This window comes from Nocardia brasiliensis IFM 10847 (assembly GCF_000710915.1).
GTDB lineage: Bacteria > Actinomycetota > Actinomycetes > Mycobacteriales > Mycobacteriaceae > Nocardia > Nocardia brasiliensis_A.
The window spans coordinates 1-56,765 of the sequence record NZ_BAUA01000149.1 but is presented as its reverse complement, the minus strand read 5'-3'; the positions used below and the strand labels follow the sequence as shown (position 1 = coordinate 56,765).

General features: G+C 67.7%; 47 protein-coding genes. 15 read left to right on the top strand and 32 right to left on the bottom strand.

The annotated features are described in order from the left end of the window. The first annotated feature begins 218 nt into the window (after positions 1–218). Genes NBRGI_RS28475 through NBRGI_RS28465 form a run of 3 tightly spaced genes read left to right on the top strand, consistent with a single transcriptional unit; the run spans position 219 to position 2,583 of the window. A complete protein-coding gene (locus NBRGI_RS28475) occupies positions 219–755 on the top strand; it encodes a YbhB/YbcL family Raf kinase inhibitor-like protein (protein WP_029900286.1) in 537 nt (178 codons plus the stop codon). After that, positions 752–1,708: an MBL fold metallo-hydrolase gene (locus NBRGI_RS28470; protein ID WP_051728093.1), complete on the top strand. Its 957-nt coding sequence runs from the start codon at positions 752–754 to the stop codon at positions 1,706–1,708. Before NBRGI_RS28475 ends, NBRGI_RS28470 begins: the two co-directional genes overlap by 4 nt. Beyond that, a complete protein-coding gene (locus NBRGI_RS28465) occupies positions 1,705–2,583 on the top strand; it encodes a fumarylacetoacetate hydrolase family protein (protein WP_029900284.1) in 879 nt (292 codons plus the stop codon). Before NBRGI_RS28470 ends, NBRGI_RS28465 begins: the two co-directional genes overlap by 4 nt. Here the strand turns inward: NBRGI_RS28465 and NBRGI_RS44350 are convergent. Together NBRGI_RS44350 and NBRGI_RS49270 are read right to left on the bottom strand one after the other, a co-directional pair. Continuing rightward, the gene (locus NBRGI_RS44350; RefSeq protein ID WP_235211135.1) at positions 2,570–3,178 is read right to left on the bottom strand and encodes an LLM class flavin-dependent oxidoreductase; all 609 of its coding nucleotides are present in this window, start codon (positions 3,176–3,178) and stop codon (positions 2,570–2,572) included. The genes NBRGI_RS28465 and NBRGI_RS44350 overlap by 14 nt on opposite strands. After that, positions 3,145–3,372: a hypothetical protein gene (locus NBRGI_RS49270; protein ID WP_235211134.1), complete on the bottom strand. Its 228-nt coding sequence runs from the start codon at positions 3,370–3,372 to the stop codon at positions 3,145–3,147. Before NBRGI_RS49270 ends, NBRGI_RS44350 begins: the two co-directional genes overlap by 34 nt. A gap of 170 nt (positions 3,373–3,542) precedes the next feature. On the opposite strand from NBRGI_RS49270, the gene NBRGI_RS28455 reads away from it, so the two are divergent. Continuing rightward, the gene (locus NBRGI_RS28455; RefSeq protein ID WP_029900283.1) at positions 3,543–4,427 is read left to right on the top strand and encodes a hypothetical protein; all 885 of its coding nucleotides are present in this window, start codon (positions 3,543–3,545) and stop codon (positions 4,425–4,427) included. Positions 4,428–4,656: 229 nt separating this feature from the next. After that, complete coding sequence (locus NBRGI_RS46725; RefSeq protein ID WP_081878269.1) at positions 4,657–5,115, top strand: ATP-binding protein; 459 nt, start codon at positions 4,657–4,659, stop codon at positions 5,113–5,115. Here the strand turns inward: NBRGI_RS46725 and NBRGI_RS28445 are convergent. Together NBRGI_RS28445 and NBRGI_RS28440 are read right to left on the bottom strand one after the other, a co-directional pair. Further along, entirely contained in the window at positions 5,112–5,564 is a 453-nt protein-coding gene (locus tag NBRGI_RS28445; RefSeq protein ID WP_148310976.1) for an STAS domain-containing protein, read from the bottom strand. The two genes, NBRGI_RS46725 and NBRGI_RS28445, sit on opposite strands and share 4 nt — an antisense overlap. A gap of 42 nt (positions 5,565–5,606) precedes the next feature. Then, positions 5,607–6,305, bottom strand: a complete 699-nt coding sequence (locus NBRGI_RS28440; RefSeq protein WP_051728096.1) for a TetR/AcrR family transcriptional regulator — start codon at positions 6,303–6,305, stop codon at positions 5,607–5,609. Between the two features lie 208 nt (positions 6,306–6,513). Here NBRGI_RS28440 and NBRGI_RS28435 point away from each other — a divergent pair, with 208 nt between their 5' ends. Next, positions 6,514–7,026, top strand: a complete 513-nt coding sequence (locus NBRGI_RS28435) for a TetR/AcrR family transcriptional regulator C-terminal domain-containing protein (RefSeq protein ID WP_081878268.1) — start codon at positions 6,514–6,516, stop codon at positions 7,024–7,026. Between the two features lie 73 nt (positions 7,027–7,099). On the opposite strand, the gene NBRGI_RS28430 is transcribed toward NBRGI_RS28435, so the two are convergent. From NBRGI_RS28430 to NBRGI_RS28400, 7 genes are all read right to left on the bottom strand, one after another. After that, positions 7,100–8,035: a TIGR03619 family F420-dependent LLM class oxidoreductase gene (locus NBRGI_RS28430; protein ID WP_029900278.1), complete on the bottom strand. Its 936-nt coding sequence runs from the start codon at positions 8,033–8,035 to the stop codon at positions 7,100–7,102. A gap of 77 nt (positions 8,036–8,112) precedes the next feature. Further along, positions 8,113–8,442: a hypothetical protein gene (locus NBRGI_RS28425; RefSeq protein ID WP_235211133.1), complete on the bottom strand. Its 330-nt coding sequence runs from the start codon at positions 8,440–8,442 to the stop codon at positions 8,113–8,115. 237 nt (positions 8,443–8,679) lie between these two features. Further along, a complete protein-coding gene (locus NBRGI_RS28420) occupies positions 8,680–9,762 on the bottom strand; it encodes a cobalamin B12-binding domain-containing protein (RefSeq protein ID WP_029900276.1) in 1,083 nt (360 codons plus the stop codon). Then, complete coding sequence (locus NBRGI_RS28415; RefSeq protein ID WP_370627857.1) at positions 9,759–11,420, bottom strand: PP2C family protein-serine/threonine phosphatase; 1,662 nt, start codon at positions 11,418–11,420, stop codon at positions 9,759–9,761. Before NBRGI_RS28415 ends, NBRGI_RS28420 begins: the two co-directional genes overlap by 4 nt. Positions 11,421–11,465: 45 nt before the next feature. Further along, positions 11,466–11,921, bottom strand: a complete 456-nt coding sequence (locus NBRGI_RS28410) for an ATP-binding protein (protein WP_051728091.1) — start codon at positions 11,919–11,921, stop codon at positions 11,466–11,468. A 35-nt stretch (positions 11,922–11,956) separates the two neighbouring features. Next, complete coding sequence (locus NBRGI_RS28405) at positions 11,957–12,322, bottom strand: STAS domain-containing protein (RefSeq protein WP_051728090.1); 366 nt, start codon at positions 12,320–12,322, stop codon at positions 11,957–11,959. Positions 12,323–12,709: 387 nt separating this feature from the next. After that, entirely contained in the window at positions 12,710–13,411 is a 702-nt protein-coding gene (locus tag NBRGI_RS28400; RefSeq protein WP_148310975.1) for a class I SAM-dependent methyltransferase, read from the bottom strand. 191 nt (positions 13,412–13,602) lie between these two features. On the opposite strand from NBRGI_RS28400, the gene NBRGI_RS28395 reads away from it, so the two are divergent. Together NBRGI_RS28395 and NBRGI_RS28390 are read left to right on the top strand one after the other, a co-directional pair. After that, positions 13,603–14,217 (top strand): GNAT family N-acetyltransferase, encoded by a 615-nt coding sequence (locus NBRGI_RS28395; protein ID WP_029900271.1) that lies wholly within the window; start codon positions 13,603–13,605, stop codon positions 14,215–14,217. Positions 14,218–14,337: 120 nt separating this feature from the next. Beyond that, a complete protein-coding gene (locus NBRGI_RS28390; protein ID WP_051728089.1) occupies positions 14,338–15,585 on the top strand; it encodes a cytochrome P450 family protein in 1,248 nt (415 codons plus the stop codon). A gap of 455 nt (positions 15,586–16,040) precedes the next feature. Here NBRGI_RS28390 and NBRGI_RS28385 read toward each other — a convergent pair whose 3' ends face one another. From NBRGI_RS28385 to NBRGI_RS28325, 13 genes are all read right to left on the bottom strand, one after another. Continuing rightward, positions 16,041–17,717: a hypothetical protein gene (locus NBRGI_RS28385; protein ID WP_029900269.1), complete on the bottom strand. Its 1,677-nt coding sequence runs from the start codon at positions 17,715–17,717 to the stop codon at positions 16,041–16,043. A 303-nt stretch (positions 17,718–18,020) separates the two neighbouring features. Then, positions 18,021–18,200 (bottom strand): amidase family protein, encoded by a 180-nt coding sequence (locus tag NBRGI_RS28380; protein WP_029900268.1) that lies wholly within the window; start codon positions 18,198–18,200, stop codon positions 18,021–18,023. A gap of 142 nt (positions 18,201–18,342) precedes the next feature. Further along, positions 18,343–20,088, bottom strand: coding sequence for a CocE/NonD family hydrolase (locus tag NBRGI_RS28375; protein WP_029900267.1), 1,746 nt, complete (start codon positions 20,086–20,088; stop codon positions 18,343–18,345). Then, positions 20,085–21,377: an MFS transporter gene (locus tag NBRGI_RS28370; RefSeq protein ID WP_235211132.1), complete on the bottom strand. Its 1,293-nt coding sequence runs from the start codon at positions 21,375–21,377 to the stop codon at positions 20,085–20,087. The genes NBRGI_RS28375 and NBRGI_RS28370 overlap by 4 nt, the downstream gene beginning before the upstream one ends. A 6-nt stretch (positions 21,378–21,383) precedes the next feature. Further along, complete coding sequence (locus NBRGI_RS28365) at positions 21,384–22,373, bottom strand: biotin-dependent carboxyltransferase family protein (RefSeq protein WP_029900265.1); 990 nt, start codon at positions 22,371–22,373, stop codon at positions 21,384–21,386. Next, on the bottom strand, positions 22,367–23,272 hold the full coding sequence (locus NBRGI_RS28360; RefSeq protein WP_029900264.1) for a 5-oxoprolinase subunit B family protein: 906 nt from the start codon (positions 23,270–23,272) through the stop codon (positions 22,367–22,369). Before NBRGI_RS28360 ends, NBRGI_RS28365 begins: the two co-directional genes overlap by 7 nt. Further along, the gene (locus NBRGI_RS28355; protein ID WP_029900263.1) at positions 23,269–24,039 is read right to left on the bottom strand and encodes a 5-oxoprolinase subunit PxpA; all 771 of its coding nucleotides are present in this window, start codon (positions 24,037–24,039) and stop codon (positions 23,269–23,271) included. The genes NBRGI_RS28360 and NBRGI_RS28355 overlap by 4 nt, the downstream gene beginning before the upstream one ends. A 42-nt stretch (positions 24,040–24,081) precedes the next feature. Next, positions 24,082–25,401, bottom strand: coding sequence for an aspartate aminotransferase family protein (locus NBRGI_RS28350; protein WP_029900262.1), 1,320 nt, complete (start codon positions 25,399–25,401; stop codon positions 24,082–24,084). Positions 25,402–25,450: 49 nt separating this feature from the next. Next, on the bottom strand, positions 25,451–26,557 hold the full coding sequence (locus NBRGI_RS28345; RefSeq protein ID WP_148310974.1) for a phosphotransferase: 1,107 nt from the start codon (positions 26,555–26,557) through the stop codon (positions 25,451–25,453). Between the two features lie 52 nt (positions 26,558–26,609). After that, entirely contained in the window at positions 26,610–27,359 is a 750-nt protein-coding gene (locus NBRGI_RS28340; RefSeq protein ID WP_029900260.1) for an SDR family NAD(P)-dependent oxidoreductase, read from the bottom strand. A gap of 272 nt (positions 27,360–27,631) precedes the next feature. Then, positions 27,632–28,225, bottom strand: a complete 594-nt coding sequence (locus tag NBRGI_RS28335; protein WP_029900259.1) for a TetR-like C-terminal domain-containing protein — start codon at positions 28,223–28,225, stop codon at positions 27,632–27,634. A gap of 36 nt (positions 28,226–28,261) precedes the next feature. Beyond that, positions 28,262–37,294 (bottom strand): non-ribosomal peptide synthetase, encoded by a 9,033-nt coding sequence (locus tag NBRGI_RS28330; protein ID WP_029900258.1) that lies wholly within the window; start codon positions 37,292–37,294, stop codon positions 28,262–28,264. Further along, a complete protein-coding gene (locus tag NBRGI_RS28325) occupies positions 37,294–41,160 on the bottom strand; it encodes a non-ribosomal peptide synthetase (protein WP_029900257.1) in 3,867 nt (1,288 codons plus the stop codon). Before NBRGI_RS28325 ends, NBRGI_RS28330 begins: the two co-directional genes overlap by 1 nt. Positions 41,161–41,415: 255 nt before the next feature. On the opposite strand from NBRGI_RS28325, the gene NBRGI_RS28320 reads away from it, so the two are divergent. Genes NBRGI_RS28320 through NBRGI_RS28310 form a run of 3 tightly spaced genes read left to right on the top strand, consistent with a single transcriptional unit; the run spans position 41,416 to position 44,054 of the window. Next, complete coding sequence (locus NBRGI_RS28320) at positions 41,416–42,492, top strand: GSCFA domain-containing protein (protein ID WP_051728087.1); 1,077 nt, start codon at positions 41,416–41,418, stop codon at positions 42,490–42,492. Then, the gene (locus NBRGI_RS28315) at positions 42,455–43,150 is read left to right on the top strand and encodes an SGNH/GDSL hydrolase family protein (RefSeq protein ID WP_029900255.1); all 696 of its coding nucleotides are present in this window, start codon (positions 42,455–42,457) and stop codon (positions 43,148–43,150) included. The genes NBRGI_RS28320 and NBRGI_RS28315 overlap by 38 nt, the downstream gene beginning before the upstream one ends. 28 nt (positions 43,151–43,178) lie before the next feature. Beyond that, positions 43,179–44,054 carry a TauD/TfdA dioxygenase family protein gene (locus tag NBRGI_RS28310; RefSeq protein ID WP_029900254.1) on the top strand — a complete coding sequence of 292 codons (876 nt, stop codon included), beginning with the start codon at positions 43,179–43,181 and terminating at the stop codon, positions 44,052–44,054. Here the strand turns inward: NBRGI_RS28310 and NBRGI_RS45510 are convergent. Beyond that, a complete protein-coding gene (locus tag NBRGI_RS45510; protein ID WP_051728086.1) occupies positions 44,006–44,749 on the bottom strand; it encodes a hypothetical protein in 744 nt (247 codons plus the stop codon). The genes NBRGI_RS28310 and NBRGI_RS45510 overlap by 49 nt on opposite strands. 376 nt (positions 44,750–45,125) lie before the next feature. Here NBRGI_RS45510 and hppD point away from each other — a divergent pair, with 376 nt between their 5' ends. Genes hppD through NBRGI_RS28285 form a run of 4 tightly spaced genes read left to right on the top strand, consistent with a single transcriptional unit; the run spans position 45,126 to position 50,384 of the window. Further along, positions 45,126–46,226: a 4-hydroxyphenylpyruvate dioxygenase gene (hppD, locus tag NBRGI_RS28300; RefSeq protein ID WP_029900252.1), complete on the top strand. Its 1,101-nt coding sequence runs from the start codon at positions 45,126–45,128 to the stop codon at positions 46,224–46,226. After that, complete coding sequence (locus tag NBRGI_RS28295; protein WP_029900251.1) at positions 46,223–47,314, top strand: alpha-hydroxy acid oxidase; 1,092 nt, start codon at positions 46,223–46,225, stop codon at positions 47,312–47,314. Before hppD ends, NBRGI_RS28295 begins: the two co-directional genes overlap by 4 nt. Continuing rightward, positions 47,311–48,870, top strand: a complete 1,560-nt coding sequence (locus NBRGI_RS28290; RefSeq protein WP_063726322.1) for an aminotransferase class I/II-fold pyridoxal phosphate-dependent enzyme — start codon at positions 47,311–47,313, stop codon at positions 48,868–48,870. The genes NBRGI_RS28295 and NBRGI_RS28290 overlap by 4 nt, the downstream gene beginning before the upstream one ends. Further along, positions 48,867–50,384 carry an AMP-binding protein gene (locus tag NBRGI_RS28285; protein WP_036561265.1) on the top strand — a complete coding sequence of 506 codons (1,518 nt, stop codon included), beginning with the start codon at positions 48,867–48,869 and terminating at the stop codon, positions 50,382–50,384. Before NBRGI_RS28290 ends, NBRGI_RS28285 begins: the two co-directional genes overlap by 4 nt. Before the next feature lie 46 nt (positions 50,385–50,430). Here the strand turns inward: NBRGI_RS28285 and NBRGI_RS28280 are convergent, their stop codons facing one another. From NBRGI_RS28280 to NBRGI_RS28250, 7 genes are all read right to left on the bottom strand, one after another. Continuing rightward, positions 50,431–51,426 carry an ABC transporter substrate-binding protein gene (locus NBRGI_RS28280; protein ID WP_029900248.1) on the bottom strand — a complete coding sequence of 332 codons (996 nt, stop codon included), beginning with the start codon at positions 51,424–51,426 and terminating at the stop codon, positions 50,431–50,433. Then, positions 51,423–52,145, bottom strand: coding sequence for an ABC transporter permease (locus NBRGI_RS44340; RefSeq protein WP_200882234.1), 723 nt, complete (start codon positions 52,143–52,145; stop codon positions 51,423–51,425). The genes NBRGI_RS28280 and NBRGI_RS44340 overlap by 4 nt, the downstream gene beginning before the upstream one ends. 94 nt (positions 52,146–52,239) lie before the next feature. Continuing rightward, complete coding sequence (locus tag NBRGI_RS28270; protein WP_029900247.1) at positions 52,240–53,010, bottom strand: ABC transporter ATP-binding protein; 771 nt, start codon at positions 53,008–53,010, stop codon at positions 52,240–52,242. 3 nt (positions 53,011–53,013) lie between these two features. After that, the gene (locus tag NBRGI_RS28265) at positions 53,014–53,832 is read right to left on the bottom strand and encodes a polysaccharide deacetylase family protein (protein WP_029900246.1); all 819 of its coding nucleotides are present in this window, start codon (positions 53,830–53,832) and stop codon (positions 53,014–53,016) included. Then, positions 53,825–54,853, bottom strand: a complete 1,029-nt coding sequence (locus NBRGI_RS28260; protein WP_029900245.1) for an ABC transporter substrate-binding protein — start codon at positions 54,851–54,853, stop codon at positions 53,825–53,827. Before NBRGI_RS28260 ends, NBRGI_RS28265 begins: the two co-directional genes overlap by 8 nt. Next, positions 54,850–55,665, bottom strand: coding sequence for an ABC transporter permease (locus tag NBRGI_RS28255; protein ID WP_036561262.1), 816 nt, complete (start codon positions 55,663–55,665; stop codon positions 54,850–54,852). The genes NBRGI_RS28260 and NBRGI_RS28255 overlap by 4 nt, the downstream gene beginning before the upstream one ends. Next, positions 55,646–56,765, bottom strand: a 1,120-nt coding sequence (locus tag NBRGI_RS28250) for an ABC transporter ATP-binding protein (RefSeq protein ID WP_235211131.1), incomplete at its 5' end; no start/stop codon positions are given. The genes NBRGI_RS28250 and NBRGI_RS28255, both read right to left, overlap by 20 nt.

Below are 56,765 nucleotides of genomic sequence, written 5' to 3'. Positions count from 1 at the left end.
ACTCGCCACGCATGATCGCGTCCCGCAGATGTGCGTAGACCTGCTCGGAGAGCATCAACTTCCCCGGCGCGGCCGTGGACTCGTCCGTCTGCGTCATGTCACGAGCATAGACTATTCGACAGATAATCGATTATTAGTGCTATTGTCGATCATGGCTGAAGTTTCAGCCCGGGCGCGGATCGTGTTCCCACCCGTCGACGCTCTCCCAGGAAGACGCTATGAGCAGCAACAACCCCTTCGCCCGCCTCCCTGAGGCCGCGGCGTTCACCGTCACCAGCACCACCGTCGCCGACGGTGCCGCGTGGTCGCCCGAACAGTTCTCCGCCGGCGTGCCCGGCGGCAAGGACGTCTCCCCGCACCTGCGCTGGAGCGGTGCCCCGAGCGGCACGAAGAGCTACGCCGTGACGATGTACGACCCGGACGCACCGACCGGTTCCGGCTTCTGGCACTGGGCCGTGGCCGACATCCCCGCGACCGTCACCGAACTGCCGGCGGGCGCAGGCGACGACACCGGCTCGGGCCTGCCCGAAGGCGCGTTTCAATTGCCGAACGACGCCCGCGTCGCCCGTTTCCTCGGCGCCGCCCCGCCTGCGGGACACGGCGTGCACCGCTACTTCGTCGTGGTGCACGCCCTCGATATCGAGTCCATCGGCGTTCCCGCCGACGCCACGCCCGCGTACCTCGGCTTCACCATCGCGGGACATATCCTCGGTCGCGCGGTCCTGACCGCCACCGCCGAGACGGTCGCCGCATGACGGCCGAACAGTGGCAGGTCGGCGATATCTCGATCACGAAAATCGAAGAGCTGCAGGGCTGGACGCCGGTCGATTTCCTGCTGGAGGTGTTTCCCGCCGCGACGCGGGCAGAGATCGAACAGATCGATTGGTTACGCCCGACCTACTTCGACGGCGAACAGATGAACGGCATGGTCCATTCGCTGCTGGTACAGACGCCCACCCACAAGATCGTGGTCGACACCGGAATCGGCAACGGCAAGAAGCGCATCGCACCCGCCTTCGATGATCTCGACACGGACTTCCTGGCGAGATTCGAGCGGGTGTGGCGGCGCGACGAGGTCGATGGGGTTCTCACGACCCACTTGCACATCGACCATGTCGGCTGGAACACGATTCGTGCGAACGATGGTTGGCAGCCGACCTTTCCGAACGCCCGATACTTCTTCGTGCGTGCGGAATACGAGCACTGGGCGGCCTTCGCACACGACCCGCAGGCGCATGCGGCGTACTCAGAGTTCGGCCACAGCATGGTCGACGGCGCCGCCGTCTTCGCGGACTCTCTCGCCCCGATAGCGGACGCGGGACTGATCACCTGGGTCGAGCCCGGCGAGTCCGTCGTTCCCGGCATCTCGCTGCTCAGCACCGCGGGTCACACGCCGGGTCACGTGTCGGTCCTCATCGAGGACGGTGGCGAAAGCGCCGTCATCACCGGCGATTTGATGCACTGCCAGTTCCAGATCGCACGTCCGGACTGGTCGGTGGCGATGGACACCGACAGCGCGGCCGCTGCCCACAGCAGACGGAATTTCCTCGAGCGGTTCGCCGACTCGCCGACCCTCGTGCTCGGCACACATTTCGGCACACCCACCGGTGGTCACATCGTTCGCGACGGCAACACCTACCGGTTGATCCCGGTCCACGACCGAGAGTTGCAGTCCGCCAGACTATCTCACGAAGGAAGCCACTCATGAAGCTAATCGCCTTCGAATCGCCCACCGGCCCCCGGATCGGCGAGATCCGCGGCGCCACAGTGCGCGACCTCGGCCCGATCGACGACTACTACGCCGATCCGGAGGCGGCCGCGCGCACCACCGCGGAGCCCGATCTTCCACTCTCCGAACTGCGCACGGTGCCGCCTGTTCCGACGACGGCCCGAATCTTCTGCGCCGGCATCAATTACCGCTGTCATGCCGAGGAGGCCGAGCGGGCGGGCGTCGCCGAGCCGGAGCTGCCGTTGATCTTCGGTCGCTGGCCGAGCACCCTGGTGGTCGACGGCGACTCCGTTCCGGTCCCGCCGAACGAAGAGGGTCTCGACTGGGAGGGCGAACTGGCGGTCGTGATCGGCCGAACCACTTGGTGCGCAACCGAAGACAACGCTCTCGCAGCGGTTCTCGGGTACACCGCCTTCAACGATCTGACCGCCCGCAGGAAGCAAACCGACACGATCCAATGGACACTGGGCAAGAACGCCGACCGCAGCGGCCCGATCGGCCCGGTCCTGGTCACCGCCGACGAAATCGGCGACCCGCACCGGCTGGACATCAGCACCCGGGTGAACGGTGAACTCCGGCAGCACGCGAACACAGCCGAACTGCTGCACAGCATTCCGCGCTTGATCGCCTATATCAGCGACACCGCGACCCTGCTCCCCGGCGACGTGATCGCGACCGGAACGATGGCCGGCATCGGGATGGCCATGACCCCGCCGCAGTACCTGCGACCCGGGGACAGCGTAGAAGTGGAGATCGAATCGATCGGCGTGCTCCGCACGCCGATCGTCGGGCCGGACGCATACCGTCCAGTCGCTGTGCGTGAATGGTGCGCTGCCGGGTCTACCGTCCACTGAGTTCGGCGACGACCGGGGCGAAGCGTTCGGCGAAATCGGCACCGAAGATGAAGTAGGAGAAGCCGCATTCCTCGCGGCGGCGCTGGACTTCTTCGATGGCGGCGGCCGGATCGTCCGGAAGCACGGTCAGGGCGTCGGCGGCGCGCAGAGCGGCGGGGTCGGTGGTCGGTGGCGCCATGTGCGGCGCCACGGCGTCGCCGATGACCGGCACGGCCAGTGCGAGTTCTACGTCCCCTCGCGAGCGCACGTCGCGGGCGAGCCGTTCGACTTCGGCGCGCGGCTGCGGACCCAGCGCGAAGGTGACCGTGTCGGCGATCTCGGCGGCCAACGCCCGGGCCTTCGGACCGAGGACGGCCATCCCGACCGGGGTGTGCAGGCCGGGGCCGTCGAGGTCGCGCAGCGCCCGCACGGTCTCCCGGATCTGGTCCAGTCGGTCGGTGACCGGTACGACAGGCAGTCCCTTGTGGCGGAGTTCGTCCTCGATTCCGGGCCTGCCGGTGCCGATGCCCATCTCGAAACGCCCCTCGGTCAGCACCGACAGCGAATGCGCTTCCCAGGCGGTCAGCCACGACGGCCGAAACGGCGAGGCGTACACCCAGGCGCCACCCGCAGATCGGTCAGGGCCGCGGCGGTCGCGAGCATGGCGGCGGGCGCGGGTTGGGTCAACGGGAAGTCGGGCACCAGCAGCGTCGAGTAGCCGCTGTCGGCGATGCGACGCACCCGATCCCGCCACGTCGGCACCTCGGTCATCAGCGGTGCCACGACCCCGAATCGAAACGGCTTCGTCATGCCTGGATTCCTTCCGTCGATCATGTCTTCGGTACAGCCGTAACGACGACCTGGCCGTCCGGGATTCATCGGTGCCGCGTCGACCGGACTAGGTTCGGTGGCATGAGACCAGCCACCGAAACCGACTCGCCGCTACTCGTCCGAACGGCGGCATCCTGCGGTGGTGGCCGATGCATTTCTTGGTGATGGTCGTCGGCGGGGACGTCGAACGGCAGCTGGCGCTCTACGGCGAGCGCACGCGGCTCACCCCGTATCGCCGCTACGTGTCCGAAGCCGACCTCGAGGTCGACCGACGGGTCTTGCGCGAGCACCCGGTCGACGGCCTCGATCCGGACGACATACCGGCCGTATTGCGTTGGGGCGCAGGTGATGCGATGGCATCCGAGGGTGTCGGCCACGACGAGCGTGGGTGGTACTACTGGGACACCGAGAACTGGCAGGCACAGTGGGACTATTGGACGGTCGGCGGCCGCTGGTCGCAACACTTGATCATCCGCACGGGCGGCACGGCCGTACGCCCCGACACCTGGTGCTACACAGGGGAACCCGACCCCCACCGACCCGAATGCTGGGAACCTGCGCGCCCCGGCAAACAGCTGCACGCCGCGCAAGCGCTCAAACGCGACATCGACTTCGACGCGATGCGGCGCAGGGCACAAGGCCACGCGGATGAGCAGTGGGACGAGTGGCATGCCAATGTCCTGAATGGACACCGTGATCCGCTACTGGAGCGATATGTAGAAGGGTTCACCCGCGCACAGTATCGAGCCCGAAATACCTGGCACCCAGCCTATCTCGTCATCGAAGGCCGGTGGCACGAACGCGGCGATCGCGGCTTGCGCGCCTATCAGCGACGAACGAGCGGCGCAGTGGACAGCGTTCGTCACCGAGCAGTTCGCCCGGTTGCCCGACGACGCCCTGATCACCTGCGTCGATTGTCACACCTGAACCGGTTGCGCCGCAGCGGACCTCGCCGCGGCGCACACCGTCAGCGCAGCAGACCCAAGGGTAGAACCACTGCCACGCTCAAACCCGCAGCCGCAATGGCCGAATAACCCACCCAGTGGATGAACGTCGCTGCCACCACCGGCAGGTACCGCCCTGCCGGAGCATGAGGTGTCCTGTTGGTCGTCATAGCCACTGCCATACCCACTCGATGTGCTGCCATGCACCCTGACCGAAATTTTCGGTGTGCCGGAAAACGCGACAGCGCAGCGGGTTGCGCGCACATGAAGCGGGTATTGCGAGTGCTATCGCGAAAAGGACGGAGGTTGTACAGCCACGATGACTCGAGCCCGCCACTCCCCACGTCCCCAGGATCCGCAGTTCTCGCGCGGCAGCGCGAGCACCAGCGCTGCGCCTGACCCGCTCGACCTCGACTTCCGTGCCGAGCCGGCGCAACTACCCGTTGTCCGGAACGCACTGCGGGATTGGCTGAGCCGGTCGGCGATGACTGCCGACCAGCAGATGGACGTCGTGCTCGCGGTGGGTGAAGCGTGCACCAACGCCGTCGAACACGGACATCGCGGCGATGGCGGGACCATCCGGCTTCGGGCGCTGATCGAAGCGAACGTCTTACGGGTCACCGTCCGCGATACCGGCTGCTGGCGGCCGCCGAAGGACGATCCGGCATCGTTTCGCGGTCACGGCGTCGCCATGATGCGCGCGCTGATGGACTCGGTGCGGGTGTGTCCGGGCGACTCGGGCACGTTCGTGGAGATGGATGCGCGGGTTCGCCGCTAGCCGGACTGTTCGGCTTGGGTGTGCCGGTCTTCGGCCGGTTCGGCATGCGTGGGGCGCAGCGCCGCATGTGCCTCGGCGAGCGTCGGGTAGACGCTGAGCAGGTCGGTCAAGCCGGTCAGCTGCATCGGCCGCAGCGTCGCGGGGTGACTCGCTACCACGACCAATCGCGTGCCACGCGGGTTCGGTTGGGCGCCCGCCGCCAGCACGGTCAGGCCCGATGAGGCCATGAATGTCACTTCCGACAGGTCCACGATGACACCGTGCGGCGCATCGGTGGTCTGCGCATCGTCGATGGCGGTGGCCAACTTCGGCGCGGTCAGCACGTCGATCTCGCCGCCGACCCGCACGACGGCCACGCCGTCGCGCATTTCGCGTGCTGTCGTCAGCCAGGTCCCAGCGGGACGTGCAGCTCGTTCCGGCGTCGGTGTTCCTGGCTCGTTGTCGGTCACGGGGTGAGTTTACATTGTATCCTCGCCCGCATCGGGTCCGCGTCAGTCGGTGGTGAGCGTGTGTTCGAGCCGGTCCAGCAGCGCTTCGAGGGCCTCCTCGAACTCCGCGGCGCTGTGGTCCTGGGACAGCTTGGGCTGCAGCCGGAACAAATGCGGGAACTCTGCCAGCGAACCGGCCGGTGCGCGCCCCGGCTCGGGGCCGGGCATCGGCGCTCGCGCGGCGACCTCCAGCAGCAGCTGCCCGAGCAGGAACGTCGTGTACGAGCGATAGGCGCCGACAGCGGCGTCGTCATCGAACCCGTAGGACAGCAAGGTATCGAGAAAAGTCTCCATCCAGCGCAGGCTCCGCAGCGGCGGACGCACCCACGGCGCCTCGGGCGGGCGAGTCGCGGTCAGCGGGAACAGTTCCGGATGATCCGACGCGATCTGCCGTACCCCGTGGGCGAGGCGCACCAGGAAATCCTGCCAGCCGTCCTCCTGCCTGCGGGCGGCCAACTGGTCGGCGTGCAGATCGTCGATGAGCAGGTCGACCATCCCGCTGAGCAAGTCCTCACGACTGTGCACGTATCGATACAGCGCCATCGCTTCGACCCCGCACGCCGCACCGAGCCGGCGCATGGTCAGCTTGCGCAGCCCCTCCTGATCGACGAGGTCGATGGCCAGCTCGAGGATCAGGCGGCGACTCAACGGTGCCCGCGATTCATCGCGCTCGCTCGACTCCGAGTCGCGAGAGTCCGGCACCGTCGCCAAATCCTCTACGCGATCGTCGTGATGTTCGTCCACCGGGACTTCCCCTCACTGCACGCGTTGAAGCAAGACCAACGGTCAGACTATTTCACCCTCGACCCACTACCCAACTACGCAACGGCAACGACACCCGGACCTATCCGCATCCAGCCGCTGACCTGCACAGTTTACAAGGTAAACGCCGCCAGCTACATTGTGTCGAATGTGCGGTCATGGCTCCGTCGACGGGCGTGCCACCGAGACCGGCGATGTGATCGACAGGTGCCTGATCGACGCCTCATCGTCGGACAACTGGCAGGACTTTCTGGTGCGGTTGGCGCACGGGGTGCGTCAGGTCGCGTCGGACCATCCGGAACTGTTCCCGCTCGCGGCGACGGCTCCGGCACAGGCGCCGTGGGTGCGGCCCCCGCTGGGCAGCCTGCGGTGGATGGAGACGTTCCTGAACACGTTGCTGGCGTACGGCTTCGATGACGACGCCGCGGTCAACGCCTACCGCTCGTACACGACCTTCCTGCTCGGACAGTTGCTACTACAGGTCGCCGCGCAGGGCCCAGCCGCGACGGAACTGCACCGGTCACGCAGCGACGGATTGACCGGCTTCCCGAACCTGTTCCGCTTGCAGCCCAAGCTTTCCCAGGACCACAGCGCCGCCGAGTTCGACGACGCGCTCGAGGCCGTGCTCGACCGGATCGAACGGATGCGCGCCGCCCGCTGACGCAACCGTCACTCGATGCGGCCATAGCCGTCTCGTCGGGACGAGAATCGTTGCGATGGAGCGTGCGTGAAGGTCAGCGAAGGCTGTGCGCCTTGGTGTCGACGATCTCGGCGGCGAGCTGTTCGATCGCGTCCCAGGCACGGTTGTCCTCGGCGACCGTGCGCGATTCGGGCGCGTTCGGCATGAACGGGTGGTGCACCGGGTCGAAAACGACAGCGGTGATCGCACGGTCGGCCAGATCGCGCAGATCGGCGGCGATCTGATCGACCGAGCCCACGCCGAGCGGACGGTCCGGCTCGGGTACGGGCTCGGCGTGGATCGCGAGCCGGATCCGGGGAGCGATGCCGGGTGGACGCGTGCCGCGCTCAGCGGCAAGCGCATTCGCGGCCCGCATGCCGCTGTCCAAGCTCGCCAGGGTGGGAAAAGTGGGATGCCAAACGCCGTCGTGGTCCACCGCCCGACGCAGGGCGGGTGCGGCGCTGCCGCCCACCCAAATGGGCGGCCCACCACGCTGGGCGGGCGACGGCGTCGCCAAGACATCGTCGAAAGTGACGAATTCGCCTGCGAAGGAGGCGATTTCGCCGCGCCAGAGTTGGGTGATGACGCTCAGGTATTCGTCCGCGATGGCACCGCGGCGGCGAAAGTCGACACCCAGCGCGCGGTACTCGAGCTCGGCGCCGCCGACACCGATACCGAAAACGACTCTGCCACCGCTGAGTTGGTCGATCGTGGCGATGGCCCGAGCGGTGTGCAGCGGATGTCGCAACGGCAGCACCGCGACCGAGGTGCCCACCTTGATCGTTCGAGTGCGGGCGGCGAGAAAGGTCAGTGCGGCGAAGCTTTCATAGAAGTCCTCCGGGTACGCCCGCCGCACGTCGGCAGGTTGGGCCAGATGGTCGGTGACCATCGCGAGGTCGAAGCCGAGACGTTCACAACCTGAACCCCATTCGGCCAGTCGGGCACCCGAGACCGCGGCGCCGTAATTGGGGATCGAGACACCGAACTGCATTTGCGCCGCCTTCTGTCGATCGGCCACCGAGGTCGGACTCCGCGGCCGAGCAGCGAACTGCCCGGCCGCCGGGTCGGTCAGGACGGGTGGATCCAGGCGCCGATCGGGGTCGGCGGCAAGGCGCGCACGACGGACATCACCGGGTTGCACCAGAATTGCGAGGACATGCAGACGAACGCGCCGGTCTTGTCGTAATTCCAAGCGTCGCCGTGCCAGGCCCAGGTCAGGCCGTCTTCCGACGGGCTGAAGGGGCATTGGTCCGGGGCCTTGCCGTTACACCCGTCCACGCCCCAGGGACCGACCGGATAGGCGGCCGCGGTGGGCGTCAGGGTCGCTCCCCCGGCCATCGACACCACGGGAACGGAGATGCCCGCCACGGCGGCGAGCAGCATTGCGGCACGTTTCATCGGAAATCCTCCTCGATTCGTCAACCGTGATCGGCGATCACAACGCGATCATCGCCTACCCGTGGCACAATGTTAGCAACTCAGTGGCTATCCCCACAAAGCGCTCGGTGTTCCGAGCAAGCCCCAGATCGCCGACCTCCGCGGGGTCGTGTGCGGCACCTTCGCCCAGCCGAGAGCAGTGTCGGCACAGCGTCGACGGCCGCTGCCGCCCTGTCGCGTAAGCACCGCTCCCGCGGATCACACCCCAGCGGACGGCGCGACTGTGGTCATATCGTCGGTGCTCGACGCTTCGGCGCGCAGCGCAGCACCGGCCTCGGCGAGCAGGCGCCGTGCGCGGGGGAAGTCCTGCAGCGCACCGGCCAGCACTTCGAGACTCACCTGTAGGGACAGCGCGGGAACACCACGGGCAGTGAGGATTTCGGCGGTCCACACGACGAAGTTTCGGAACAGGTCACTGTCGTCGGTGTACAGCCCGGCGGCCAGGAAATCGACGATGTGCGCAATGTCTTCGACGGTGCGGTCCCGTTGCGGGCCGGTGTAGGACCGCATGGGCGGGAAACGGTTCTCCAGTTCGGCCACCGTGGCCCCGACCAATTGCGGTGCACTGCGGGCGACCATCGTGTACTCCTGGTCGGCCAAGTGCGCAAGCACGGCGGTCCCGCTGCCGGTACGCCGCAGCCCGCGACCGAGGCAATCGGCCGCGGCCGGTGCGTCCGGCGCCCAGGCGTCCGCGCCGAGCAACCGGGCGTAGCGCCCATCCGGCCCGAATGCGGCCCCGCCCACCAGCACCGGCACGCCGGTGGCCTGACAGGCGGTGATGGCGGCATGGGCGGCGGGCAGCCGAGTCGGCAGCGACGAGGACAGCGCCACCGCCACCGGATTGTGCTGATGCAGGTGGGCGACCAGGTGGTGCGTGGGCACCTGCGCGCCGAGGAAATCCACCTGCCAGCCGCGCAGCCGCAGCACCTCGGCGACCAGCCGGGCGGGCAGGGCGTGCCATTCCCCGTCGACGCAGGCGATCGTGACGCGACCTGCCGCCGTCGTCGGCCTACTGGCCGGGTGGTGGGCGAGCGCCGCGATGACGCGATCGTTGATCGCGGTGGCGGCGTGCTCCTGCGCGACGGTGATCCGGTTCGCCGCCCATTCCGTCCCGACGCGCAACTGCACCGGCGCGATCACCTCCAGCAGCACCTGCTCCGGGCTCAGGCCCGCGTCGACGGCCGCCAGCACGAGATCCGCGGCCGCGTACTCGTCTCGCCCGGAAACCGTGTCCCACAGGCGATCTCGCAGTTCAGCGACCGGCACGGGCTCCGGCGTCACGCGGCGCTCACCCGGTCGCCGTCGGCGGCGCGGGCGTGGCGCGGTGCGGTGATCGCGACCACCGCGATGTCGTCGTGCTGGCGTTGGCCGACCCAGTGAGCCACGCGCATGCGAATGTGCTCGACGACGGCATCGGCAGGCATCCCCGCGCAATCGGACAGGGCTGCCGCCAGCCGCTCCTCGCCGAACATGTCCGCGCCCAACGGGCCGCCACGCGCCTCGGTGACTCCGTCGGTATAAAGCAGGCAGGTCTCCTCCGGCGCCAGCACCGTCGTCACCGTGGTCGCGCTGACCCGAGGCAGTACGCCGACCAATTGTCCTTGTGTCGCAACCCTTTCCACCGTGCCATCGCGGCGCACGATCAGCGGGGGCAGGTGCCCGCCACAGGTCAACCGCAGGCGCACACCGCCGTCGGCCCGCCGCATCGACGCCAGCACCAACGTCGCGAAACGGGTCGGTCCGGACGACAACAGCGCGCTGTTGAGCAGATTCAGCACGCGCTCGTGGTCCTCGGCCATGGAGACCAACGCGTGCAGGGTGTTGCGGATCTTCCCGGTGAGAATCGCCGCCTCCAGACCCTTGCCGCATACGTCACCCAGCACGACGAGCGATTCCCCGCCGGGTGTCACGGCGGGGTGCACGTCGTAGAAGTCCCCGCCGATGATCTCGTGGTTCTCCGCGGCCCGATAACCGCCGGCCAGTTCGATACCGTCCATCCGATGCAGTCGCGGCGGGAGCAACTCGCGCATGAGCGCGCCGGTGATGCTCGCCTGCTCGGCATAGAGCCGGGCCGCGGACAACGCGCCGCCCGCCCGCGCGGCGAACAGTTGCGCGAACACCTCGTCGCGTTCACTGAACACCTGCTCGCCGGTGCGACGCAACAGCACCAGCGCGCCCGCGGGCACCCCGTGGCCGGGCAGCGGGGTGATCACGACGGATCCGACTGGACCCGGAAAGCCCTCGGGCACAAGCCATTTCGGCAATGTGGCCGAGTCGATCCAGCGGGACGGCACGGGCGGGAAGCCGCGCAGCGCCTCGCTGAGCCCCGCCACGGTGGCCGGATCTTCCTCGATGGTGTGGTGGCTCACCCGATCGCCGGAACAGCAGTAGGTGATCGGCAGTCGTGCGCCGACGGCCGGCGCTACCAGCACGGCGGCATCCGCGATATGGCGTGCCGCCATCCGCACCGTCGCTTCCATACAGCGTTCGACGTTCAACGATGCCAGCAGCATGTCCGATGTCTCGGCGAGGAACGCGGTTCGCTCCCGTTCCTCGCGCAGCGCCGCGTGGGCTCGGCGCAGCGATTGGGCGTCGTCTTCGACCAGCCACCAGACCACCGACCGATCGGCCAAGGGCGTGGCGTGCGCTTCGATCGGCTGGTCGCCCAACTGCCCCGACACCACTGCGCTCGACGTGGCCGTCCCCGCGGCCAGTGCACTGTGCGTCTCCGACAACCAGTGCAGTGCGGTGTCCTCGAGCCGCGCACCCGCGGCGAGGGCGACCGGCAGATCGTGCACGCCGGGACTGGTCGCCACGACGATCCCCGCAGGGTCGGCGATCAGCACCGGATACGGCACCGTCGACAATCGAGCGCGGTACTCGAGCGCGGGCAACGGATCCCCGACCGGATGCGCCACGTCGACCGACTCCTCCAGCAAATCTCCTCCAAAGAATGACGACGCGGCCGAGCCGTGCCCGTTGGCTTACTGCAGGCCGGCTCGATCGAAACCTTCCCGATCGGTATCACGCGCAACGGTCACGGCACCGCGCGGTGCGACGAATTCGACCGTGGTACCCGACTCGTCGGACGTGACGCGGGTATCGGGCACCAGCGCGCGCATCATCGCGAGACCGCGTCCGCGGTCGGTCATCCGGTCCGGCGGGCGATCCAGCCAGTGCCCGGTATCCGACACCACCACCCGAATCACCTCGTCCGCGCCGGCCCGAAGCGTGATCGGCCCGCCATCGCCGCCGTGGCCGTGCTCGATCGAGTTGGAACACGCCTCGTTCACGGCCAGCAGCACATCGTAGGCGAGGTGCTGCTCGATACCGGTCTGCGCCAGCCACGACCGCAACGCCTCGCGCACCCGGCCCAGCTCCTCGGCCACCGCGCTGAACTCGAGCTGGAGTGACGGAACTCCCTGGTGCAAACCGTCCAACGCTGACCTCGCTCGTTCGTTCGTGCCTCGTCCGCTCACCGATGATCGCTGATGCCACCGGTCGCGGTGATCGCGTCGTCGACGCGGTCGAATATCCGCAGCACTGTCGTCAACCCGGTGACTTCGACCAGCCGTCGCACGACCGGCGAGGCCACCACACGCAACTCCGCTTCCGCTTGCATGCCACGCAGCAGCACGTTCAATCCCGACGAGTCGAAAAATTTCACCGCGGACAGGTCGACGACCAGCGGTCGCGGTGCGTGGGTGACAGCCTGCTCCAGTGCCTCCGCCATCCGCGGCGCCGTATAGATATCGACTTCCCCGGCTACGACCACGACGATCGCCGCACCCTTGGAAACAACGTCGACCGCGAAACCGGGCAGTTGGTCTTCATGTCGCACTTGACGACCTTTCTGACAGTACCGAGCACCGCGCCCCACCCGCCGCACGCACGACTCATACTCGACCGGCGCAGATCCCCTCCGCGACCGTGGGCACAAGACGATGCGATGCACCGGACGCGACAGGGTGAATCCACCCGAGTCCGCCGTCAGGGCGCATGCGCGGCTGTGTTTTCAACCACGACGCAATATCGGATTCTAGTCACCCGGCGCCGCCCCATCCCTCCCGGTCCTGAATCCCTCGGCCCCGGGGGTGTTCCGTGTCGGTTGAACGGTCGATGGAACGCGCACCCGCAGCGCGGCCAACCGAGCCACAAACTCTTCCGGGCTGCTGCTCAGGTGACGACTTCCCGTGGGCCGGTCCTATCAGTGATGGCGCCAGGATACTCAGCGGCCTCCGGTGGCCGACGTGCTGGCGACATACACATGGAATGCGCGCTCGGACTCCCCAATTCGACGATCCTCGTGCAAGGTGAATCCCGCCCGCTGTATGAAGTCGATGACCTGTGCTGTCGGCCGGTTGATCAGACCGTTGCGCCACGGCGCCGCCTCGACGTAGGACGGGTCCGCGACCCCGACCACCAAACGGCCACCGGGCCGCAACACCCGCCCGAGCTCAGACAACGAGGTCACGAGTTCGTCGTCGGGGATGTAGTAGATGGTGTTGACCGTCGCGATGCCATCGAGAACACCGTGCTCGAACGGCATTTCACGCATCGGCGCCTGGAACAACTGCAATCGTTGCTGTTCGAGGGCTTTCTCGAACCGCTTCTGTGCCGTAGCGACCATCGTAGGCGACGGGTCGATGCCGTACACGCATCCTTGCTCGTGGACCCGATCGAGCAATATCCGCAGCCCGTGGCCGCCGCCGAACCCGATGTCGGCAATGTGCTCACCGGGGCGCACTGCCAACGCTTCGATCGAGCCATCGATGACCGCCCGGTTGAAAATGTTGAGCCCATTGGTGATCTGGCGCCCCCACCAACCAGTCGGGAAACCGAGCTGGCGAGCAAACGGACCCATGAGTGGAAGTCGAAGGCGCACGAGCCCCAGCATCGCATAGACGATCACCCCAGGTTCGACGCGCACCGAACTATCCCCTGGTACGCCGAGACCGTGCGCTCTACGCCAAGGCGAACCACGGCTATGGGGTTCGGTGTCCCCACACTTGCGCGGAGTCAGCACTACTTCGAGGACAACGCTCAACCAAGCGTATAGCGTTGATCTGCTTCGTATTTCATGCACTACTCGACATCGGTTAGCCGATCAGGAGGACCCCTGTGTCGATCACGACCCGAGCCGCCGCACCGGTCGACACCGGTGCCTGCGCGCGCGTGCTCGCGGAGGCTTTCGCCGAAGATCCGGTGATGTCCGCGATTTGGCCGGACCCGCGGAAACGACACCGCGCGCTCCCCCGCTACTTTGCTGCCTCCCTGCGCCACTTTCACATATCCGGCGGCGGCGTGCAGGTCGCCACCGACCCGGACGGGCATCTCGGTGGTGTGGCGGTGTGGGATCCGCCAGGCCAGTGGGATCAACCATTCTCACGTACTCTGCGCGCCGTACCCGAACTTCTGCCTGCGCTGGGCCGCAGGACCCGCGCCGCGATCGCAGTCCGCACCACTCTGGACGCGCACCATCCCGCGTCGACGATGCACTGGTACCTGGCCAATATCGGAACATCGGAAACCCACCGCGGTCAAGGCTATGCCGCCCGACTCCTCAGCGACCGCCTCGCCCAATCACCCGACACCGCCGCCTACCTCGTCTGCACCCGAGAGAAGAACATCACCTTCTACGAGCACTTCGGATTCGAGATCACCGACACCTTCTCGCTTCCCGTTGGCGACAGACCGCTGATGTGGGCTATGACTTATCCAGCCGAAACCGCCTAGCGCCCGGCCCGCTCAGACAGCCGAGCACCGCTGACAATACGGCCCCATCCTCACGACAAGCGCTGACAGCGCGTGTCGATTACGAACCAGACGTCGACCCGGCGCTGGTAGCGTCGGGAAATGGAGTCCGAAACCGGCACGGCCACAAATGAATTGGCCGCTGACCCGACCAGCCCGTTCGTGTTGTCCCCCGACTTCTACCGCGACCCACAGGGGGCCTACGGCGCATTGCGCGCGCGGGGGCCGGTAAACCGAGTGGTGTTTCCCGACGGCAGTACCGGATGGCTCATCACCGGCCATGCCGAGGCAAAAGCGGCCTTCGGTCATCCAGGAATCAGCAAGCGGCTGGGCTCGGCAGGCGCGCGGGCAGCGCTCGAAGCGAACAACGCCGGTCACCAGCTCCAGGCCGGCCCCTTCGAACACATGCTGGTCTTCTACGATCCACCTGAACACACACGCCTGCGCTCCTTGCTCACCAAAGCGTTCTCGACTCGCGCGGTGCGCGGCCTCGCTCCGCGCGTCACCGAACTCGCCGATCACCTTCTCGGGGAAATAGCCACCGTCGGCGAGGTCGTGGATCTGCTGGACAGTTACGCAGTGCCACTGTCGATGTCGGTGATCTGTGAGCTACTCGGAGTGCCCGACACGGACCGCGCGAGGTTCCAGAGCTGGTCGACTGTCATCGTGTCCAGCGAGCACGCAGCTCGCGATCGGATGACGGCCGCGACAGAGTTCGTCGCCTACATAGATCACCTCATAGCCGCACGTACCACTGAACCGGGTCCTGATCTGCTCTCCGAACTCATCGCAGCGGGCGCGGACGGCGAACGTCTCACGCCGCGTGAACTGCGCAGCATGGTGCTAGTTCTGCTGGTCGCCGGCTTCGAGACAACCGCGAACCTCATCGGCAACGCTGCGGTAACCCTGTTGTCCGACAACGATACTCGCCGACAAATTCATAGCGACGCCACACGCATTCCAGCGTTCATCGAGGAGGTCCTCAGATTCAGGTCGCCGACCAGCGAAACCACTTTCCGTTACACGACAACACCGATCACGCTGGGTGGCATCGAGATAGCCGCCGGGGAGCTGATCGTCGTATCGGTGGCAGGAGCGGGGCGCGATTCTCGCCGCTTCGCTGACCCACAGCAGTTCGACATCGATCGCCCTAACAACACCGAGCATCTCGCGTTCGGACACGGAATCCATTTCTGCGTCGGCGCGCCCCTGGCCCGCATGCAGGGCTGCATCGGCCTGACGCAACTGCTGACGCGCTACCCCGACCTGGCACTCGCCGCCGAACCCACTTGGCGCACAAGCTTCGCCATCCGGGGATTGACCGCCTTACCCGTACGTCTGCGTCCATGATGGCCGCCGGTGAGAGCATTCGCTCGCGACTATTCGGCGACATGCCCAGGAGAACCGGAATCCCGCACCCTCGGAAGAGATTCCGGTTCTCCTGCAATCCGGGGACGGACACCTCTGGGGAGGCGGCTACTTCTGGATTACGGAGAGGATGTTTCCGGCCGGATCGGTGAACCAGACGATCCCCTTCCGCCATTTCGGCACGATGCTGCGGGCTCAGCTGGATGAGCCGGATGTAGTTGTCGTCGGGGTCGATCGCGGTGGCGAACAGGCTGCCGTCGCGGTCTTCGAGCTCGGCCGGACACCGCCCGCCGAGGTCGGCGATGCGGCCGGCTATGGCGTGCGCGTTGTCCACGTCGACGTTCCGGATCGCCCGTCCCGGTTCGGGATTGGTGTCCCTGACGTTGTCGCGGCTGTCGATGAAGACGTAGAAGCCGCCGAAATCGAGCCGCAGGGAGTCACTCCGGCAAGGCCAACCGCGGCCGCGCCAGCACAGCTTCCGTCCGCACGGCGACGTAACCACCGCCGACCACGACGACGTGATCGGACTCCCGGCTCCAGTACAGGTGCGAGTAGCTGGACTTGTCGTCGAACATCTCCGGCGGCAGCGGGATATATGTGCGGTCGTCCGGGAAATAAAGCACACCGACGTCGCCCTCGTCGTTACCACCGAACTTCAGCAGCAGCCCGGCGTCTGGTCCCGGCCGCACCGCCATCACGTTCGTCCAGGCTTCGACATGCCGGACCGGAGTCCCGCCGCGATGGATCTCGTGCAGGCGGCGATCGGACAGATAGAAGAACCCGTCGTCCCCCGCGGGTACCGAGGTGAACTCGACGAACGAGCGCTGAGCAGCCATGTCGAACGCACGCACACAGCCGGTGCCTGCCTGGTTCAGTTCGTACCCGCTTCCGTCCCAGACCAATACGGTGCTGCCGTCGGCCAGCCGAGCGGCGCCGGTCATCGGACGCGCCGCGTCGCCGAGCGCACTCTTCACCACGGCAGCGTCGCGAATACCGGGAATCCGTTCCCACACACCGGATTCCGCGAGCCACAGCGGACCGGGCAACGGGTCACCCACATTCATCCCACCGAAGCGCAGCAGGTGCGTCTTCACCTCGTGCAGCACCACGGGACGCGCACCGAGGAAATAGCATTCGTGCGCGTAGAGGTCGGCGCCGCCGGGCCCCTTGGCAGGCAGCACTCGGGGCGCGTCGTCCGAGCCGTCCACCAGGATCGGCCCGAACGCGCGTGGGCGCGCCTTCGTGTCGACGGTGGACTGCGCGAGCCATCCGCCACCGGGCGACCGCGCCGCCGCCACCCAGAATTCGTTACGCTGCAACGCCAAACGCGGCGGCCACGCCGCGAGGTCCCACAACTCCACTCGCGGCGTTCGACCATCGCTGTGCGACAACAGGAATCCGTCGACTATGTCATCGAGGACACTCGCGATCGGCGAGGCGGGCGCGGTCTGCACGGCCGCAGCCGGAGTTCCGTCGTTGCCCAGGTACTGTGCCCACATCAGTTCCGGATCTCCCGGGAACTCCCCTGCGGCGGGCACCGCGAGATCGGTTGCCTCCCAATACCCCAGCTTGCGGTCCACCGCCGCCCGCAAGGTCGCCACGATCCCCCGATACTTCCGCTGCTCACCTTTCGGCAGGGGCACGAGCTGCTCTTCGACCCACTCCAGCACCTCCGCGACATGTTCAGCGGGTACGTAGAGTCCGGTCGTGTAGTTCCCGCCGAACCACCCCGACGAGAACTGCCCGCTCAAGTGCGGATGTGCCGCAACGACTTCGGCGAACAGCGCGTCCGGCGCGTACGCCGCCTTCGGCGCGAACACCGAGTCCGGGAACACCCGCCCCGTCTCGAACGCGAGGCTCAGCGCCAGTCCGCGCTCGTATCGGTAGGGCAGCATCGACGCGCTGAACATGACCGCCGCGACGGACACGGCGGCTGCCGCGGCCCGTCCGTCCGTGCCATGCAGCAGCTCTCGTACCTGCCGCCAGAGGTTTTCGGCATCCGGATGCACGCGATCCAACGCCGTCGGCCCGGTGGCACTGCCGAGCAGCCGGGGCACGAACTGCTCCCGGATCGCGTCCTCGTCCACCAGATGCAATGTGCAGTCGTATCCCATGATCCTCCGCCTCGTCCTGCGCACCCACATGCAACCACGGACGCACTCGGCGGGCGAGCACGGGTCGTCGGACGAGGCGAGCACAGATCCCCGCAGGTGCCTCGATGTCGGACCAGCGTCGGCTCAACCCCCGCGAACAGCCGCGCCGGTATCGGGCCGAACTCACCAGGCAGCGCATCCGCACCGCGGCCACGCGCGTTTTTCGAGGCCGTACGACAGTAGGCAATGCGTGAAATCGGCCTGTCGAAGACCCCCGCGCGCAACAAAGCCGTTGCGGCAGAACAGCACAGAACGACGCGGCGGCTATCCGGTTGGCGCCGATCCCGCCTCCCGCAAACGCGCCACCACTGGACCATCGGCCGCAGCCGGGCGGGCCTGCGCCGCGAGCGCGACATTGCCGTCGGTGCAGACCTGGTCCGCGACGTCGGTGAGCAGGTCCTTGATCAAGAACGGCACGCCGGCCAACGGCCCGGTCGGGTGCACCGCGGCCGCGCTTCGCCGTCATTCCGGCAGCTCCGGGCCTGGATTCGTTATCCGGTTGGGCCACAACGGCTTGCGATAAAATGCGGCCCCGGCTACCCCTGGCTGCCCGAGAGGTAGCCGGAACCGGCGCGGGCACGAGACGCTACCCGCGGGGAATGAAGGGGAGCAGCACGTACGGGCGCTGGTCGGCCGTCCCGACCAACGTGGTTCGACCGTCGAAGACCGGGTTGTCGCGGTCACCCGGCAGTTCGTGCCAGTACGCACCGCTGCCCAGCAGCTCGCGACCGTAGGCGCGCTCCTGTGCACCGGGCAGGCCGTGCGTGTAGTCCTGACCACGCACCGACAAGCCGATCTGGTACCCGGCGGGCGCGACGATCGAGAAGGGCCAGATCTCGACATCGGCTTCGTACACGGTCCCCGGCGTCACCGGCGCCGCTTCGGTGTGCGCGTGCCACGGCCGATACGGGAGTGAACGGTCCGCGTCGAGTGTCCGCTGCGACAGGCGCAGCCAACCCTGCGCGAGGGGGCCGTGCGGTTCGAACGCGGTGGGGAAAAGGACTTCGGTACCGGTGGGATCGAACAGGTGCATGGTCACGAACAGATCCGCGTCGGTCGTCGTGGACGAGACGAACAACTTCAGCGCGGCCGGGCCGGTGAGTTCGAGCTCCTCTTCCAGGACCGGCAGCTTGAACATGACCCCCGCCGAGCGCGCCCGGGTCGTCACCTGCTGATTCGACGTCGGCACCTCGCGGGTGATCGACCCGGCATCGATATCGAGATAGCAACGGGTCCACTCGGTTCGGGCCAGCGGCCACTCGTTCTCCGCTCGGACGATGAAGCCGTCCGGCGTACGCACTTTGAGCTGGACCCGGGGCTTGGCGTCCCAGCCGTTGTTCTCGCCCTTGAGGAAGTGGTCGAAGAACTGCCGCTGCAGATCCACACCGTAATCGGTGTAGAACTCGGTCCAGTGCTCCAGCCCGTGCACCTCCAGCCATTTCTGCTCGGAACCGACACGGGTGAAACCCTCGAAGTTGCCGCGGGAATGCAGCCCCATCCCGCCCCAGTTCGAGGCGGACAACACCGGAACGGTGATCTTTTCCAGCACCGCGGAACGGTCTTGGTAGTAGCTGTTGACGGTCGGGTTCGCGCGCAGCACGGCACCGATGTCGATCGCGTTGTCCCGCAACTCCTGTTCGGTCCGGATCGGCAGCCCGGACACGCGGCGTCCGGTGTGTGGATTGATCTCGGCGTCGGCCCGGCCGTGCTGCACGCTCTCCACCTGGTAGGGCATCCAGCTGGGCAGGAATTCGGTGGCGATGCCGCCGTGGTGGGTGTATTCGCGGTAGTAATCCGAGGCGCCCTCCCACGGGCAGATCGCGGCCAGATGCGGCGGCGCGAGTTCGGCGACCTGCCACTGATTGCTGGCGAGATACGAAATGCCCAGCAGGCCGACCTTTCCGGTGCTCCACGGCTGTGCGGCCGCCCACTCGATGCACTCGTAGAGATCCTGCGTTTCGCGAGGCGAGAAGAAGTCGATCGCGCCTTCGCTGCCGCCCGCGCCGCGGGTGTCGATCCGAACGCAGACATAGCCCGCGGGCACCCAGCGTTCCGGGTCCGGATATTCCCAGACCTGGTAAGCGTTGGTGGACTGTGCGGCAACCTCGGGATGTTCGTCGATCAGGCTTTGCAGTTGACTCGTGTAGCCCACCGCGAAAGGCAGTCCTTTGCCGTAGGGGCTGGCGGCGAGAAGTACGGGGTGCGGCTGATCGTCGTCCGGGCGGAAGATGTCCGCCGCGAGGGTGACGCCGTCGTCCATCGTGATCCGCACATCCCAATCGACGCGCATACCGTGGCGCAGTTCGCTCTTCGGTGCGTAGTGCTCTGTCATGACAAACCCTTCTGTGTGGTAGCCGGGCCCATTGCCGCCATGGCGGCTAGGCCGATCAGGGGAATTACGGTCAACTGGACTATTCCGGCCGTATGCCAGCCGAAACCGTCCCGCATATGCGCGAAGAAATATCCGGACGCGGCAGCGGGGATGTACATCGCGGCGACGAAAAGGCCGCTGACCCGCCCGAGATATTCGACGTCCACCGAACGTTGCATCAGCGCGCTGGTGTTCGTGTAGACGATCCCGGTGAAGAAGATGCCCAGGAGCAGAGACAGCATCATCTGCCCGATGAGCGGGGCCGCGAATCCGAAGATGGCGACGCCCAGGATCATGATGCCGAGGAAACCGGCCACGTTGAGCAGCCACTGATCTACGCGGTCGGCGACGGCGCCACCGACGAGCGCGCCCAGCGCCCCGATGCCGAACATGCTCGCGGCCCACCCCGCCTGCGCGGGCGTGAAGCCATGGGCGTCACGGAGATACGTCGGATACAGGCCGAGGTACCCGTAGATCGTGAAACCGCCCGCCGCGGCGCCGATGGCGGCGCACACCACCCGACGATTCAAGAATCGCAAGGCTGCGCCGGTAGGCGTAGCCGAAATGCCCATTGCCTGAACGCGTCCGAGCTCGGTAACGGACTCCGGTACCAGGAAGAGCACCAAAAGGATGATGACCAAACCGATTCCGCCGAACACGAGCAATGGTGCGCGCCAATCCCCGGTCGCGGACAGAATGGCGCCGCCGAGCAAGGGCCCGGTGAAGGCGCCCAGACCGAAGGCCGCATTGATCGAACCGATCGCGAAACCGCGGTTGCGGCTGAAGTAGGCGCCGACGGCCGCGAAGAGCGCCGCGTTCTGCATCCCTTCGCCGACACCGGACAGGACGCGCCACAGGGTCATGTCAGCGATCCCGATCGCCGTCGCCTGCAAGGCGCAGCTGACGGAGAAGATGACCAGACTGCCGATGATGATTCGCTTGCGGCCGAAACGATCCGCCAGATAGCCGGCGGGAATACCCGCCAGGCCCATCCCGAGGGTGAAGATGGTGGCGATGATGCCGGCCTGACCGCCGGTGAGGCCGTAGGTCGTCTTGATGTCCGGTAGCAGGATCGCGAAAACCTGCCGGTCCATCGCGTTGATGAAATACGAGAGATCCAGAATGAGCAGTAGGAAGAGCACCCGGCCGCGCAGGGCCACCGGCGCCGGGGCGGTGCCGAGCTGTCCGGTCAGTGCTGCCGAGGCCTGGCGCGGTCGGGGAATGACATGAAAACTCCTGAAACAAATCAATGCTGTTCAAAAAATCGAGAACAATTTGAGGCCGAATTCCACTTCCCGCAATTTTTGCTTCCGGAGTTTTCTGGCTGCCATCGCCTCGTTCAGCGAGATCGGCACGAACCGGATGGCGTCGGGCGCCTTCAGCTGCGCGATGCGGTCGAGATCACCGGAGATGACCGTGCCGATGGTCGCGTACCCTCCCCCGGTCACCGCGTCACGCAGCAGGCAGATCGGTTCTTCGCCATTGGGAATCTGAATGGATCCCATGGGATATCCGAGGTCCACCACGTTGCTGGGGTTGTCACCCGCGCCGAACGGGGGTTCGCGCTCGACGAAAGTCAGTGCAGGACCGTGCAATCGATAGCCCGTGCGGTCCGACACCGGAGACACGGTGAACACCGACGAGAAGAATCTCTCGACGCTGTCCTCGTCGAACCGGTAGTGACACAGGCCCGGCACCACCCGAATGCGAGAGCCGCCCGCGAGCGTCGGGCGCAGTCGGCTGTCGACCGCACTGCCCGGGCCCGGGCACGCGCCCGACTGCGCGAAACCGATCGGGAGTTCGTCACCGGTGCGAATCGGCGCGCCGCGCAAACCGCCGATCGCCGAACTGACGTAGGTGGATCGACTGCCGAGAAAGGGTGGGGTGTCGATGCCGCCCCGGATCGCGATGTACGCACGGCACCCCGTGCGCAGGGTGCCCACAGTCAGCGTCCGGCCCGATGCTACGCGCAAGGTCGTCCAGTTCTCTTGCAGCACACCGTCGATCCAGACCGGCACGTCCCCGCCGGTCACCGCGACATGGGTGGGCGCATCGAACCGCAGCGCCGGGCCGACCATGGTCACTTCGAGCGTGGCCGCCGACGGATGGTTCCCGACGAGCAGGTTGGCGCAGCGGTGGGAGAACTGATCGAGCGCGCCGGACGGGGGCAGACCCATCGCGTAATACCCGTCGCGGCCCAGATCTTGTACCAACGTGTGCGCACCCGCGGTCTCGACGGTCACCATCGGAGTTCTCCCGCAAGCTCTGCGGCATAGCCGACGGGATCATCCAGGAATCTCGCGAGCACGAACGCAACGGGACGCCGATTGTATTGGTAGGTGCCGCTTTTCGAAGAAGCGCGGATATCGCGATACTGATCGCCGTCGATCGGGCGGAACCGGATGAGACCGGCGGCCTTCGTGAGCACCATCGAGTTCTCGAATCCGGGCAGGGTCTGGCCGAGGTCGACGACGGGGACCGGCGACCGGCCCAGCAGCTGATATCCGCCGACTCCGCTGGTCGGATAGACCACCGTGAACGCACCGCCGTGCGCCACCGCGCGGGCCGGAGTCTCGGTGCGTGGACGCAGATACTTCGGCGCCTGGATCTGCCTGTCCCTCGGCACCAGTTGCACGCTCTCGGTGTTCCCCGGCTTGAAACACGGGAAGGTGACGATGAACGGCGCGGACGAATGCGCGGCGATGAGCTCGCCGACGGACGAGAAGTCGTTCACCCGCGCGGTGTACTGGATATCGGTCTCGGTCGGCGATTGATGCCGATCACGGAACTTCGCACAGGTCTGGATAGTCCACGGGTCGTCGTACCACACCGGTATCTCCACGATCTCGGTGTCGAGGGTCACCGTCTGGGCGTCGGCGAACTGCGTGTGCAGGCCGTCGAGTATCCGGATCAGGTGCCGCGGGTCGAGGAGTTCGGGATCGAGCCGAATCATGTAGCTGGCATTCGCCGGTGCGATGTCGATGATTCCGGTCAGCCCGAGGCCGCCGAGCCCCGCCGTGATCGCTTGAATGCGCAGGGCCGCAGCGAGATCCATTGCCTCCCCGAATTCGACGAAGACGAATTCGTCGCCACCGCAACTCACCCGCGACCCGTCCCGCAGGAATTGATAGGGCGCCGTGATCACGGCCGGTCCGCCTTCGCGAACGCCGAGCGCACGGCGACGCCCGCCGCGGCCAGCCGCCGCCGGACCGCGGCGGCGATGTCGACGGCGTTCGGCCGGTCGCCGTGGACGCAGATCGACTCGACCGGCATGGCGATCGAGGTGCCGGCCGTGGTCGTCACCGAGCCGAAAGCCAGCTCGACCGCCCGGGCGGCCACCAGTTCGGGATCTTTCGGCTGCGGCCGCGGTTCGACGATGTTGATGCCGTCGGCGTCGAAGTCCAGGTCCGCCGCGTTCTCCGCGATCGCGGGCAGTCCCGCGCCGCGAACGGCGTCGAAGGCGGCGGTCGGCGCGAACATCAGCGGGATGCCGGGCTCGATGTCCTGTAGTTGCCGCGTGACGGCGACCGCGAGCCCCGGCGAACGGCAGATCCGGCCCATCAGCGCACCATGGGGCTTGACGTGGGTCAGGGCCACCGCCTCGGTGGCGGCGATCGCGTGCAGCGCGCCGACCTGGTACGCGATGTAGTCGACGACGTCGGAATCGGTGGCGGGCAACGCGCGGCGGCCGAAGCCGAGCAGGTCCGGATAACCCGGGTGCGCGCCGACGGCGATACCGGCGGCACGCGCCTGCACGACGGCGGTCCGCATGGTCGTCGGATCACCGGCGTGGTATCCGCAGGCGATGTTCGTCGTCGTGACGAACTCGAACAGCCTCGCGTCATCCCCCAGCGCCCATCGGCCGAAACTCTCGCCCGCATCGGCGTTGATGTCGATCACTCGCGTACTCATCTGCTTACCTTCTGACTGGACTGAATTGGCGCATAACGGCTTTCACCGCGCACAGAACCGCCGGAGCGACCCGGACAGGGTTTCGAGCAGGCGGTCCGCGTCGGCCCGGTCGAAAACCAGCGGGGGTCTGATCTTCAGCACGTTGGCCCCCGGCCCGGACGCGGAGATCAGAACGAAGTTCCGGCGCATCTCGTCGACGACGGCTTTCGCGAGCGCACCGTCGGGCCGCCCCGACGTCGGATCGATCAGGTCGACTCCGATGAACATGCCGGCTCCGCGCACCTCGAACACCTCCGGCAATTCCGCTGTGGCGCGGCGCAGCTCGTCGTGCAGGTAGGTTCCGAGGCGGTGCGCGTTGTCCATCAGGCGCTCGTCTCGGAGCACGTCGAGCACCGCTCGCGCCGCCACGATGGGCACGGTGCTGCCGCCGAAGGTGTTGAAGTAGCGGACGTTCTCGCCGAAGGCACGGCCGATCTCGCTGCCGAGCACGGCGGCCGCGATCGGAATACCGTTGCCCATCGGCTTTCCGATGGTCGCGATGTCGGGGACCACTCGATGGCGCTGGAACCCCCACCACGCTTCGCCGGTGCGGCCGAAACCCGATTGCACTTCGTCGGCGATATAGACCCCACCGGCGCGACGGACCTCCTCGGCCAAGGCGCCGAGCACCGTAGTCGGGTCAGCGAACACGCCGTCCGACGAGAAGATGCTGTCGGCGATGAACGCGCAGAGCCCGAAACCATGGCGGTTCAGATCGGCGATCGCGGCGCGGATCTGGTTGCGCATGAACTCGGTGAAGTCGCCGGATACACCGTGGCGGACGCTGTCCGGGGCCGCGATGGTCCGGACATGGGGTCCGAGGGGCGAGGTCTTGCCCAGGGATGGAGAAAAGGCCGCCACGGTTTCGGTCACACCGTGATATGCGTTGGCGGTCACGATGATTCCGGCATTTCCGGTGTGTGCGCGAGCGATGCGGATCGCGAGGTCGTTGGCTTCCGAGCCGGTGCAGGTGTAGGTCACCCGGTTCAGCTCGCTCGGAAACGTCGAGAGCAGATCTTCGGAGTAGTCGAGGATCTGATCCTGCAGATACCGCGTGTTCGTGTTGAGGATGCCGAGTTGGCGAGCGACAGCGTCGGTCACGGCCGGGTGGCTGTGACCGATCGAGGCGACATTGTTGTAGGCATCGAGGTATTCGTTGCCGTCGGCGTCGTACAGATGGACGCCCTGTCCACGACAGACGTCTACCGGATCGGTGTAGAAGAGCTGATATCCAGGCCCTAGCAAGCCCTTTCGGCGTTCGATGCGAGCGCGGTTGCGCGGCGGCTGGCGTTGGAGATCGTCGTCGGAGAATCCGTTCACCATCTCCGGTCGCCGCGCCCGCGCAGCGGCTGCCTGCAATTCCATGGTGTGCCTACGCTTTCGAGGAAAAATCGCTGATCGAGTGGATGCGATCGAGCACCGGCGTCCACTCGGCTCCGATAGCCCGCAGCACCATCCAGTCCCGGACGGCGTGGGACAGGACGTAGTCGGCGCGGGCCGGGTCACGCCGCGCGCGCCACTGCGCGATCAGCGCGCGTTGCAGGCTGCGCGCCGCGGCCGCGATCGGCAGCAGCGCGAGCGCGGCACGGTCGAGGGGACGCACGCTGAGATAACCCGTCAGCAGATCGAGCCCCCGCCGCCACGGATCATCGCCGGCATCGAGTTGATTCGACACGGCGATGGCGACATCGAAGAGTTCCGCGGTGCGGCCGGTATCGCCGAAATCGACGATGCCGCAGACATATTCCGGGCTAGCGGCATCGACAAGAATGTTGTGCGCGCTGAAGTCTCCGTGCACCACCTGATGGTGGAGTCCGGGGACACGGTCCTGCACCTGGCCGGCGTAGGCCTCGAAGATTCGCTCGCCCGCTCTGCGGTCCCCGAGATCGGCGACCTCATCGAGTAACGGCCGAAGTGCCGGGAAATATCGCAGATCCCAGGCGAGGGTCCGGTCTTGCGCGGGGTGGGCGAATCCGGCCAACGCGTTGGTGATCGCCGCTTGCATCCGGCCGACTGCGGCGAGTTGCGCTGCGGTGGGCTGGTTTTCACTCAACGCGGAGCCGGGCAGGAACTTCATCACCCGCAATACGCGCGTCCCGGTCGCGTCCGCCGGCATCAGGTCGTATTCGTATGCTCCCTCGATCCCGGGCAGCAGCGCGGGAATCGGCAGGTCCGGGGCCACCGCGGCGATATGGCACAGCACCGCGGTCTGCAGGTGCACGACGCTCGTCGCCTCTTGTGTCCCACTGACTTTGACGAGCAGTCGCTCCGCTCCATCGTCGAAGAAGAAGGTGTCATCCTTCTCGGTCGAGATCCGGGTGAGGTGGCCGCTACGCCCGAAGTACTGACGCAGTGCCGCACGGACAGTCCGTTCATTCAGTGGACGTGTGGCACCGCTGAGCCCGCTGGCCGCCATGAGTGCGTCGAACCGGGACTTCGCCGACGGGGACGGCGCGTGAAACCCGTTGGTGCAGGGCATGTTCACTCCTCGAAGCAGGACTGGATAGGCTCGGCTGCCGGTACGCCGACATCTAGGTGGCGACCCAGCCGCCGTCGATCAGCAGGCTCGAGCCGTGGATGTACCCGGCCGCGGGCGAGGCCAGGAAGGCCACGGCGGGTGCGATATCGCCCACTTCACCGACGCGACCGGCCGGGGTGGCGTCGAGCATCCGCTGCTCGTAGTCCGCGTCGGCGAGCAGATGGGCGTTGATACTGGTCCGCACGTTGCCCGGGGCCACGGCGTTCACCCGGATCCCCTTCGGCGCGAACTCCGTGGACAGCGATTTCACCAGGAGTTCGACCGCGCCCTTGGTGGCGCAGTACGCGGTCGAGTTGGGGAATCCGACATAACCGCAGATCGACGAAACGAAGATCACCGCGCTGCCCTCGCCCAGGTGCGCCGAGGCGGCGCGGGTGAGCCGGAACGGGGCGCGCACGTTGACCGCCAGTTGGAGGTCGAGTTCGGCATCCGGCGTTTCGGCGAACGGCGTCGGGAGAAAGACACCGGCCGCATGGACCACGATGTCGATCGACCCGAACCGCGCGAGCGCCGCGGCGACGATCGCGTCCGGCGCCTCGTCCGCGGTGAGTTCGACGCTCAACCGGTCGGCGGTCGCACCGAGCTCGGCGCGGACGGCGTCCAAGCGTTCTTCGTCGCGCCCGACCAACAGAACCGAGGCGCCGCACTCGCTGAGTTCGCGCGCGATCTCCGCGCCGATGCCCGAACTCGCGCCGGTGACGACCGCGACCTTGCCTTCGAGTGACGTGTTTGCCGGGGCCATTGATGATCCTCTTCTCCACAGGGAATACGAACTGCTCTGCAGGACAAGGGGAATCGGACAAGCACACGTGTCTTCCGGTTACCCGGCGCGCCGGGCCCGAATCCCTAATGTAAGCATTCCTGCATTAAGAGAAGTATGAACCCGGCCACCCACTAATGCAAGGTTTCTTGCAAAGTGGGCCGCGGGATCGCCTACGCCTTCGAGGCCAGGGCGCGAAAAGACAACCGCCGCACCGGCATGGTCCGGTGCGGCGGTTCAGTGTTCGGGTGCGCTCAGTCGCCCTCGGTCAGGGCGCGGTCGACGAGACGCTCGAGGTCGAGGTCAGGGGCGGAGTAACCGAAGATCGCGCGGAGATAGATGGGTGCGAGGACGATGTCGAATATCCGCTCCACCGTGGGCGGATCGCCACCGTTCGCGGCGCGGTGGTGGTCGATCGCCTGCTGGATCTGCGCCATCCGCCTGCGCAGGTACGCCGCCGCGTCGACCGTCGGCCGGGCCTCATCCTGGGCATACAGCGCGGACCGGGCCATCGCCAACGCGCGATAGAAGGCGAAGCCCTCATGCGTCTGCACCTGTGCGGCCACGGCATTCGACCACTCCAGCAGATCGCGCCGCAGATCTCCGGAGTCGGGAAACGGTGATTCCTCGATGAGCTGGGTGACCGCGACGTCCAGCACGAGTGACTCGATCGTGCCCCACCGGCGGTACAGGGTGACCTCGTGGACGCCGGACCGCTCGGAGACCTCCCGGATGGACAGGACGTCACGCCCTTCACCGAACAGCGACCGCACGGCGTCGTGCACCTTCTGCCGCGTCCGTGCCGTGCGCCCGCCGGGGCGGGGCCGACCAGGATGTGTCTGAGTCATACGAAAAGGGTAGACCAGATTGCAACTTGAGCTGCGTTAAGAAGCCGGGCGGTGGGCGTGGACCTCCTCGTTGATCGCCTCGGCGATGACGCCGGCATGCGGCGTCCGGACTATGCCGTAGTGGGTGGTCTCCACCCGGTGCGATCGGGTGGACGCCGCCAGGTGATCAGACCAGTCCTGCTGCCGTACAGTTGAACTCGGCCCGCTGGTGGCCGATTGCTCGGCCAGCCACAGTTCGCTGGGAGTGTCCGTCAGGCGCGGAAGCCGGTGCTCGACCATGCTGTTCAAGTTGGCGCGACAGCACTGAGCCAACCGTTCGGCATAGGCGGTGGCCGCCGCGACACCCGCGGTGTCGAGTTCCCTGGCAAAGACATCATCGAGCCGAGCCTGGTTGTAGACACGCACCAGCGCGCCCGCGCCCGGCGGGGGCGGATCGATCAGGTGCAGCCTCCGCGCGGGCTGCCCGGCAGCTTCCGCCTCGGCGGCCATCCCGATCGCGACCCAGGCCCCGAAGGACCACCCGGCCAGCTGCCATCGCCATTCCTCGGCAGGAAACCGCGTGCGCAGAGCGGCGTAATAGTGGCGGGCCCGCTCGGTGACCGTCCAGGAAGGCGCAGTGTCCTGCCGCAAGGCCGGATCCGCGATGAGACACACGGTGACCCGCGGTGCCAGCGCCGAGACGAGTTCCCGATAGGCCTGGATGTCCCCGCCGACCGGATGCACCAGGCACACCACGTCGCGGCCGTCGCCCTCCTGCCACACGTCCAGTACGACGTCCTCCGGCCCGGCCGCGCCCGCCGCCTCGGCGAGGCGGGACACGATCTCGTCGAGGCACACCCGATGGCTGAGCCGGGCGAGTTCCAACTCGACCCCGAACTGCTGTTTGATCGTGTCCAGCAGATCGAGCATGGTCAGCGAGTCGGCACCGAGGTCGTACAACGACGCGTTCCGATCGAGCTCGTCCAGACCCAGGACCTCGCACAGCTCCGCACGCAGCAGCTGTTGCGCCGACTCGAGCGCCACCGCACTGCCCGCCGCCGTCGTGTCGGTCGGCGCGGCGGCATAGAAGGCGCGGGCATCGTCCAGATCGGTGGTGCAGACCAGCAGCTGCGGCAGCTGCGCGCCGAGGGCGCGAGCGAACACTCGCTGTCCCTCCGCGACGGTGAGACCGACGGCCAGATGCGCACGGTGCCTGGGGTCTGTGGGCAACGCGCGCAACGCCATTCCCGTCTCCCGCCACACATCCCAGCCGATACTCACCCGCACCGTCGTCTCTCCGGCACCGCCTCGATACCCGGCGAATCCGTCGAGCAGTGCGTTGGCGGCGGCGTAATCGAGCTGGCCGATGCCGCCGAACCAGGCCGCCATGGACGAGCAATACACGGCGACGGCGGGCCGGTGCAGCTGGATCAGCCGCTCCGTCAACAGGGCTCCGCGCAGTTTCGCCGCGCTCCACTGCCGCGCGGCGGCGGGGTCGCGACGAGCGATCAGCCCACCCGCCGCCACACCGACCGCGTGTACGACACCGTCGAGCCGGTCCACCCGCTCGCCGATGCGGCGTACCAGCCCGTCGAGATCACTCTCGACCAGATCCGCGATAAGCACCTCGACCCGATCAGCCCAGGGCGACAACACTTCTGGAACCTGCGCCCGGCGGGCGAGCAGCACGACTCGCTCCGCACCGTTATCCAGCAGCCATGCGGCCGCACTCGCTCCGATGCCGCCGGTCCCGCCGAGCACCAGGTGCACACCGGCCGCCGTGGGCAGTGCGGCAGTCGCATCCGCTGCGACGGGCGACACCTGCTGCCGCCACCAAAACCCTTGCCGCAGCGCGAGTTGCTTCGGCACCGAGGCACCGACGTCGAACCCGCTCAGCAATTCCGCCAGCGGGGCGGCCCATTCGACAGGATCCGTCCCGGGCAGATCGATCCACGAACCGGGCACACCCGTCTCCTGGGTGCCTACTTCGCACACCCCGGCAAGCAGATTCGGCTCCGGGCGGCGGACCGGGCCGTCCACCGGGCGTGCCTGCGCCGACAACCACCACACCCGAACTCGTTGCGCGACAGCGTGCTCCGCCATTACGCGAAGCAAAGCCGCCGGGGTATCGACACACGCCCGGGTCGCGTGTTCGACGCTGTCCGGTCCCACCGGCCCGCTGACGCGCAACGGCAGCGCGTGTAGCCACTCGATCCCGGCGCAGTCGGTCTCGGCCAGCACATCCAGCACCTGTCGCAGCGAGTCGGAATCCGCGGCGTCCACCTCGAAGACGTCTGGCGCCACCCGCCGGTACTCGCCACCGGGGACAACCTGGACGACACGTAAGTACGTCTGTTCGAAGGGCGCAACCACTGCCGGCTGGAACGGCGCATCGGCTACCAGGACCAGCAGGCGATTTCGCGGCGGTACCGGCGCGGCACCCGCGCGGCGCGTGCGAACCCAGTGCGGCTGGGACAACCAATCACCCTCGGGTAGTCGCCGAGGACCGCTCGCCTCGACCGAATCCGGCTGGGGTGGTCGGCTTTCGGCACGGGCGAAATCGCAATCGATGAGATCGAATACCGGAGGCGGGAAGTCCCACGGCGACTGCGCCGGTCCCGCCTGCCAGCCGATGGATCGGCCCGACAACCAAGCCGCGGCAAGTTCCTCCGGCGGTAGCGTCGCGGGCACCTGATCTGAGACCACGTCCACGGCGACCACCGATCCCGTCCGCAACCACCGGACCGCGTCGGTCACGTCGGCACAGAACGCGGCCATGCGCCAGCGTTGCTCGGGGCGGCCCGCTTGCAAGTGACGCAGCACCTGCGGATACGTTCGGGGGTTCGCCGCGAGGTACGCGGCGATCCGCACGGCATCGGCGCGCAGCGCGGCGGCACTGCTACTCGAAAGCGTCAGGCAGGCAATCGGTTTCGCTTCCGACACGTCGACGGCACCGGCTTCGAGCACGACATGCGCGTTCACACCGCCGATGCCGAAGCTGCTGACCCCGGCCACCCGCGGGCGGTGCGGCGGCCACGGCTGTGCTTCGGCGGGAAGGTAGAACGGATCGAGATCGCCCGCGAGCTGCGGGTTGGGCGCCCGGAAATCCACTGTGGGCGGAATCAATCCATGATGCAGCGCCAGGGTCGCGCGGATCAGCCCGATCACACCGGCCGCCGCGCCCAAATGACCGAGCTGACTCTTGACCGTCGACAGCGCGCAGCCACCTGACTCGGTCGATGCCAAGGCCTGACGCAACGCGCCGACCTCCACCGGGTCGCCGAGGCGGGTGCCCGTGCCGTGCGCCTCGACGTAGGCGACCTCGGCACCGCGACGACCGCTGCGGCGCAACGCGGTCCGGATCACCGCGCGCTGCCCGGCGAGCGCAGGTGCGGCGTACCCGATCTTCGCCGCGCCGTCGTTGTTGACGGCGGAGCCGGTGATCACCCCGTACACGGTGTGACCGTTGCGGCGTGCCGCGGACAGCCGCTCGAGCACGACCACCCCCACCCCGCTCGCACCGATCGTGCCGCCGGCGTCGTCGCTGAACGGGCGGCAGTGCCCGTCCGGCGAGAAGATGTGCTGCGGCCGGTAGCGATACCCGCCCGTGAGCGTCGGGTCTACGAGCACGCCGCCGGCGAGCATCACCTCCGCTTCCCCGTTGCGTAGCAGTCCGGCCGCGAGGTGCACGGCCACCAGCGAACTCGCGCACGCGGCCTGCGCGGTGAACACCGGGCCGGTCAGGCCCAGATGGTAGGCCACCTTGGTGGTCAGGAAGTCTTTGTCGTGGTGCAGCGCGAGCTGGAACTCGTCGGGCAGCAGCGCCGGGTCGGCCTCGCGCAGCATGGTTTGGAAGTAGGTGTTCTCCCCGCACCCCGCGACCAGGCCGACTTCGCGCTCGGACGGGTCGGCGATGCCCGCGTGCGCGAGCGCCTGTACGCAATTCATCAGCAGGTGGCGCTGCTGCGGGTCCATCAGCGCGGCATCGCGCCGGTTGATTCCGAAACGGTCGGGATCGAATGCCAGCAGACCCCGCATCTGACTGCGTGCCCCGACCAGATCTGCCGGCGCATCGAAGAATTCGATGCCGCGATCGGCGCGGCACACCATATCCCAGAAGCCTGCCAAGTCATCGGCACCCGGCAGCCGGACCGCCATGCCGACGACGGCGATCGGATCGTCCGCCGCGACATCCGGCGCATCCTGGGCGGCAGACGCAGGCAACCCGTCCACGAAACGGGCCAGGGCGCCGATGGTGACGTGCTCGAAGAGGTCGGCGACGGTGAACTGGAGACCGAGTTCCGTACTGCAGTACAGGTGGAAGCGCATCAACGCCAAACTTGTTGCGCCCGCGCCGAAGTAGGTCTGACCCGGTCCGATCGGTACACCGGTCGCCGTTTCGAACGCGGCGGCGAGTTCCGCTTCGCGGCCCGACCAGTCCGCTTGGACCGGAGTACGGATCAAATCCTTGCCGGGCGCGCTCGCGGCGGCGCGGCGGTCCAGCTTGCCGCTGGGCGTCCGCGGTAACTCCGGCACCAGCCGGAAGCGGTCGATCCGGACCTGGGCGGGCAACAACCGCGCCAGATGCGCTGTCAACGCGGCCATCTCCGGCGCCACGTCACGGCATTGCAGGCAGGCCACCAGCGCACCACCGTCGCGCACCACCACAGCTTGCACGACGCCCGGGAACCGCAGCAGCGCGGCCTCGAGCTGGCCCAGCTCCACCCGGTGTCCACTCACCTTGATCTGCTCGTCGTCGCGGCCGACATAGTGCAGCAACCCCGCACTATCGAAGAACGCTCGGTCACCACTGCGATAGCACAGCCCCACACCCGGCACCTCGACGAACCGATCCGCGTTCGCACCGGAGTCCCCCAGATAGCACCGCGTCGCCATGACCCCACCGATCAGCAACTCCCCCACCGCCTCTGGCGGCACCAGGTGACCGGCCTCGTCCACTACGCGCAGCACCGCGTTGTCGACCGCTTGTCCGACCGCGGGCCGGTCCGGCCAGCGCAGGGGATCGGCGTCCAGGCAAAGGCTGCTCACCACATGCGTTTCGGTCGGCCCGTAATGATTGAACAGCCGGGCTCCCGGCATCCCCGCGAACCACCGCCGAATCGCGTCGGTCGCCACCAATTGCTCCCCCGCGGTGATCACCTCGCGCAGCCTCGCCGGATGACGTCCGGAGCGAACGCCGTGCTCGGCCAGCAGCTGTAAAGCCACATAGGGCAGGAAGATCCGCTCCACCCGGGCGGACTCCAGCTGATCCAAAAGGGCGGACATGTCGTGCCGCCACTGCGGCCGCGCCAGGTGCAGGCAACCCCCGCCGCACAGTGTCGAATAGATCTCTTGGAACGACACATCGAACGACAGCGCGGAGTACTGCTGCGTCACGGCCGCGGCACCCAGCCCACCCGAATCCGTCTGCCAGCGCAGCAGATTGCACAGCGTACGATCGGGCACCTGCACACCCTTCGGCGTCCCGGTGGAGCCGGAGGTGAACAGGATGTACAGCGGCCGCGTTCCGTCTGCCGCGTCTGCTCTCCCACCGCTGGGCAATTCGTCGCGCGGCTCGGTTTCCGGAGCCACTACGTGGCGGGCGATAGCGCCGTCATCGATGACATCCCAAGCGGTGACCGCATCCGGGGACAGGAGTACGCGAAGCGGCTCGGCCTGCTCGAGCATCTGACGTAGGAGCGCTGGCGGATAGGCCGGGTCCAGCGGGAGCGCGGTCAAGTGCAGGCGCGCCAAGGCCAGCAACGACACCACATGTTCGATCGACGGCTCGAAGAACAGGGCCACGCACTGTAATCCGTCATCCGAACTCGAACGCGCCTGCCGCGCCGCGATATCAGCCGCGAGGGCGGCCGACAGCGCATCGAGCTGGGCGTAGGTCACCGTGCGCCCGCCCGCGTTCAGCGCAGGGGCGGCGGGGGTCAACGCGACCTGCCGGGCGAAGCCCTCGGCCACCGTCGTGAACGACAACGGCACCGATGCACCACGCCCGGACTCGGGTAGACCACTTCGGTAAGGAGCCGCGAGATCGGCCGGTTTCGCGGTGCCGTCTTCGAGTACCGCGTCCAGGCCACGCTCGAACAGCGCCGCCAGCGCCGCCACCTCGGCGGCGTCGAAGTGATCCGCGGCGTACTCCCACAGCAGGTCCGCCCCGTCGGCACGCTCGACCACCGACAGGGTCAGCGGGCACTTGGCCTCCGGTGTGGCGATCCACCGCGGACGCGTCGTGCAACCGGGTAGCGCCAGCGCCCCGAAGTCGGTGTTCTCCAAGACGAACAACGTGTCGAACGGCACGCTGTCACTACCGAATTCGGTATCGGCGAGCACATCGGCCAGCGCCACGTCCTGGCGGTCGAGCACCGCACGGACGCATTCGCCGAGCCGGCGCAGCTCGGCGCTCGCCTCGGCGCTGGGCCGGACCGTCAGCGGCAGCAGCACGGTGTTCGCGAACATCCCCACGCTGGTCTCGAATTCGGACAGGGGACGATTGGCCACCGGGGCGGCGATCCGCAATCGGGTGCGTCCGGTCACCGCGTACAGACTCCACGCGAAGACCGCGAGCAGCACCTGAAAACGAGTGAGGCCCAGATCGGCGCACAACCGGTCCACCCGGCCGTGGCGATCGGCGTCGAGCGAGGTGTGCACCAGCCGTGCGGCGGCGAACGGCCGTGCCAGATCGGGACGCAACGGATCGTTCGGCTCCCCATTCGCGTAGTGCCGGGCCAATTCGAGCCGTTGCGTCCGGTAGGCCGCACTGCCGAACCAGTCCTGCTGCCAGGCGGCGAAGTCGAGTGGAGTCGTTGCCGCGCCGCGGTTTTCGATGGACTCGCCCGCGTAGGCCGCCGACAGGTCGGCGAAGAGCACGCCGAGCGACCAGCCGTCGACGGCGATGTGATGCAACCGCAGCAGCAGGGTGCCGCCACCGTCGTGGGCGAGCCAGCAGGCGGCGAGCATGCGCGGCTGCGCCAGATCGAAAGCGACACCGAAGAATCGGTCGGCGAAGTGGCGTCGCGTGTGCTCGTCACGAGCCGCGGCCACGTCCGGCGTCACCCACGGGTCGTACGGCTCGCCCACCACCTGGCGCAGTCCCGCGGGCGCGGCGGCGAATCCGGTCCGCAGCGCCGGATGCCGGGCCACGACCGCGCACAGGGCGCGACGCAGCGCCGCTGCGTCCACCGTGCCCGCCACCTCGAAGGCCAGCGCGACGTTGTACGCACGCGATCGTGGTGAACGCTGCTGTAGCAACCACATTCGCTGCTGCTCGCTGGTCGCCGGCGCAGCCACGGCGGCCTCCCGCGTCGGCAGCGACGAGTACGCCGTGCCTGCGGCCCGCCCGGCGTCGATGGCCGCGGCCAACTCCGCGAAGTCCGCTTTCAGCACTAGTCCCGGCGGAATATCGCAGCCCCAACGCCGTTGCACGAGGTGCCGCAAGCGCAGCGCCGCCAGCGAATCGCCACCGCAGGCGATCCACCGATCGCCGAGCCGCGGGTCCGGCAGATCGAGCACCTGCCCGATCACCTCCAGCACCGTCCGCTGCCAGGCGGCGACCTCGGCGGGCGCGGTGTCGGCCCGCCACGGCCGATTCGCGTGGCTCAGCAGCGCGACCTGATCGACCTTTCCGTTGGCCGTCAACGGCAACGCGCCGACCCGGTAGAGGCGATGCGGCCGCATATAGGTCGGCACGGTGGCGGTCAGATGCCGATCCACCTCCGCGAACGGCAGTTCCGGGTCGGTCACCAGATACGCCAGCAGCTCCGCGGGCCCGTGGTCGCCGGTGCGGTGCGTGCACGCGAAGGCCTGCCGCACCCCCGGATGCGCCATCAGCTGGCGCTCCACCTCCCCCGGCTCGATCCGGAAGCCGCGCACCTTGACCTGCCGATCGGCGCGGCCGACGTACTCGATATCGCCGTCCGCGTTGCGGCACACCAGATCACCGGTGCGGTAGAACCGTGCACGACCCCCGTCGTGCCACGGCAGTCGCACGAAGCGTCGATCGGTCTCCTCCGGCAGATTGCGATATCCCACCGCGACACCCGCGCCGGACAGATACAGCTCGCCGACCTCACCCGTGACCGCGCTCCGTGCCGCGTCTGGCACGACCACCAGCGTGCCGGTCTCCGGCAGCGCCCGCCCGATCGGCACCCGCTCGGCCGAGTACTCCCGCGGAATCGGATGGCACAGTGCGAACGTCGTGGTCTCCGTCGGCCCGTACACGTTATACAGCTGAGTGCGCGCGGCCGCGTTGTCGCGGTACCACCGCCGCATCAGGGTGACGTTGAGCTGTTCCCCGCCGACGAGCACTTGGCCCGCCGTGGCGAAGCAGTCGGGAACGGCGTCGACCACGGCGTTGAACAGCGCTGTAGTGGTGAACACCGTGTCGACGCGGTTCCTGCGCAGGGCCTCGGCCAGCCGGTCGGGCGTCTGTGCGGTCGCGTCGTCGATGATCACGCAGCACCCGCCGGTCACCAGCGGTACCCACACCTCGAAGCTCAGCGCGTCGAAGGCCGGATTGGACAGGCACGCATAGCGATTGCCTGCTGCGATCGGGATGTAGCCGGGCCGGGCCAGCCGCAGGATTCCCGCGTCCCGCACCTCGACGCCCTTGGGCAGTCCGGTCGTTCCCGAGGTGTAGAACAGGAAAGAAGCAGCAGCCGGTGCGCCAGGCGGTCCGGGCACTGCGCGCTCGCCGGTCAACAGCGCCGAAACCGGCAGCGACAGCAGTGATTCCGGCAGTTCGACGCCGCCGTCGTGCACGACCGCCACCGCGGCCGAGTCGCGGAGAATGTGGCCGCGCCGATCCGGTGGGCTCTGCCGGTCCAGCGGCACCACCTGCCCGCCGAGCCGCAGAATGCCGAGCATGACGCAGACCAGCTGCCACCCACGGGGCAGCGCTACCGCGACGGCGTCTCCCGGACGAACGCCGTTGTCCGTCAAAGCCAGTGCCACGAGCGCGCCGAACGCGTCGACGGTCGCGTAGTCCAGATCACGTCCCCCGTCGCACAGCGCGACCGCGGCGGGCGTACACCGAGCCTGATCGTGGACCGCGGCGGCCACGCTCGGATCGGCACCCATCACGACTCCACCGCCGACACCACGTCCGACAACCGGGCCAGCTCCGCGACGATGAGCTCGGCCACCCGGGGCAGTTGATCGCCCTCCAGCATCTCCCAGTGGCCGCACTGCACCGGCACCACCGACAGCCCGCCACCGGCGCGATCTCGCCAGAAGTCCGCGGCCGCCGTGTATTCCGGTGTATCGGCCGAGCCCGACACGGCCTGCATGAAGACCACCCGCGCCGCCGATTCCGGTGGCAGGTAGCGGCAGCCGGTCTGCCGATTGTGGTTGTAGATGCGCAGGTATCGCTCGATCTGCGCGTCATCGATGCCCGGGTACATGCCGTTGAACCGCACCAGTTTCTCGCGGAACTCCTCCGCCGCAACGGGTTCGATTGTCGCGGCCGCCGCGAGCCCGTGGGTGTCGAGCAGCACCACACTCACCTGGGTGTGCCCCTGTGCCGTCAACCGGCGGCCCATTTCGTAGGCCACCAGGCCGCCGTAGGACAGCCCGCAGAGCACCACCGATTCGGCCGGATCCGGATCTATCAGCCGCAGATAGTGTTCGGCCATGGCCGCCACGGTGGGCAGCGGCGACTGCCCCGGATCAATGCCGGGCGACTGCAGACCCTGCACGGTCGTCGTCTCCGGCAGTGCCGCGGCCAATGGCAGATAGCAGAAGGCCGTGCCACCGGCCGGATGCACGCACACCACCCGCTGCCGTCCGGTACCCGCGCGCAGATCGATCACCGTGCTGTCCGGTGCGACGTCGACCTCCGCGCGCAGATGTGCGGCGAACGATTCGATCGTCGGATAGCGCATGAGGTCCGGTATCGGCACCGGTCGCCCGAACTCCGCGGCGATGGCGTCGGCTACCCGGATCGCCGAGATCGAGGTGCCGCCGACGTCGAAGAAGTTGTCGCTGATCCCGATGGCGGGATGCACCAGCACCTGACGCCAGATCCGGTACAGCGCCATCTCCACGTGCTCGCGGGGACTGGAGGTGTTCACCCGCGCCGCGTATTCGGCGCGGATGCGCTCCAGCAGAGCGGGCCGGTCCAGCTTTCCGCTGCGGTTCAACGGGAACGGGTCGACCTCGGCGACGATGGCGGGAATCATGTAGTCCGGCAACCGATCCGACAGCGCCGTCCGCCATTCGTGCGCGGATCGACCCGTGTCGCTCCCGGCCACGGCGGCGATCAGGCGTGGCTCTCCGTTCGGCGCACGGTCGACGAGCACCATCGCCTCCCGTCCGCCCGACACCGCCAGCAGCGCCGCCTCGACCTCCCGCGGCTCGATCCGGAAGCCGCGCACCTTGACCTGATCGTCACTGCGACCGACGAACTCACCGATGCCGTCCTGACGCCAGCGGGCGCGATCGCCAGTGCGATACATGCGCTCGCCGGCCGTCGTCGGATCGGCGACGAATCGTTGCGCGGTCAGATCCGGCCGATTCAGGTATCCCCGGGTCACCCCCGCCCCGGCGACATAGACCTCGCCCACCACGCCGGCGGGTACCGGCCGCAGCCGATGATCGAGGATGTACATGCGGGTGCCCGGCAACGGTCGGCCGATGGGGCACGGCCGTTGCCGCGGTTCGGGATCGATGTGCGCCGAGCTGTAGACCGTGGTCTCAGTCGCCCCGTAGCCGTAGAGGACGCGCAGCCCGGGCAGCACCTGCCGCAACCGTGCCAGCGCCAGCTCGGACAGAGCTTCGACCCCGGACTTCAACTGCCGCAACGACGATCCGGCCAGCCGCCGGTGCGGGTCTTCATCGAGCCAGCGCACATAAGCGGGCGGCAGGAACGCCTGCTCGATGCGGTGCTCACGCAGCCACTCCAGCAGCGCCGCAGGATCGCCCCGCAACTGCTCGGGCACGAGGTGCAGAATGCCGCCGGTCGTCAACGGCAGCAGCATTTCCTGCAACGAGGCGTCGAAGCCGATGCTCGACCATGCGGACGCGGGCGCGCCGGGCAGCGCACCGAACCGTTGCAGCCACTGGTCGAGCAGATTGACCAGCCCACGATGCGGCACGGCAATGCCTTTCGGCCTGCCCGTGGATCCCGACGTGTAGACGACGTAGGCCAGATTTGCCCCGGCGGTCTCCACGATGGGAGCGTCGTCGCGGTCGGACTCCTGTTCCACCGCGGTCACCGAGAGCCATTCGGGTGGACGGGATTCGGCGTCACTCAGCACCAGTGCCGGTTCGGCGTCGCCGATCATGGCGGCCAGCCGGTCCGACGGCTGAGCGGGGTCCAGCGGCAGATAGGCCGCGCCCGCTTCGAAGATGGCGAGCATGCCGACCACCAGCTCGGCCGAGCGGCGCGCGTGCAGGCCGACCACCTGGTCACGGACGACACCGCGGGCGATAAGGGCGTGCGCCAACCGGTGCACCCGCCGACGCAGCGTCGCGTAATCGAGCCGTTGTGTCCCGCAGACCAACGCGAGCTGATCCGGCCGCTCCCGCGCCTGTACCTCGAATCGCCCGACGACGCCGTCGGGAGCGAACGGCTGCGTCGCCGCTCCGATGCTCCACTGCTCCAAGATGATTCGCTGCTCGGCAGGGTCCAGCAAGGCAAGGTCGACGACGGCGCGATCGGGGTGCTCGACCATCTGCCGCAGTACGCGCAGCAGATACCGGCCGTAGCGTTCGATCGTGGTCCGTTCGAACAGCGCTGTGGCGTATTCCAACTCGACGACGAGCCGGTCGTCCTCCTCGACCAAGCCCAGGGCCAGATCGAATTTGACCGGGGCATCGTCGATCTCGAGCGGCTCGACCTCGACGCCGGGCAGCGCCAACCGCCCGCGCAGCGCGGGGAACTGCGCGCACGCGGTCTGGAACAGCGGCGTGTGCGCCGGACTGCGCGGCGGCTTGACCAGCTCCACCACCTGTTCGAAAGGCAGGTCGCCGTGTTTCAGCGCGCCCCGCAAAGCGCCGTGCACGCGATCGAGAAGCGTTGCGGTGGTCGGTGCTTCGGACAGGACGACGCGCACCGCCAGCGTGTTGACGAAGAACCCGATCGCGTTCGACAGCCGCCCGCGGCCACGGTTGGCGCTCGGCACCCCGACGACCACATCGGACTGACCGCTCAACCGCGACAACAACACCGACCAACCGGTCAGCGCGGTGGTGAACAGCGTGGTGCCGTGCGCGCGGGCCAGTGCGCGCAGGTCGGCGGCGAGGCGCTCGTCGAGGACGAACCGCACCCGGTCCCCGTGATGATCCTGTTCGGGCGGCCGCGGCCGATCGGTGGGCAGTTCGAGCAGCGGCGGGGCACCGGTCAGAGTCCGCGCCCAATAGTCGGCCTGCGCGGCAGGTTCGGCACCGGCCAGCCACTCCCGTTGCCAGCGCGCATGATCGGCGTACTGCTGCGGTAGGGGCGGCAGGTCGGCGGTGCCGTCGACGAGCAGCGCGGCGTAGAGCGCACCGAGATCACGCAGCAGAATCGTCCGCGACGTGCCGTCGTAGACGATGTGGTGCACCGTGATGAGCAGTACCCGGCGCTGCGGCGCGAGCACGGCCACGTCGGCCCTGGCCAGCGGGCCGCGCACCGGGTCGAACGCCGCGCCGGCATTACGCCGGCGCAGGTCGGCCAGACGCGCTGCGGCGTCGCAAGATTCGGTCAGGTCCACGAACTGCACCGCGAAACCGGTTTCGGCCGGATCGATCACCTGGTGCACCTCGGCCCCGCTCGGCACCAGCCGGGTGCGCAGCGCCTCGTGCCGCGCGGCCAGCGCGTCGAGGGCGCGGGCGAGGATCCGGTCGTCCACCGGCCCGCGCAGCTCGAAGGCCATCGCTTCGTTGTAGGCCACGCTGGCCTGGCCGTGCTCCGTCAGGATCCACAATCGCTGTTGTCCGAAGGAGAGCGGGGCCTGCTCATTCATACGATCCACCAAACTCTTTCCAGCCGAGCTCAATTCGAGCCTGATCAATCGCCGGCACACGTCGGGCGATCATCGTGTGGTGGATGCTCTCACGCCGAAAATCATTCGGGCATCACCTAAAAATCAGTTACGTTGTAAGAACAGGGTTATCGTCCGGTGATAGCGCCGCGGTCAATTGTCCGCCGCCGCACGAATTTCGGAATCAGTGGCTAGCATGGCCGTCCAGCACCAGATTTCGACGAGGGCGAGGATCCGATGACCGAGGAAGTGGCGACCATTGCGGCCGCGAGCCCGAATCCTTATCGGTCATTGCCGGTACGCGCGTTCTGGCGTCCGGCCGTCGCCGAGCCCGACATATCCGCGATCAGCGACGTCTGGACGCCGAAATTCGCGATCGGCCAGGACGACCCGATCATCACGGCGGGCTCGTGTTTCGCAGCCCGGCTGGGCCCGGCCCTCATCGAGCACGGAATGAACTGGTTCGACGCCGAACCCGCGCCCCCGGGACTGTCCGCCGACCAGCGCCGCGAAGGCCACTACGGCGAGTTCTCCTTCCGGACCGGCACCATCTACACCGCTGCGGTGCTTCGGCAGTGGCTGTCCTGGGCGTTCGGGGCGTCGGCGCCGCCCGAGCAGGCCTGGCAGGACGGTGACCGGTTCTACGATCCGTACCGGCCCGCCGTTCAAGCCGGCGGATTCGCGTCGGCGCGGGAGATGCTCGCCGCCCGAGCCACCACCTTGGCGGCGATCCGCGACGCGGTCACGACCGCCGGTTGTTTCATCATCACCCTGGGGCTCACCGAGTCCTGGCGCGATGCGGTGCACGACACCACCTACCCGGCTTGCCCGGGAACCGTGCGCGGCACCTTCGACCCCCAGCGACACACCTTCCACAACGGCACATTCACCGACATCCACACCGATCTGACCGAGGCCGTCGCGCTGGCCCGCGCGGCCAATCCGGGACTCCGGATACTGCTGACGGTTTCCCCGCAGCCGATCACCGCCACCGCGACCGACCAGCACGTGCTCGTCGCCAACGCCGACACCAAATCCCTGTTGCGCGCGGTGACCGGCGAGGTGGCCCGGGAGTGCGCCGACATCGACTACTTCCCCTCCTACGAGCTGATCACCGGCGCCCCGTTCCGCAGCGCGTTCTTCGCGCCGAATCTGCGCGCGGTGACACCAGAGGGCGTCGACTTCGTCATGGGCCATCTGCTGTCCGCGCTCGCGGCCCGCACGGTCGAACCACAGCTCGCGCGCCTCGGTGCCCCGCTGACAGGAGGAGATGTCTGTGACGACGCCGTCCTCGACTACTACAGCCCCCGCTAGATTCCTGCTGCTCGGCGATTCGCACACCGGGCCGATCGGCCGCGCCGCCGAAGCCGCGCGAATCCCGTTCCAGGGCGGGCCGATCGGCGCCGGGCGCGAGTTCACCGACGACTTTTTCGAAGCACGCACCGACGACGTAGTCTTCGGTAAGCCAGAGGCCGAGCAGTACTACCGGAAGTTCCTCGGCGAACTGGGCATCACCACCCTGGGCGAGTTGCCGGTGCCGCTGGTGAGCACTTTCGGCTTCGCCGCGCATTTCGTCGCCACCACCGAGAACTGGTCGTTGTATCGGCTGCGCGACAACACGTTCGAACCTGGGTTCCTGGGCAGCGCACTGTTCGATGCCATCGTCACGGCCGTGATCCGCGATGCCCTGGCCCTTTATCGGCACGCCCGCGCCCTCGGGCTGCGGGTACTCGCCGTGCTGCCGCCGCAGCGAGTGCCCCCGCTCGCCGATCCGGCGGTGTTCCTGGCCGCGCAGGAGACGATCCGCCGGGCGGTCACCGCCCTCGGCGTCGAGGTGGTCGATCTGCGTGCCCGGATCACCGACGCCACCGGTTTCCAGCGCCGCGAACTGTGCCAGGCCGACGACGAGATCCACGGCAACCTGGCCTGGGGCCGAATCGTCCTGCGCGAGTTGCTGGACCGCGGACTGTAGACCCGACCACCGCTATCAGGAGGAAGCCGTGCAGCGCTACGAACTCGAAGCCATCGAACGCATCACCACCAGAGAGCCACGGGAGTACCGCACCATCGAGGTCGAAACCCTGACCCCGATCATCGGCGCGCAGATCTCCGGCGTCGATCTGTCCCAGGAACTTTCGCAGGAGCAGCTGCGAGAGGTCAAGACCGCCTTCCTCGATCATCATGTGCTGGTCTTCCGCGATCAGATCATCTCGCCCGATGATCACAAGCGCTTCGCCGGATACTTCGGTGAGCTGCGGCCGGTGAATCCGCCTCCGCCGGACGGTGATCCGTACATCCTGGAAATAGCCACCTCCGCCGAGGCCGCCAATGTGGCCGGAAACGGCTGGCACGCCGACGGTACCGACAACCCGGAGCCCGCGCTCGGATCGATGCTCTATCTGACGCAGGTTCCGGAGACGGTCAGCGGCGGTGACACGTTGTTCGCGAACATGCACCTGGCCTACGAGATGCTCTCACCGGTCATGCGCGAGTTCCTCGACGGTCTGACCGCCATCCACGACGGCCACGTCGCACTGAAGGATTTCGTCGCCCCGCCGGGTTATGTCATTCCGCGCAACGAACATCCGCTGGTGGTAAGGCATCCGGAGACCGACCGCAAACTGCTCTACGTCAACCAGGGCTACACCGAATCGATCCCGCAGCTCTCGCGCGACGAGAGCCGCGCGCTGCTCGACATGCTGTTCCGGATGGTGCCGGATCGGGCCCTGCTGAGTTGTCGCGTCCGCTGGTACCCCAACACCCTGGTGTTCTGGGACAACCGCTGTGTACAGCACCACGCGACGTACGACTACTACCCGCACACCCGCTACGGGCAGCGTGTGGCGATCAACGGCGGTCCGCTGAAGGGCTGCTGAGTCCCGCGCGCGAGGCTGTCGGCCAGCCCGGCAGCCAACCGGTGCCAGATAGCTCGCTGCCCGGCCGGATCGTCTCCGGCGCAGGCCAGTACGCCGGCGCGGATCCGGGCGAGCGGGTAGGTCGCGCCGTAGGCGCGCACGTCATCGGCCGCGAACGCCGCCGCCGTCGCCGCGGCGTTGGCGGCCGCGTTCGCCTCGGCGTGCACGCGCGCGTTCGCCTCGGTGTTCATCTCGGCGTAGCTGTCACCGAAGCTTCTGGCCTCCGCCGCGGCATAACCGTGCGCGACGGCATAGGAATTCGCGTCCGCCGCGGCGGCAGCGTACGCCTGCGCGTACGGGTAAGCCTGCCGGTAGACCTGTCGCAGCGCCGGTTCGAGCGCCGCAGCCCACTCGGTTTCGGCGATTCGCTCCCCGGCAACAGCCCGTAGGTGCAACGCCCGCAGGGCAACCTGGGCCTGCGGCGACTCGGTCCACCGCGCGCTCGCCGCGACCAGCTGGGGACCGATCGAGTGGGCGTACCAGTCGTGCACCACGGCGAGCGTCCTCGACTCGACGGCGTCTTGCCGTTCGGCATCGATCCGCTGTCGCCACTGCTGCGCCGCGGCGGAATCGATTTCGACGCAGATCATCTCGACAATCCGGCCCAGCCAGGTCGGTGCACCCGAGTGCGCCGGCACCGATCGATCAGCGGTCATGCGCTACCTCCTCCGTTCGAATGCCCGAGCATAGTGCTCGACACCAGGTTTCGAATCAGGACCGGAACCGTCGCCGACCGCGACGCCGGGCAATCACAAGAACATCACAGGGGCATCAATTTTGCCGAGCGACAGATAACTTGCCCAGCTCAGGGCTATCGGTACGCGATTCGGACCGACCAGCCGGATCTGCTCCGGTCGCATAGCATGGGCCGACCAGCTGAGAATCGCGTAGCCGGATACGAACGGCCCACGCCAGCCGAATTCCTATATCCGAATATCGAATTCGCGCGTCGAAACACCGGGAAATCCTCGGTGCGTGCAGCGCGGCACCGGGCGCTGCACCGACATCCTCACCACGGCAAGGAGATACGCAATGAACGACGAGTTGCCAGTGGCCCTGACCGGGCTGACGGTCAACCATGTCGAATTCTATGTGGACGATCTCAGCGCGCATACCACCGAACTCGCCGACGGCTACGGCTTCACCGTCGCGGGCGTGACCGACCCGGCCGCCACCGGCGCGGACAGCGGCTCGTTGGCACTGCGGCAGCGCGATATCACGCTGATGCTGACGGAGGGCTATACCGCCGCCCATCCGGCCACCGGGTACGTCGCCGCGCACGGGGCCGGTGTCGCCGATATCGCTCTGGCCACCGCCGACGCAGGCGCCGCCTTCGCCGCGGCCGTGGCCCGGGGCGCTCGCCCGGTGCTCGAACCGGTCGTGTACCCCGGCACCGATTCGGTGATCGCGACCATCGGCGCGTTCGGCGACGTGGTGCACACCTTCGTCGAGCACGGGCCGAGTGCCGCCCATCGCCTGCCACCAGGGCTACGAAGCGTTGCGCCCCTTGATCACTCGGAACCCGACACCCGCCTCGCGACGCTGGACCATATCGCCGTCTGCGTGGAGCCCGGCCGGCTCGAGCCGACCGTGGAGTTCTACCGCGAGGTGCTGGGCTTGCGGGCGATCTACGAAGAGCGCGTGGTCATCGGCGCGCAGGCGATGCTGTCGACGGTAGTGCAAAACGATTGCGGCACCGTCACTCTGGTGCTCGTCGAACCCGAGGACGCAACCGCGCCGGGACAGCTCAACACCTTCCTTCGCGACCACGGCGGACCCGGGATCCAGCACCTCGCGTTCAGTACCGACGACATCGTGACTTCCGTTGCCGCACTGCGTGGTCGCGGCATCGAGTGCCTGCGCACGCCGGCCACTTACTACACCCTGCTGGTGGATCGGCTGGAGCCGGACAGCTACACGGTGCCCCAACTGCAGGAATTGGATATCCTCGTCGACGAGGATCACGACGGCCAGCTGTTCCAGATCTTCACCCGTTCCACACACCCGCGCGGCACCTACTTCTCCGAGATCATCCAGCGCCGGGGCGCACGAACCTTCGGTAGCGGCAACATCAAGGCGCTGTATACCGCGGTCGAACTCGACCACGCCAACCAGCGTGCGTCCGCCCGATGACGGGCGTGCTCCCGGCGCACTCGATCGCCGCCCTCCGACACCTGGCCGAAGAGCAACTGCCGACCCATATCTGGGACTTCATCGACGGCGGCAGCGACAGCGAGCTGACCATCACGGCCAACCGCGCCGCCTTCGACGCCGTTCGTCTGGTCCCCCGGGTGCTCGTCGATGTCACCCGGACCGATTGTCGCACAACGCTGTTCGACCGCGAAGCGACCATGCCGGTCGCGGTGGCGCCCATGGCCTATCAGCGACTGGTGCACCCCGACGGCGAGCTGGCCGCCGCGCGCGCCGCCGCGGCGGCGGAGATTCCGTTCACCGCGACCATGTTGAGCACCGTCGCGGTGGAGCAGATCACCGAGACCGGCGCGGACACCTGGTTCCAGTGCTACTGGCTGCGCGATCGCGGACTGCTGCGCGACCTGCTGCACCGCGCCGCAGCCGCGGGCTGTTCGGCGCTGGTGCTCACCGTCGACGTACCGGAGATGGGCCGCCGCCTGCGCGATATCCGCAACGGGTTCGCCCTGCCCGACGACATCAGAGCCGTCCAGCTCCCCGAGGCGACCACCCGGACGGCGCAGGACGCAGCGGTCGACGGCTCGGCCGTGGCGGCACACACCAGTGAACTCTTCGACCCCAGCCTGAACTGGGCCGACCTCGACTGGCTGCGTTCGAACACCGAGCTGCCGATCGTGCTCAAGGGCCTGCTCGATCCCCGCGACGCCGCGCTGGCGGTGGCACACGGTGTCGACGCGATCGTCGTGTCCAACCACGGCGGCCGCCAGCTCGACGGCGCGATCCCCAGTATCGATGCGCTGCCCGACATCCGCGCGACCGTCGGCGACCGGTGTGCGGTGCTGCTGGACAGCGGGATTCGCAGCGGCGGCGACGTGCTGCGGGCGCTGACGCTCGGGGCCGACGCGGTCCTGCTCGGCAGGCCCGTGCTGTGGGGTCTCGCCGTCGCCGGGGAGACCGGGGTCAGCGCGGCGCTGTCCATGGTGCAGGCGGAGCTGCATACCGCGATGCGGCTCACCGGCTGTCCCGATCTCGCCGCCACGTCCGCGCTGCAGGGCGGGCCGGTCCGATGACCGAACTTCGCCTCGACGCCCTGCACCCGATGTTGACCGCTCCTGCGTCGGAAACGATGAACTTCCTCAACGAGATCGCCAACCGCTTTCCTGATGCCGTGTCCTTCGCACCCGGACGCCCCTACCAGGAGTTGTTCGAGACCGACGCGGTGCCACGCTATCTCGACACCTACTGCCGCTACCTGCGTGAGCAGCGCGGCTACTCCGAGGCGCTGATCCGGCAGACGCTGTTCCAGTACGGACGCACCAAAGGCATTGTGCACGAACTGATCGCCGAACAACTTCGCCTGGACGAGGGCATCGAGATCGATCCGGAATCGATCGTGGTCACGGTCGGCTGCCAAGAAGCCATGGTCCTGGTGCTGCGCGCGCTGCGCACGGATGACCGAGACGTGGTGCTGGCGGTCGCACCGACCTACGTCGGATTCACCGGCGCGGCAGGGTTGGTCGACCTGCCGGTGCTCCCGGTGGCCGGCGGCGCGCGCGGGATCGATCTCGACGATCTGACCGCTCAGGTGACCGCGGCGAAACAGGCCGGCCGCCGCCCGCGCGCCCTCTACCTGGTGCCCGACTTCTCCAATCCCACTGGCATCAGCCTGGATCGGACCACGCGGCGGGAATTGCTGGACCTGGCCGAGCAGCTGGATCTGCTGGTGCTGGAGGACAATCCGTATGGGCTGTTCCGTGCGGCCGACGCGGAGCACACGCCCACTCTCAAAGCGCTGGACACTCGGAACCGGGTCGTCTATCTCGGCTCGTTCGCCAAAACCGGACTGCCCGGCGCCCGCGTGGGTTTCGTCGTCGCCGATCAGCCGGTGCGTGACGGCGGCCGGGCCGCGGGGATATTCGCCGATCAACTCGCCAAGATCAAGAGCATGTTGACGGTGAACACGTCGCCGATCGCGCAGGCGGTCATCGGCGGCAAGCTGCTCGAGCACGGCTGCAGCATGATTCGGGCCAACGCAGCCGAGATCGAGGTGTACCGCCGCAACCTGCGCCACCTGCTCGACGGCTTGTCGGCCCGGTTCGCCGGCACCCGGGTGCGCTGGAACAGCCCGCAGGGCGGCTTCTTCGTCGTGGTCGATGTCGGCTTCCCGGTCGACGACGCACTGCTCGAACGGTCCGCCGAGCACTACGGCGTGCTGTGGACGCCCATGTCCCACTTCTACGTTCGCGACATTGCCCTGCACCAGCTGCGCCTGTCGTGCAGCTCGCTCACCACCGAGCAGATCGATCTCGGCCTGGACCGGCTGGCGGCGCTGGTGCACGATCACACCTGTCGAAAGGATCCCACCATGTCTTCGCCGAACGATCCGGGTGCGCAAAGCCGAGTCCGCCGGATCATCTCCGAGGTCCTGGAGATCGCGGACACGCATATCGGCGAAAGCGCGGACTTCTACGATGATCTGGCCGCGAACTCGCTCGACAAGGCGCAGATCCTGGCGCGCCTCGAGAAGGAGTTCGACATCCAGTTCGATCCCGACCAATCGGCCGCGATCATGAGCCTGGGTGACGCGACCCGGGTGCTGAGTTCCATTGCGGGGAGCCGGTCGTGACGGCGGTGGATCTGGTCGAATCGTTCCTCGGCAAGCATCTGACCGCCGGTCACGGGGATCGCGTGGCGTACATCGACCCCGAGATCGGCGAAGTGAGTTACCGGCAGCTCTACTACGCCGCCGGGTTGTTCGCCGCTCGGCTGACCGCCCAGGGTATCCGGCCCGCATCGAGATGCCTTGTGGTGGCTGACGATTCGGTAGCCGCCTGCGCAGTGATCATCGGGTTGTGGTGGCACGGCTGCATCCCCGTGCCGGTCAGCCCGTACCTGACCGAAAAGGAGATCGGCTTCATCGCCGAGGACAGCGGCGCGCCCTGCACCTACCTGGATGTCCCGCAGGGAAAGCGGGCCGGGCTCGCGGCCTTGCTGTCCGGACTCGAACAGTTCGACCGGGCGCTTGTTGTGGCGGACCTTGCCGAGGCGGGCGCTGGGGTGCGGACCGATCTACCGCATGCCCCTGCGCAACTGCCACCACGCCGGGAAGCGTTGGTGCAGTACACGTCCGGCAGTACCGGCGTCCCGAAAGGCGTACTACATTCCGCCGCCGCGCTGTTGGCGGTGCCGTCCGGGTACGGCCGGATACTGGCACTGGGCCCCGCGGATATCGTCGTGTCGACGGCCAAACTGTCGTTCGGGTACGGCTTCGGCAATTCAGTTCTGCTGCCGTTGCACGCGGGTGCCTGCACGATCCTGCTCCGCGGCGGCGTGGATGCCTATACCGTGGCGCGCGCCCTCCGCACCCACCGCCCGACCGTGCTGTGTTCGGTGCCGCGCATCTACGCGTCCCTCCCCCGCGTCCTCGGCGCCGACGAGATCCGCGATCACGCGCTGCGCCTTGCCGTTACGGCCGGCGAGCGCTGCCCCGCGGAGTTGATGGCCGCTACCGAACGGCTGCTCGGCGTCACCGTGCTCAACGGCTTGGGCGCCACCGAAGCGCTGCATATCGTGGTCGCCACCGACGATCGCTCGGCGCCGGGCGCGACCGGATCCGCGGTGCCCGGTGCGGTCGCGACGGTACGCGACGACGACGGGCAGGTGCTGGCCGACGGCGTCGACGGCAGATTGCACATCGCGGGCCCCACTGTCGCCCTCGGCTACCTGAATCGGCCTGACGCGCAACAGCGTACGTTCGCCGACGGCGGCGTCTACACCGGCGACACCGCGCAGATCTCCGACGGCTCGGTCCGATACCTCGCCCGCACCGACGACATGCTCAACCTCGGCGGGCACAAGGTCGCGCCCGGCGAGATCGAGGCCGTCATCCAGAGCGTCCCCGGGGTAGCCGAATGCGCCGTGGTCTCCGGTCCCAACGCCGACGGACTGGACGACGCCATCGCCTACCTCGTCTCCGCCGGCCCGCAGCCCGCCGAATTGCGCGGTGCCGTCCTGGCCGCCCTGCGCGCGAACCTGGCGCCGTTCAAGCGCCCCAGCAGGATCGAGGTGGTCGACGCCCTCCCCACCACCTCGACCGGCAAGCTCGCCCGCTTCCAACTCCGGACGATAGGTGCGCACTGAATCCACTTGCGACGACGGGGAGTTCAACCGCGGCCGCAGCGGGTGTTCAATCGCCGGAGAAGGCCGTGGAAACGTAGGTGCCCGCCGCGATGACATCGGTGTAGTCGAGTAGTCCGGCGTCCCGATAAGCCTGCTGCTGAGCGGTCAGTTGCTCCGCGTCCGGGCTCAGATCGGGTCGCCATCGATACGCCGGGGTCGCTTCCAGTACCGCGCGATCCTGGCCGGTCGCCTGGGCGAGGATGGCGAGGTTCTCCGGAGACTTGACGCCGCCGTCCTGGAGATCCCGGCTCGCTCGCTGTAGCGCGCGGAAGAACGCATGCGCCGCAGGCGATTCGGTGAACGCACCGCCGTAGACGACGCCGGTCGCCGAGACGCCCGCGGCCGGTACCGCGAGCGGTACCGCGATGCCGGCCTGCTCGATCCGGGTGGTGAAGGGCGCGGCCGTCAGTGCCGCGTCCACACCGCCGTTCGCCAGTGCGGTCCGCTGATCCGGGATGGGAATGTCGACGATCTGCACGTCCCGCAGCGCGAGCCCGGATTGCCGCAGTATCGCGGCCAATTGGTAGCCGCCGGCGGCGGCCGCGCCACCGGACACCGCCACCTTGCGGCCACGCAGCTCGGCCACCGAGGTCACCTCGCCCGTCTCGACCAGCTTCTTCGAGACCTCCAACGCCGACGGTGAGGCTTTCGGATCCCCGGGCGCAATGCCCATGGAGCCGACGACTTTCAGGCGCAGGCCGCTGTGCACGGCATTGAACAGACCGGCGGCGAAGCCGGCTACGACCACATCCACTTTGCCCGCCGCCGCCAGCGGAATCGCGTCCTGTCCCGCCTTCATGGTCTGCAACTCGACCGTCAGACCCTCCTCGGCGAAGTACTTCTTGCCCGCCGCCACGTACAGCGGCGCGAACAATGTGGACGGGACGTGCGCGACAGTGACTTTGCCCGCCGACGCGACGGGTTCCGCTGTCCTGCCGCCGCAACCGGCGGCGACGAGCACCAGAACTGGAATGGCAGCTGAGAGAATACGTTTGGCGATCATTGTTTCCTTCCACTGATCTTTTCGAGACTGCGCCGCCATGGCATGGCGACGAACTCCGCGGCGGTGATGGCACCGGTGAGGCAGGCGCCGAGCAGCGCCGCGGTCAACAGGCCCGCATACATTCGTTCGGGCTGGAACAGCTGCCACGAGTTCCAGATCAAGTAGCCGATCCCGCTGTTGGCGGCGACGAACTCGACCGCGATGACGACCGCGACCCCGAGCCCAGCGGCGACGCGCAGGCCGGTGAAGATGGCAGGCGAACAGGTGGGCAGCAGGACGAATCGCCACAGCCGCCAGCCGACGGCCCGATAGGCAGTGGCCGCTTCGAGGATTCGCGGATCGATCTGGCGCATGCCGGCGAAGGTGTTGATCTGGAGCACGAAGAACACCGTGATCGCGACCGACAGGATCTTCGGTGTTTCGGTGAGCCCGAAGATCAAGAGCAGCAACGGTAATACCGCGACCTTCGGCAACGCGTACAGGGCCGAGAACAACGGGCCCAGCGCCGCCGCGACCGGTCGCCAACGCCCCATCGCCGCGCCGACGACGACACCGCTACACGCCCCCGAAAAGTAGCCGGCCGAAAGCCGGTAGAGGGTGGCGCTCACGTGCTCGCGCAACTCGCCGCTGCCCGCGAGCTGCACCCAGCGGACGAGGACCGCCGACGGCGGCGGGAACAACTGAGCGTCGATGAGGTCCAGTTCGCTGCGAGCTGCCAACCGGTCAGCAGCAGCATCGGGCAGCCCACCGCGAGCAGCAGGTCGCGGCGGCGCCGAGACCGCTCGCGACTGCGGATCGCGTCGATCTCGGCGCTCATCCGGCCTGCACCGATGCCGCCGCGTCCGCGCGCAGCGCTGTCCAGATCCGGTGCCGCAGCGCGGTGAACTCGGGGGTCAGGGTGAGTTCCAGGTTGCGCGGCCGCGCGAACGGCACGGCGAACTCGGCTGCCACCCGCCCCGGCCGCGCCGACATGAGGGCGATGCGGTCACCGAGCAGCAACGCCTCGTCGATGCTGTGGGTGACCAGCACGACCGTCTTGCGTTCGACCTCCCACAACCGCACGAGCTGCTCTTGCATCAGCAGCCGGGTCTGCGCGTCCAGGGCGCCGAGGGGCTCGTCCATCAGCAGTGCCGGTGTCTCGAGGGCGAACGCGCGCGCCAGCGCGACCCGTTGCCGCATGCCGCCCGACAGCTGGTGCGGATAGGCCTGCTCGAAACCCGCCAGACCGGTACGCGCCAGCCATTCCCGTGCCCGCGCCGTGTACTCCGCGCGCCGCATGCCGGCCATCCGGCAGCCGAAGGCGATGTTGTCCAGCACGGTCAACCACGCGAACACGCCGTACTCCTGGAAGACGAACGCGGACGCCGGAATTCGCCCTTGCGCCGACGGCATCCGCACGCACCCCGACGTCGGTGTGTCCAGACCGCCCACAATGCGCAACAGCGTGGACTTCCCGCACCCCGACGGCCCCACGATGCAGGTCAAAGAGCCGGCCGCCACCCGAAGCGAGCAGTCCCGCAACGCCCACACCGGCTGCCGTTCGCCCAGAAAGACTTTCGAGATCCCCTCCGCCACGAAGACCATGGATCAGCGCCTCCGCTCGAACACGTCATCGAGCGTGACCATCGTCAAGCGCCGATCCCGAATGATCTGCAACAGCTGGTCATAGACTCGGGTGACCGGCCGCTGATTGGCATGGCCGATCACGATCGACTGCGGTCGGAAGTACTTGCGGGCGTTCGACACCAGCTCCTGTTCGGTGATGATGCGATGGTCGCCGAGCGTTCCGTACCACATGACCGGCACGGTGTAGCCGTGATCGGCGGCGAGCGCGTCGATCCTGGCGTCGCGGTAGCCGTACGGCGGGCGATAGAACGGGGTTCCGTCGACGCCGAAGTTGTTGCGCAACAATGTTTTAGTTCGCTCGAACTGCGCCGCGACGTCCTTGTCCGAAAGCCGGGTCAGATCCGGGTGATCCCACGTGTGGTTGCCGAGTTGGATCTGCCCTCGGTCGACCAGCGGCTGCAACATCGGCTTGTTGACCGTCCACGAGGAGTAACACGCCGTGACGAAGAAGGTGAACCGCGCGCCGCTGTCCCTCGCGAAACGGATGTAGGCCGCGACGACGTCCGCACTGGTGCCGTCATCGATGGTGAGCGCGATGTTGCCGCCCTCCCCCGGAATCGCCGATACCACCCCGCTGGGCATCGGAATCCGTGCGGCACCCGGCTGACGGGGCGGCGGTACGGGCGGTCCGCCGTGGACCACGGGGCTCGCCGCGGGACGCAGGGCAGGCCGTTCGGCCTCGTCGTTGTCGAGCGAACACCCTGCGATCAGCGAGAGCGCACCGGCCGCGAGCACGGCGAGCAATCGGCGCCGCGACCGGTCCCCGCCGCCCTCACGCATGGCTGGGCAGGTAGTCGTTGGAGTAGGTCTGCGACAGGTCGATCTCGGCGGCGGCGACGATGCGGTCGGATTGCGCGAGCACCTTGCGGACCGCCTCGGCGCCGTCGGCGGAGAGTGCGCCATCGGTGGAGAAGCCGTCTTTGATCTTGGCGATCGTTTCGACGTAGGTCGCCCGATCGTCCTGTGCGAACTCCGCGGGCATCCGGGCGGCGATCTCCTCGGCGGAGTGTCCCTGGATCCACTGCAATGTCCGCACGATCGCCTCGGCCAGCGCGGAAGCTGTCGTTCGGTGGCCGTCGAGCCATCGGCTGCTCGAATACAGCACCGAGGCCGGGTATTTCGAGACACCGAAGGTCTGCTCGACGCCCTCGCGGCTACGCGCGTCGAGCAATACCTTGACCTTGTCGGCACCGGCCCGCCGCTGCACCAGCGAGAACGCGGGATCCACCAGCACCGCCGCGTCGACGCGGCCGTGCGCCATCGCGGCCACCGCGGTCGCCGCCGTCCCGATCGCCTGCACGCTCACCGCGTCCGCCGCCACACCGTGCTTGCTCAGCACGTACTTCAGGAAGAAGTCCGTGGACGACCCCGGCGCGCTGACCCCGACGTTCGCACCGGCGAGATCGGCGATGGAATTGATCGGCCTACTCGTCGCAGGCGACACCGCCAGCACCAGCTCGGGCCGGTTCAGCATGGTCACGAACGAGGTGAGTGCCCGGCGCTCGGCCTGCATCTGAATGGTGTGGTCGTAGTACCCCGCGACCACATCGACGCTGCCACCTTCCAACGCCTGCAACGCTTTCGAGCCGCCCTGCAGGCCTTGGATATCGACCCACACTCCTGCCTCGCCGAAGTAGCCGAGGCGCTGGGCCAGCACGAGTGGTAGGTACACCGGCAGCGTCCGCCCGCCGACCCCGATGACGACGCGCTGGCCGCCTTCCGGTCTCCGGCCACAACCACCCACCGCGAGCACCAGCACCACCGCTGCCAGCAGCACCGCCGCACAACTCTGTTTTCTCATCTTTGTTCGCCTTTCGTAATTGCCGTGCCGCGCGCGGGCTGCCACCGCAGCAGGTGACGTTCGGCGCGATCGGCACCCATGTCGACGACCACCACGACCGCGCACAACACGGCGATGCCCGCGAAAACACCTGTGGTGTCGAAGGTTCCTTCTGCCTGCGCGATCAGATAGCCGAGACCACTTGCGGAGCCGAGGTACTCGCCGACGACCGCACCGATCACGGCGAAACCGACACTGAGTCGCAGACTGGCCAGAATCCAGGTCGACGCACTCGGCAACAGCACGTACCGCCACAGTTGCCGCTCGGTCGCACCGAGCATCCGCGCGTTGTCCACGAGCAGTTGGTCGACCTCCCGCACACCCTGATAGGTGTTGAAGAAGACGATGAACACGACCAGCGACACGCCGAGCGCGACCTTCGACCAGATCCCGAGCCCGAACCAGAGCAGGAAGATCGGCGCCAGCACCACGCGCGGGAGCGCGTTGCCCATCCGCACATACGGCTCGACCACCGCTGCGACGAATCGCATTCGGGCCAAGGCGAATCCGAGCGCAAGTCCGGCGATGCCGCCGAGGCCCAGCCCGAGTGCCGCCTCGAGCACGGTGATGCGAAGATGACGCCAGATCGAGCCGGAGCCGAACCAGTCACCCAGGCGGACAGCGATATCGCCGGGCCGCGAGAAGAAGAATTCGTCGACGGCCCCGGATCGCGCTGCGAGTTCCCAGCCGAGCAACACGATGACTCCGAGCCCCAGTTGCGCGATCCGGATCGCGACGGCCCGAGGCCGACTCCTATTGCGCTGTAGGGACATAGGCGAAGGCCTTGCGGACCTCGTCGCGCAAGGCCGTCCAGATCGAGCGATGAATCTTCGCGTATTCCGGGTGCACCCGGATCTCGAACAGGTCGCGCGGCCGCGGCAGGTCCACCGGGTAGCGGCAGACCACACGACTGCCCGGTCCGGCCGACATCAGGACCACCTCATCGGACAGCGCGATGGCCTCGTCGAGGTCGTGGGTCACGAAAAGCACCGTCTTCGCGCTGCCGGTCCACAACGTGAGCAATTCGTGCTGCATCACCTGCCGGGTCAGTACGTCCAGGGCGGCGAACGGCTCGTCCATGAGCAGGATCTCCGGATCGACGATCCAGGTCTGCGCGAGCGCCACCCGTTTGCACATGCCGCCCGAAAGTTGGTGCGGGAAAGCGCGTTCGAAGCCGGATAGGCCGACCCGGGCGAGCCACTCCCGCGCCAGGCGCTCCCGCTGCGCCGAGCCGGTCCCGCGCAGCCGCAGCCCGAAAGCCACGTTGTCGAGCACCGTCTGCCACGGCAGCAGCGGCTCACGCTGAAACAAATAGCCCGCCTTACGGTTTCGGCCCTCCAGCGGTTGCCCATCGATCAGTACCCGCCCTGCCGACGGTGTCGACAGGCCCGCCACCGCGTTCAGAACGGTCGACTTTCCGCATCCGGTCGGACCGACAATGGCCACGAATTGTCCCTTTTCGACCGTGAGATCCAGCTCGGACAACGCACAGTGCGCACCGCTTGCCGTACGGTAGGACACGGTCAGTGAGTCGAGCGATATCGCCATTCCTTTCGCGCTGGTCAAGACGCCCGCACGAGGGCGACGTGCGTAGCGAAAGTCGCTGCGCCAGCGGACTTTTCCCATTCCTTGGACATTCTTTTCCCTTCGCATGAGCAACCGATAAATCAGCGTGCCAGAAACCCGGACGGGCATCTTGTGGCAATCCGACGTTGTGCGATACGCCGTTTGTCGGTTTCGACAAACGGCGATACGAGATGCTTCGTTCGACAATGCCGAACGGCGTCGGGCAAATCTTCGGCCCGCTTCCGTACTGTCGGGCGACGGGACATTCGAACCAAAGGAGCAGGCCTCGTGTTCACCGGCACAGCAA

Coding starts and splice junctions, on each gene's coding strand:
- NBRGI_RS28465 (WP_029900284.1), top strand. CDS start 1,705: ATGAAGCTAATCGCCTTCGAATCGCCCACCGGCCCCCGGATCGGCGAG.
- NBRGI_RS28355 (WP_029900263.1), bottom strand. CDS start 24,039: ATGAGTACGCGAGTGATCGACATCAACGCCGATGCGGGCGAGAGTTTC.
- NBRGI_RS28280 (WP_029900248.1), bottom strand. CDS start 51,426: ATGATCGCCAAACGTATTCTCTCAGCTGCCATTCCAGTTCTGGTGCTC.
- NBRGI_RS28325 (WP_029900257.1), bottom strand. CDS start 41,160: ATGAATGAGCAGGCCCCGCTCTCCTTCGGACAACAGCGATTGTGGATC.
- NBRGI_RS28475 (WP_029900286.1), top strand. CDS start 219: ATGAGCAGCAACAACCCCTTCGCCCGCCTCCCTGAGGCCGCGGCGTTC.
- NBRGI_RS28340 (WP_029900260.1), bottom strand. CDS start 27,359: ATGGCCCCGGCAAACACGTCACTCGAAGGCAAGGTCGCGGTCGTCACC.
- hppD (WP_029900252.1), top strand. CDS start 45,126: ATGAACGACGAGTTGCCAGTGGCCCTGACCGGGCTGACGGTCAACCAT.
- NBRGI_RS28375 (WP_029900267.1), bottom strand. CDS start 20,088: ATGACAGAGCACTACGCACCGAAGAGCGAACTGCGCCACGGTATGCGC.
- NBRGI_RS28320 (WP_051728087.1), top strand. CDS start 41,416: ATGACCGAGGAAGTGGCGACCATTGCGGCCGCGAGCCCGAATCCTTAT.
- NBRGI_RS28470 (WP_051728093.1), top strand. CDS start 752: ATGACGGCCGAACAGTGGCAGGTCGGCGATATCTCGATCACGAAAATC.
- NBRGI_RS28385 (WP_029900269.1), bottom strand. CDS start 17,717: ATGGGATACGACTGCACATTGCATCTGGTGGACGAGGACGCGATCCGG.
- NBRGI_RS28425 (WP_235211133.1), bottom strand. CDS start 8,442: ATGAAACGTGCCGCAATGCTGCTCGCCGCCGTGGCGGGCATCTCCGTT.
- NBRGI_RS28290 (WP_063726322.1), top strand. CDS start 47,311: ATGACCGAACTTCGCCTCGACGCCCTGCACCCGATGTTGACCGCTCCT.
- NBRGI_RS28365 (WP_029900265.1), bottom strand. CDS start 22,373: ATGGTGACCGTCGAGACCGCGGGTGCGCACACGTTGGTACAAGATCTG.
- NBRGI_RS28330 (WP_029900258.1), bottom strand. CDS start 37,294: ATGGGTGCCGATCCGAGCGTGGCCGCCGCGGTCCACGATCAGGCTCGG.
- NBRGI_RS28455 (WP_029900283.1), top strand. CDS start 3,543: ATGCATTTCTTGGTGATGGTCGTCGGCGGGGACGTCGAACGGCAGCTG.
- NBRGI_RS28335 (WP_029900259.1), bottom strand. CDS start 28,225: ATGACTCAGACACATCCTGGTCGGCCCCGCCCCGGCGGGCGCACGGCA.
- NBRGI_RS28295 (WP_029900251.1), top strand. CDS start 46,223: ATGACGGGCGTGCTCCCGGCGCACTCGATCGCCGCCCTCCGACACCTG.
- NBRGI_RS28390 (WP_051728089.1), top strand. CDS start 14,338: ATGGAGTCCGAAACCGGCACGGCCACAAATGAATTGGCCGCTGACCCG.
- NBRGI_RS28270 (WP_029900247.1), bottom strand. CDS start 53,010: ATGGTCTTCGTGGCGGAGGGGATCTCGAAAGTCTTTCTGGGCGAACGG.
- NBRGI_RS28260 (WP_029900245.1), bottom strand. CDS start 54,853: ATGAGAAAACAGAGTTGTGCGGCGGTGCTGCTGGCAGCGGTGGTGCTG.
- NBRGI_RS28265 (WP_029900246.1), bottom strand. CDS start 53,832: ATGCGTGAGGGCGGCGGGGACCGGTCGCGGCGCCGATTGCTCGCCGTG.
- NBRGI_RS28430 (WP_029900278.1), bottom strand. CDS start 8,035: ATGCAGTTCGGTGTCTCGATCCCCAATTACGGCGCCGCGGTCTCGGGT.
- NBRGI_RS28255 (WP_036561262.1), bottom strand. CDS start 55,665: ATGTCCCTACAGCGCAATAGGAGTCGGCCTCGGGCCGTCGCGATCCGG.
- NBRGI_RS49270 (WP_235211134.1), bottom strand. CDS start 3,372: ATGACGAAGCCGTTTCGATTCGGGGTCGTGGCACCGCTGATGACCGAG.
- NBRGI_RS28345 (WP_148310974.1), bottom strand. CDS start 26,557: ATGCCCTGCACCAACGGGTTTCACGCGCCGTCCCCGTCGGCGAAGTCC.
- NBRGI_RS28350 (WP_029900262.1), bottom strand. CDS start 25,401: ATGGTGAACGGATTCTCCGACGACGATCTCCAACGCCAGCCGCCGCGC.
- NBRGI_RS46725 (WP_081878269.1), top strand. CDS start 4,657: ATGACTCGAGCCCGCCACTCCCCACGTCCCCAGGATCCGCAGTTCTCG.
- NBRGI_RS28435 (WP_081878268.1), top strand. CDS start 6,514: ATGTGCGGTCATGGCTCCGTCGACGGGCGTGCCACCGAGACCGGCGAT.
- NBRGI_RS45510 (WP_051728086.1), bottom strand. CDS start 44,749: ATGACCGCTGATCGATCGGTGCCGGCGCACTCGGGTGCACCGACCTGG.